This is a genomic window from Arthrobacter livingstonensis (genome assembly GCF_003219815.1).
GTDB lineage: Bacteria > Actinomycetota > Actinomycetes > Actinomycetales > Micrococcaceae > Specibacter > Specibacter livingstonensis.
In genome coordinates, this window is record NZ_QJVD01000008.1 from 115,344 (window position 1) to 173,014 (window position 57,671).

Here is a 57,671-nt window from a genome sequence, read left to right on the forward strand (position 1 = left end):
TCCGGTCCATTCTGATGTCATGCGGCGCTACCTTAGCGGACTGGTCCACAATCAGCTGGCCCTGCAGGCGATCGCCATGCCGACCATCAACGACTACAAACGCATCGTGGACTACTCGTTCTCCCCGACACAGGTCTGCTGGGGTCTCGACAACCGAATGGTGGGCGTGCGCTGCATCACCAATGCGGGCCCGGGAACCCGCCTCGAAGTCCGGTGGGCCGCGGCTGACGCAAACCCATACCTCGTGGCCCAGGGTTACCTTCAGGCTGGTCTTTACGGCCTCCGCAACGACCTGCCATTGCAGCCCATGTCGGGCGGCGACCCCCATGCGGACACGTCATTGCGCCGCATCGCCCACAGTCTCGAGGAGTCAGTCACCAACTTCTCTTGCAGCCCATTTAGCAAGGAAGCCTTCGGTTCAATTTTCGTGGACACTTACACGGCAATGCAGCGCACCGAATTGGCCGCGTTCGCCGCCCACGTCACTGACTGGGAATTCAACCGCTACCACGACATTCTCTAAGCCGAAAAGGAATACGCCGTGCACAAGACCATACTGCTGATCACCCACGAGCAGACCTCAGCCACCGATACCGGTATTGTCGGCCGGATCCTGCGCGAGGCAGAGCACACCGTTATTACGCATGCCATGTTCCGCAAGGGTGCGGACGGCGCGCTGAAAGTTGACGTCAACTTCCCTCCTCTGGAGGGTATTGATGCCGTCATCGCCTTCGGTTCCTTTAGCCACATTTATGGCATCACCGAGGACTGGCTCCGGAGCGAGATCGACTATGTCGCCGAGATCCACTCCCGTGGGATTCCATATATGGGCATCTGCTTTGGTGCCCAGCTATTGGCCGAGGGCCTGGGTGGGCGCACCGTCCCGTCGGCGCGAATCGAGGTGGGCCTGATTACCTTCGACGCCGGTTTCAGCTGTCCCATTTCCTCCGGACCGTGGTTCTCGTGGCACAGTGACAAGGTCGAACTGCCTGACGGTGTCGAGATTCTGGCCAAAACCGCCATTGCGCCCCAGGTCTTTCGCCAGGGTCGCTCAATCGGCCTCCAGTTCCACCCTGAGGTCAATCTTGAACTGCTGCGTGAGTGGGTGCGGATCGGAGGGAGCGAGCTGGATGGGGTGCTCAATCACGGGCAGCTGCTCAAGGACTGGGCAGACAATGAGGACCAAGTGCACCAGAATACGCGTGTAATCCTGGACTGGTTCCTGGTCGGGGCCGACGCGCCCACACCCGTGGGTTGAGACGCGACCAAAATAGAAGTGGAACGGAAGTGATTTAACAGTGAAGACACCAACTCGCAGGCCCTTGATTGCCGTGCCCGGCAGGTTCTCCGAGAGCGCCTCGGCACTGCGATACAAAGCCGTCGTGAACGCCTATGCCCTGATTCAGGGCGTCTATCAGGCTGGTGGAGAGCCGCTGACAATGCTGCCGGCTTCTGCGCGCGGCGCCACCGAGGAGGAGATCTACCAGGAAGTCTCCGCCAGACTCCCATTTGCCGACGCCGTGCTGTTGCCGGGCGGAGCTGACATCGCCGCCTGGCGGTACGGACAAGAGGTGCATCCGGAAGCCGACCACTCCGACGAACTTCAGGACGCCTTTGACTTGGCTGTAGTGAGGTTCGTCATCGCCAACAAGGTGCCCACCCTGGCGGTGTGTCGCGGCATGCAGTTGCTCAACGTGTCTCTAGGTGGGGATCTGACGCAGCACCTGCCGACGCCACACATGAATCGCATCCACAACATCAGCTTGGATGGGCGCAGCCCCTTGGTGTCGGCCATGGCCAGGAATCCGGAGGTTTCTTGCTACCACCACCAGGCCGTGGACAGGCTGGGGGAGGGTCTGGTGGCCACCGCGTGGGCCGAGGACGGAACCATCGAGGCCTTGGACCTGGAAGGCGCTGACTTTTGGATCCACGCAATCCAGTGGCATCCGGAGGACACGGTGGCTCACGACCTCGCGCAGCAGGCGTTGCTCAAAGAGTTCATCGCCAACATCCCGCTTCGTTGAGGGAGTGCCCAAAGGGTCAAGGCAGCATAGTAGTGGATACAATATACCGTATACGAATTTATTTGATCACATCTGCAACCCGACATTATATCGATCTGCAAGTCGACAAAGCTTGGAGCGCCTCTGGTGGCGCGGCGCCGAAACGCCGGGCCGGCCACTCGATTACGGCGACGATGCCCGAATTGTCGGAAAGACCCAGGAGACGGAAGACATGACCCAGACCAGCGTTCACACGCATGATGCAGTATCAGACCTCGCCTTTGAGGACGGGGTGCCCTACGGGTACTTCGACGAGGCACGGCGCGATGATCCCGTGCGGTGGATTGAGGAGGAGGGGGGACCTGGTTACTGGTCCGTCACCCGCTACGCCGACGTCGTTGCCGTTACACGCAACTTCCAGGTGTTCTCCTCCGAGGTGGGCGGGACTATCCGCGAGGACATCGCTCCCGAAGACCTGGCAGCCAGGAAAACCCTGATCGACACCGATCCGCCCGTGCACACCAGCATGCGCCGCCTTCTCTCCCCGCGCTTCACACCTGGCAGTGTCCACAAGGAATGGGTGGGTTTTGTGGAAGAACTGGTTGAAGAGACCCTTGGCACGGCCTTCTCCCGGTCACGTTTCGACTTCGTAGAGGACGTGGCCGCCGTCGTCCCTATGATCGTGCTGGGCGAACTCCTTGGCGTGCCTGTCGAGGACCGGGCGTACCTGAAGTCCTTGGGTGATGAGATGATCGCCAGCAGCGACCCCGACCATGCCCCGCGCACGGCGGAGTCGCCCGAGCGTGTCAAAGAAAACAGCGGATTTCCGTTCTCGAGCCCCGCGGGACGGGACATGTGGAAGTACGCTGATGCCCTGCGCGACAAACGTCGGGACAACCTTGGCCATGACGTTTTTTCGTTGCTGATGACGGGCAACTTCAACGGACGTAAACTCACCGAGAGGGAACTGGACAACTTCTTTTCCCTTCTGGTCGTGGCTGGCAACGAGACCACCCGTATGGCTCTCTCACACGGCGTCCTGGCGTTTGCCCAACACCCGGAACAGTTCCGCCGGCTGAAGGATGATCCCACCCTGCTCAACACAGCTGTCGAGGAGATCTTGCGCTGGGCCACGCCGATCCACCACTTCCGCCGCACCGCTCTCACGGACACCGTAATCGGGGAGACAGCGGTCAAAGCGGGGGACAAGGTGCTGATCTGGTACGCCTCCGCCAACCGTGACGAGAACGTCTTCCCCGACCCGTACAGCTTTGACATAGGCCGCAAACCCAACCCGCACATTGCGTTTGGCGGCGGCGGCCCGCACGTATGCATGGGCAACTCGCTGGCACGTTTAGAACTGCAGATCGTCTTTCGAGAGCTTGCAAGGCGCGTGGAAACGATTGAGCTCGACGGTCCCGTGGACCGTCTGCGCTCCAACCTCACCCACGGGATCAAGTCACTTCCTGTCCACTTCACGTACGCCTGAAACGTGCGGACACCAGAACACTAAGGAACGCCATGACACAAGATGTAACGACGAATGCAGGGACCATCACGGTCTCGGCCGCCACGCAAGCCTTCGTAGGGAGAACGCAAGGCTTGCGCATTGGCAACGATACGGACCGCGAGGGCAGTGGAGGCAGCACGTTTGACTCGATCAACCCCATGACGGAAAAGACCCTTGGGGTGATCGCTTCGGGGACGGCGGACGACGTTGCGGCCGCCGTTGCAGCGGCATCCTCGGCACTGATCGATCCTGATTGGGGTGGCGCCAGCCCTTCCGTGCGCGCCCAGTACCTCTTCGACCTGGCCGACGCGGTCACGGCTAACCTGGAGCAGTTGGCCGAGCTGGAAACCCTGGACATGGGCAAGCCCATCTCCCAGGCCCGCGACGACGTTGCCGGTGTAGCAGCCGTCTTCCGCTACTACGGCGGTTGGCCCACCAAGATCGAAGGCTCCATCAATCCTGTGCGGCCGCCATACATGGGTCTGACGCAAATTGAGCCGCTGGGCGTCTGCGGGGCGATCACGCCGTGGAACTTCCCTGTCGTCATGGCCTCGCACAAGATCGGCCCGGCGCTTGCCGCCGGGAACACTTTGGTGCTCAAACCGGCCGAGGTGAGCAGCTACTCCACTCTATTCCTGGCCGATTTGGCCCGTGAAGTTGGCCTTCCGGCTGGTGTGCTCAACGTGGTGCCCGGTCCCGGAAGGGTTGTGGGGCAGGCCATCGTGGACCACCCTGACGTGGTGAAGATTTCCTTTACCGGGTCCACTCCTGTGGGACGGCGCCTTCTGGAAGACGGGAGTCGGCAGATGAAGAAGGTCAACGTCGAGCTTGGCGGCAAGAGCGCCAACATCGTCTTCCCTGATGCTGACATCTCCGCGGCAGCCCGTGGCACAGCGGAGGCGATGTGGGAGAACGCCGGTCAGGTTTGTGTTGCTCCGACCCGGATGTTTGTCCACGAGGACGTGTACGAGGAAGTCGTGGAGCAGCTGGCAGCACTGACGCGCGTGCTGCGCATGGGAGATCCGTTGGCGGAGGACACCGAGATCGGCCCGCTGGTATCGCGCAGCCAATACGAAAGCGTTCGCGACTATATTCAGATAGCCACCCAGGAGGGTGCGCGCTTGAGCGTGGGTGGCGGAAGTCCAGAGCGAGAGGGCTACTTCGTGGAGCCGACCATCTTCACCGACGTCAAAAACAACATGCGAATTGCGCGCGAGGAAGTCTTTGGACCAGTACTGACCGTCCTGCGCTTCCGCACAGAAGAGGAAGTGGTGCGCCTAGCCAACGATTCGCCCTACGATTTGGCCGCTGCTGTTTGGACCCGCGACGTGGGCCGCGCCATGCGCATGGGCAAGGCGCTGCACGCCGGCACCGTTTGGGTCAACACTCACGGTCGGCTGGATCCCGCTCAGAGCTTTGGCGGTTACAGCAAGTCCGGGAACAGTCGCGAGCTGGGACGTGAGAGCGTCATGTCTTACACGCGCTCCAAGGCCATCATGATCGACCTCTCGGCCTAGGAAATAAGGCGTAGGGCGTCCACAAACGGGTCCCGCTGGCACGAGGAGGGGGAGCCTTCGCGCGCTTTGGTTAGGATCGCACCGGGCTGTTGGCAAGTATGGCAATAGCGCATACGGTATATGTAAATACGAAAACGACTCTGGCTGTTGTTCTTTAGCTTTACCGTCCGCGCATTGTGCAGAACCAAAATCACATAATTCCACTCCAGAAGGAGGCGGCCAGATGACCGCAAGCACCATAGTTGGCGGACCAGACCTCGTTCAAGAGCGCCGGCTCACCACCGAAATCCCTGGTCCGCGCTCGCGCGAGATCCTCGCCAGGAAGCACGCCGAGGTCGCGCACTCTGTCGGCCACACTCTGCCCATCATCGTCGCGGCGGCCGGCGGCGGGACCGTCGTCGACGTGGATGGTAATTCTTTTATCGACCTCGGCTCCGGCATTGCCGTCACCGGAGTCGGCAACGCGAATCCCCGCGTCGTGAAGGCAGTCGTCGACCAAGTCCAGAGATTTACACACACTGCTTTCACCGTGGCACCCTATGAGGGGTACATCGAGGTGGCCCGCAAGCTCAACGCCATCACGCCCGGGAACTTCACCAAACGTACGGCGCTGTTCAACTCTGGCGCCGAGGCCGTTGAGAACGCTGTGAAGATTGCCCGGAATGCCACGGGCCGCCAGGCAGTCGTCGCTTTTGACCATGCGTTCCATGGCCGTACGAACCTCACCATGGCGCTGACTGCCAAGAACGCGCCATACAAGCAGGGATTTGGGCCTTTTGTCCCTGAGCTCTACCGTGTGCCGGCGTCATACCCGTACCGCGATGGCGGGCTTTCCGGCCCTGAAGCCGCACGGCGGTCCATTGAAAAGATCGAAAACCAGCTGGGCGCCAAATCCGTGGCCGCCATCATCATTGAACCGATCCAGGGTGAGGGCGGATTCATCGTCCCGGCACCGGGCTTCTTGCCGGCACTGCGCGAATGGACCGCGCGCAATGGCATTGTTTTCATTGCCGATGAGATTCAATCCGGCTTCGCCCGGACCGGGGCCTGGTTCGCCATCGATCATGAAAGAGTCATACCAGATTTGGTCACAATGGCCAAGGCGATTGCCGGTGGACTACCGCTTTCCGCAGTCACGGGACGCGCCGAGCTCATGGACGCGCCGCAAGTAGGAGGCATCGGCGGCACGTACGGCGGAAACCCCGTCGCATGTGCGGCAGCCTTGGCCGCGCTTGAATCCTATGAGGAGGACGGACTGATCGAGCGTGCCTGTCACATCGGCGAGGTGCTGAAATCCCGCCTGGAATCACTGCGGGCGAGTGACCCCCGTATTGGTGAGGTACGCGGCCGTGGCGCCATGATCGCCATCGAGCTTGTTGACCGGCAAACCAACGAGCCCGACGCCGAGCTGACTGCGCGCGTGCTGAAGTACGCCCACAACAACGGAGTAATACTGCTGGCCTGTGGGACTTACGGGAACGTTATACGTTTTTTGCCGCCGCTGACCATCTGCGATCCGCTGCTGGAAGAAGGCATCAGCATTGTTGCTGAGGGGCTGTCGCAGTCATGAGTTGCGCACCACTGAGACTTACATCACGGCGGCCCCAGGGCCGGGGACACGAAAGGACGGTAAGGCAATGACGATCCAGGAAAGCGAAACGGCCACTGACAAAACCCAGGAGGAAATGCCCGTCTACCGGCACTTCATCAACGGCGAATTCAGTGAACCGGGCAACGGTACATACTTTGACAGCACCAACCCCTACACAGGAAAGGTCTGGGCGCAGATAGCCGATGGGAACACCGAGGACGTGGCGCGCGCTGTCTCCGCGGCCGTGGACGCATTCAAGATTTGGGGCAAGAGCAAGCCGCAATACCGCGGTAAACTGCTGCTGGACTTGGCGGACCTGATCGAGACCAACTGTGAATGGCTCGCCGAAATCGAAGTCCGCGACAACGGCAAGCTCTATGCGGAGATGCTGACACAGACCCGCTATATGGCTGGGTGGTATCGCTATTATGGAGGCTTGGCGGACAAGGTGGAGGGTGCCGTCATCCCCACGGATAAGGCGAACATCCTCAACTTCACTCGGCTGGAGCCGCTGGGCCCGATCGCCATGATCACTCCATGGAACTCCCCGCTGCTCTTGCTTGCATGGAAGCTGCCGGCCGCGCTGGCTGCGGGGAACACGGTCGTGATCAAGCCCTCGGAATTTACTTCGGCCTCCACCCTGGAGTTCATGAAGCTATTCAACGAGGCAGGCTTCCCGCCCGGCGTCGTCAATACAGTGACGGGATTCGGTCAGCAGGTCGGAGCGCCACTTGTCATCCACCCGGATGTTGCCAAAGTCGCTTTCACCGGATCCGAGCTTGCCGGGCAGAAGATCTATGAGAGCGCAGCCAGCCAGTTCAAGCACGTTTCGCTGGAACTGGGAGGCAAGTCCCCGAACATCGTCTTTGCCGACGCGGACCTCGACGCCGCCGCTTCGGGTGTTATATCCGGCATCTTCGCTGCAACGGGCCAGACCTGCATCGCCGGGTCCAGACTGCTGGTTCAACGCTCCGTCCACGACGATTTCGTGGCTCGCGTGGTGGCTCTGGCCCGGCAGGCGAAAATCGGCGACCCCATGGATGCCGAGACGCACGTCGGCCCCGTCACAACGCTCCAACAATATAAAAAGGTCCTGGACTATATCAACATTGCCCGCAACGAGGGCGCCGAGTGCGTTCTGGGCGGCAACGCCTACACCGGGCCCGGAGCCACAGGCGGGCAGTTCGTGGAACCGACCATCTTCACCAACGTCCGCAACGATATGCGCATCGCACAGGAGGAGGTCTTCGGGCCCGTCTTGGCAGTCATCCCGTTCGACGACGAGGACGAGGCCCTGGCCATCGCCAACGACGTGGTCTATGGCCTGGCGGCCGGCGTGTGGACACGGGACATTGGCCGGGCAATTCGTATGTCCGAGGGGCTTCAGGCCGGGACGGTATGGGTCAACACCTACCGTGCGGTGAGCTTCACGTCGCCGTTTGGTGGGTACAAACGCAGCGGACTTGGCCGAGAGAGCGGAATTGACGCCATCAAGGAGTTCCTGCAAGTGAAGTCGGTGTGGATTTCGACTGCACCGGACGCGTCGAACCCCTTCATCATCAAGTAACGACACATGCTCAGTAGGGCGGCACCCGGCCCGGGTGCCGCCCTACTCTTTGTTTTGATTCGCGCTGGACAGCCGGTACGCATGAAGGGGCGGGACCGTGTCCGGATCCCGCCCCTTCATTTTCGACTAGCTGGTGTCAGTGGACGGCCAACTCGGTTAGGACCCCGGAGAACCATTCGACGGCCTTCTCCCCAACGGGCTCCCAGGTCGACGCATCGTAGCGGCCAAATTCGCCAATGCGCTCCGCGCCTAACGCGCGGAGCTTGTCATCAAGCTTGGTCGCTCCTTGGCTGTACGTTTCGGTATAGAAGGTGTCGCCCAGCCCGAAGATGGCATAGCGCATTCCGGAGAGGTCCGGGCCAACGATGCTCAGGTCAGCAAAGAAAGGAAGCGCGGTGTTTGGCAGGTCCCCCTCACCGTAAGTGGAGCAGATGAAAACGTATACCGGGTCGTGTTGCAGTTCCGAGATGGAGAAGTCCGACAAGTCGTGGATTTCCACTTCCTGGCCACCGTCGCGCACCGAAGCGGCGATGTCCTCGGCGGCCATCTCGGCGTTGCCTGATTCAGTTCCGAACAATACCTGTATTTTCATTATTGCTCCTGTTGGGGTTAGTTTTCGCTGGCGCCCAAGGCGCCGGCCAGATGGTTGTTGGCGATCGCCACCATGCGTTCGTGGCTGGGGAATTTTTTGCGCGTGCGGCCTTCGGCGGCCGCTCCAGATTCCGCGATGTCCAGGCGCTTCCAGGCGTCGTAGTCAACGGCATGTGCTAGTGCCTGCCAGGGGATTCCAGCATGGCCGGGCTTTGTCGACATGTCCAGCGTCGGCAAGTCCCGAAGGATCTCCTCTGTAACCGACTTGGCGCAGGCGCGGTTCGCGGCTATGGTCCCGCGCGAACCTCTCTTGACCCAACCAGTGCGGTAGAGGCCGTTGCCGAGCTGCCCGGTTGTGGCGTTGGCCTGGATCGGTCCGAGTCCGTGCCAGTCGTCCTCATCGAAGTCAAAGCCGACGGCAGTCACCACAGAATCCGCGACCACCACATTAGTTGCCCCCTGGCTACCCGTCGCAGCCAGCTCAACGCCGCACACGTGACCATCGCCGAGGATCTGGATGGGGGCATGGCCAAAGTGGAAGGAGACCTCCACCCGAGTGTCTGGACCGCCACGGGTTTCCAACAGGGTTTCAATTGCCTTGGCTCGAGCTCCCGCTATGCGCGAGGCATCATCAGGAACGGAGAATGGGTCTAGACAAGAGAACGCCACGCCGGGAATGCGGCCAAGCTCTGCCAGCATCACAGGGTCGGACGGGGCGTTGGCCACGCTGGAACGGCAGATGAAGTCGATGTGTCGCACGGGGGACTGCATGTATTCAGCCAAGGCTGCATCGTCGATATCCGTGTTTGCGAAGTCGGCCGGTTGCTTGGCGAGCAATCGAAGGACATCAATGGAGACGTTGCCGCCGCCAATGATGGCCACCGATTCACCCAGTCTCGGCATGCCTACCGTCTGTAGCGGGTGGGCATTGAACAGCCTAGTGAGGCGTCCGGCCCCATACACTTCCGGCAGTCCTTCGCCGCATATACCTAACGCGCGGTCGCGGGAAAGCCCCGTGGCCAACACAACGATGTTGTGCAGCGACCGCAGCTCTTTCAGGCTGACGTCGGATCCGACCTCCAAATTTCCAGCAAAGCGGACATTTTCGCGCTCAAAAAGGCGGGCGAACTGCGCTTGGATAGACTTCGTGTTTTGATGGTCAGGAGCCACGCCGTAGCGGACCAGTCCGAACGGCGACGCCAAGCGGTCGTAGATGGTGATTTGTGCATTGGGCAGGGCCTTGCGGAGGCCTTGGGCGGTATAGCAGCCAGCCGGACCGCTGCCCACGATGGCAATGGAAACTGTGGAGTTCATTCCCAATCTTCTCCTGCGGGGTCGGCGTCGCTGGAGGCAACGTGTAGATGAATCGGCGCCAGTGATGAGCCGACTTTGTATTTGCTGAAGAACAGTTCGCTGCCGCGGTCTGTGAGGCGGGGATCCAGCACGACCGAGCCCAGATTGCCGGGGGTCGCAGTAGCCAGAACCATCCGGGTCCCTGCAGGAGCGGCATCGTCAATGATGCTCAGCTCAAGCACGCCGTCGACGAGGGTGAGTGTGGGTTTGGCAATGCGCACCGCCAAGACTCCCATGTACGCGCGGAATGAGACCTCCCCGAGGAATGCCATTGTACCCTCGGGCTGTTCGGGGGCCTCAGTTAAAGGGAAGACGTAGCTGCCGTCTACATCGCGAAACGCACCGCCGGACGTGGTGACAGTTCCGTCGCCGGTCTGGCATCGGACATAGTCGTCGAAGCCGATGTTGATGCGCCACCGTAGCCAGACGACGCCGTTGGTGGTGTCGAAGGCCGCATGATCTTGACTTGATAACTTCATGCACTCAGAGTATACCGGATACGAAATACTCACAAGATACGCATAGATCAATGTGTGGGTCGCCAGGGTCATCGGCGATTTCTGCGCACCCCTGATCGCGCTGAATGACCCAGGGAGAAGCGGCTCCATATACCGGGCTCTGAACTGTTTCTGTAAACTAGTCTGACCAAAACTTGGTTGATATCTGGGTCGGAGAAATTTCGGACTCTCCCATCTTGAATTCAGAATACGTTCTGAGTTAGCGTTTCATTATGACCAAACTAGCCCCATCTCGAACGACTTTTCAGTCGTCTGAACTAAGTCGGGCGTCTGCCGATGTCTTTGCGGCCGCGGTGGATCACCCTGTCCGCGTCACTCGCCGTGACGGCGAGGCACTTGTGCTGATGTCTGAGAGCGCAGATCGTGCCCGTGCTTCGCTGTTGGAACTTGCTGTTCAGCTTGTCGCGGCGTCAACGAATACGGATGGAAGTCTTGCATCTCGCATGAGCGATCGATTCCCTTGGATGCTGGCCTTGAGCTCAGCTGACCGGGAAGTCTTCGCGAATGATATTTGGACGGCCGCTCGCGCATCTTTCGCAACCAACCAACCTCACTTGGCCACTGCAGAGCTCAAATCCTGGAGTGAATCGGCGACGGCCATCGCGGCCGGTCTTGGCAATGAGCCCGTGGAATGGCTGGATGACTCTGAATCGGTCGAGCGTCCCTAAGAGATGGCAAAATCCGAAAAGGTTGAGCGGCCAACGAAGAAGAATGAATACGAACTTCGGTTTGCATCTGTTCAGGCGAAGCGTGGCTGGACGGATCTGAAAGCTACGGCCAAGAACTCTTTGACTGATTCGTTGGACTTTCTGACCATGACGTCGCGGTCCACAACTCCGAACAATTACCGCTTACATAGTGATCTGGGTAGCGTCACGCGCGATGGTTCCACCCATGAGCGATGGCAGCACAAGCCAACACTTATAGGAGATGCGCGTATCTGGTTCTACGTTGTAGATCGAGTGGTCTATCTGGAGCAGTTTGCATACGAGCCATCTCCATGAGACTTGTAGTACGGCGGCAAAATGAACTCCGCCCGTGTTTGCCGTGCGCTGCCCGGTACGTTGAGGTCCTGTAAGGCTTGAACGTCACCGCAGACTCAAAAAAAGGAGTGTTGACAGTGTCAACACATTTCCTGCCGGACTGACGCGGACGGCGTTAAACAGGGCTGGTTTCCGCATGTTTCCGCGGAGATCCAGTGTGTGCAAGGGGCTTTCCCGGGTTCGAGTCCCACCTCGGGCACCGTATTACCGCAGGTCAGAATCACAATGACCCTTGAAGTGTTGACAAAACCACGGTTTTTGTTGTCGCGGTGTCCCCGTGCGCTTGTCCTTGTATGCAGCCTGCCGGGTATCTAGGGACTGATTTAGCTGTTGTTCAGATGCCGCTCCTCTGTGGTGATAGGACTGAATTTTCCTTATACGTGTTCATAGTGTTTCGGGGCCTTGCAACGTGTGCGGCGAGTTGCCGTTTACGGACGGTGCCGGAGGTTGGAGTGCGCGCAGCCTCTACTGGCAGAACGCCTGCCTGCCGACTCTCGGGGACATCTCCGCAAACAAGCTGGACGCGCACTTTCGCCAACTCATGCCGGACGGGTTCAAGGAAGCAGCGGATGCCATGGCACGGGCCACGAACAACTGGTCCGGGGGAGGACCTGCGCCTAATCAACATCGTGGCAGCGGGCCAGTGCGGGAATGAGTTGCTCCGGATCTCCGGTTCGGGCGGCCTTGAGAATTTCGCGGTGGGTCTGGGCCACCTGATTGATCTTGTCCGTAGACAGGTCGTAGGAATGCGTGATCCGCCGCTGCGGCGAGTTCTCCCCAATGCCCTGCAGCGTCTTGAGGAGAACCTGGCTGGGGCACGGTGCCACCATGGCCAGGTGGAACTCACGCATCGCGGCGAACAACCCTGCTTCGTCCCCTTCCAGCACAGCCACGCCCTGGGCAATGAGCACATTCCTGGCGGCGGTGCTTTAGATGCTCGACGGCGGCTGTTGTCAGTATGGGCTCATCGAAGAGGGCGCCGAAAAGTCTTCAGGGTGGCCGCCGGCCCAGGGAAGTACGGCCTCGACGGCGGCGCCCAATCTGAAAACTGTGGCATCGTCAAACGGGTGGCCCACGATCTGTACGCCTGTGGGGATGCCGCAGTCGGCCATGCCGCTGGGGACGGCCAGGACGGGGCAGCGGTTGGCGATGTTGAATGGGGCCGTCATGTGCCCCTGCCAGTAGTGCTCCAGGCGTTCGCCGTTGGCGTCGATCCCGTCCAGGTACATGCCGTCCGCCTCAAGCGCGGCCACCGCGGAGGCCGGACAAATCAGCGCGTCGAAGCCTGCCATCGCATCGGCCAGCTGTGCCTGGAGCAATGTCTCAGACCGAACGCCATCCAGAAAACGGTTTTGCTCTGCGGCCTGCCGGGCGTCGGACATGAAGCGCCGGGTGTAGGGGGCCAGCCAGCCCTCCGAGCCCGCAGTTTCATCCTCCATGGCGGGCCCCAACAGGTAGCCGAAGTGCGTGAACATCATCCGGCTGATGTTCTGTGAGGTCCAGGGCAGCTCGATCTCCTCCACCATGGCGCCGGCGTCGCGCAGTGCCGCGGCCACCCTGCGGGTGTTGGTCTCGACGTCGGCCGCGACGGGGTAGTTGCCCAGCCTGATGCACAGGGCAATCCGCATCCCGGCCCCGGTTCCCGAAGACGGGGCCAGAGCCGGCGCATATGCCAGGGAAGCGTGGTCGCCGGGGTGGCGCCCTGCCATGACGTTCGCCAGGAGGGCGGCGTCGGCCACAGTTCGGGCCATGGGCCCGTCGCCGCGGTAGTGGTCGGCTGACAGCGGGGCCAGGCCGGGAATTCGTCCGTAGGGTGCCTTGAAGCCTACGTTTCCCGTGAACGACGCCGGCAGCCGGGTTGAGCCCGCTATGTCCGAGGCAGTGGCCAGGGTGGTGAGACCGGCCGCGAGGGCGGCACCGGCACCGCCGGAGGATCCGCCGGGGGAGTACTGCCGGTTCCAGGGGTTGCGCGTCACGCCCCACAAGGGGCCGTGGGTGACGGTGGCGCAGCTGAATTCGGGGGTGGTGGTGCGGGCGTGGATGATGCCCCCGGACTGCAGGATCCGTTCCACGACGGGGTGGTTTTCCGTTGCACGTTCATGCTGCCTGGCCACCAGGCCTTGGGAGAGTGTGCGGCCCCGGATCCCGTGCTTTTCCTTGGTGGCCACGGGGAGCCCCAAAAGAGGCGGGAGGTCGCCATCGCGGGCATAGCGGGAGGCCGCGTCCCGCGCGGCTGGCATGGCCTCCTCGAACAGCGTCTCTGTAAAGGCGTTGATGCCGGCGTTGACGGCATCAGACCGGGCGATGATCGCCTCCAGCAATTCCACGGGGGACAGTTCGCGGCTGCGGAACATCCCCAGGGCCGTTGCAGCGTCCAGATAGTGCAGTTCGCTCACGCGACACCGCCGGCAGCGCTGGTTCCTGCGACTGCCATTTCCGAAGTGGCGAGTGCGCCGTGGACCAGCTGGCGGGCCACGCCGGTGAGCATGTCCAGTCCGTCGGCCATGTCGGCATCGGTGCTGAATTCCCGTTCGCAGTGCGAGACGCCGTCGACGCTGGGGATGAACAGCATGATGGAGGGCACCATGGTGTTCATGGCGACGGAGTCGTGTCCGGCCATTGTTTGGATGCGCCGAGACGATAACCCGATGCTGTCCGCCACCTGGGCGGCAAGGTCGATCCCGGCTTCCGGGAACCGGCGGATCGGGCGGATGTCGAAGTCCTTGACGTTGACCTTGATGTCGTGGTCGCGGGCAAGGGCATCGATGTCCCGCAGGAGGCTGTCCCGCGCCGCCTTGACGACTTCAGGGTCGCCGGAGCGCAGATCGGCCACGAGGCGCACACGCCGGGCCACCACGATCGGTGAGTTTGGTTCCAGGGTCAGCTGTCCCACGGAGGAGACGAGGGCTTCCTCGGGGAAGTCCGCGGTGACGTCATGGACCATCAGGATGATCTTCGACGCCGCCACGAGGGCGTCGTGCCGGTCGGCCATGGCGGTGGCACCGGTGTGAGACTGCTCGCCGAGAACTTCGATGTCCAGTTTTTGCGTGTACCAGCTCCTGTCCACGAGCCCGATGTTGATGGATTCGCGTTCGAGAATGCGGCCCTGTTCGATGTGGATTTCGGCGTAGCCGGCCACCTCGGGCCCGTTATCGGTGCCGAGGTAGCCGATGCCGGCCAGTGCCTCGCGCACCGAGACGCCCTGCAGGTCGGTGACGTTGAGCATGGCCTCCCGGTCGAACAGTCCGGTGAACACCGAACTGCCCATGACGCTGGGGGCGAAGCGTCCACCCTCCTCGTTGAACCAATTGACCACGGCCAGGTTGAACCGCGGGGCCATGCCGGATTCGGTCACCTCGGCGTCGATGGTGCGGGCCGCGTGCATTGCCGCGATGACCCCGTACGCGCCGTCGAAGCGGCCGCCGAGCGGCTGGCTGTCCAGGTGTGAGCCAATCACGACAAACGGCGCGCCGGGCGTCCATTCAAGCAGGCCGAACATGTTGCCAATTGTGTCCACGCGCAGCTCCCAGCCGGCATGGCGCACCCGGCTGGCAAACCAGTCGCGGGTCCGGGCGTCGTCGGGCGTGGCGGCCTGGCGGTCCACGCCGTTGTTGGCCGTGGCGCCGATGGTGGCAACGTGGTGGAAGTCTTTCAGGAATGCTGCTGTGCTCATGGGAAGTCCTTGTTCGGTGGCGAAAAATTTTGGTGGCGTCTCTAGCCCAGGCGCCCGCGGGTTTCGGGCACCTTGGTAAAGACCACCAGGAGAAAGACGACGGCGGCAGCCACCGCCATGTAGACCCCCGGGGCGTGCGGCACGCCGGTGGTGCCGACGAGGGCCGTACCGATGAACGGGGCGGTGCCGCCGAAGATCGCGTAGGCGCAGTTGTAGCTGATTGCCGCGGAGGTGAAGCGGGTCCTGGTGGTGAAGATTTCGACAAAGAAGGTGTAGCAGCCGCCACCGTAGATGCACAGCGGCAGCACGAAGAGCGCTTGGCCCAGAAGGGCCAGGGGGAGGCTGCCGCTGGTGACGAGCATGAAACTGGGCACGGACACGATGGCGATGGCTGCCGAGCCGGCGATCAGCATGGGCTTGCGGCCCACCCGGTCCCCAAGCCGGCCGAACAACGGGAGCAGCACGGCATACAGGGCCAAGGCGGCGGCATTGGTGAGAAGGGATTGTTCGCGGCTGAGGTGGCCGGTCGTCTGCACGTAGGAGACGAAGTAGGCGGAAAGGAAGTAGAAGCCCATGGCCGTCAGGCCCATGACGAAGATGACCTGGACCATCCGCAACTTGTTCTCGCGGAAGGTGTCGCGGACGGGACTGAATTCCTTGTTCCTGGCGGCTTTGGCGTCCTGGAAGGTGCGGCTTTCCTCGGTGCGGGTACGGATCCACACGCCGAAGAGTGCCAGGGGAAGTGCGAGCAGGAACGGCAGGCGCCAACCCCACGCCATGAAGGACTCGTTGCTCATTGACTGGCTCAGGACCAGGATCAACGTGCCGGCCACCACGGAGGGAAGGGCCGTTGCCGCAATGGTGATGTTGAGCCAGAAGCCGCGCTTGTTGACGGGGGCATGCTCAAACACGAACGACGGCGCACCCACGGACTCGCCGCCTGCCGAGAAGCCTTGGACAAGGCGACAGAGCACAAGCAGTGCCGGAGCCCAGGCCCCGATCTGCGCGTGTCCGGGCAGCAGGCCCATCACGGCTGTAGCACCGCCAATTCCGATGAGCGTGATGGAGAGCACGCCGCGCCGGCCGATTCTGTCGCCGAGTGCGCCGAAGAAGAGCCCGCCCAAGGGGCGGACCACAAATGCGACGCCGAAGGTGGCAAAGGTGGCCAACATGGCTGCCAGCGGGCTGTCGCCCGGGAAGAAGACATGGGACAGGGTGACGGCAGTCAGGCCATACAGGGCGAAGTCGTAGAATTCAATGAACTGGCCGACGCTGCCGCCCAGCAGGACACGCCTTTGCATCCTCGTCATCTTGTGGACCGGAGTCTTGACAGCCGCGGCTGCGTCCGTGGCCGTCACCGGTGTGGTGTCGTTCAAGGTCATGGTCGGCCCACCCGCTTCGCAGGGCGGGCATATCCGGAGTGGAACTGAACCATCGAATCTCCTTTGATCAACAGGGCCTCTTGGCGGGCCCCCTCGTCAGATTCCTCAACTGTGTGTGAGCAGCCCCACATCTGTCCAATTGATTGTTTTGACTTGATCAATAGATTTTCCTAATGCGGGCTTGATGGTGGGGCTGCCTCAGTCCTTTGCCGCCCAATACACCTGCGCGCAGGTTTCCTCGAACGCCAGCGCCCGCCGTGTGGGTTGCACCCCTTCAGGGCGCACCAGCATGACCTCGATGGGCGGGAAATCATCCGTCAAGGCCAGGGCCACCACCCTGCCGCCGGAATATGTGACGTCGCTGTGCAGCCGCTGGTTCAGGAGGGCGTAGCCGTGGCCCTTGGCCACAAAGGAGCGTACAGTTTCGTAGCCGGCAAAGCGGTGGCGGACATTGGGACGCACCCCTGCTGCGGCGTAGAGCTGCTGGTAGTACTCCCGGCTGTGCGGGAGGTCGAGCACCACGGAGGGTTCGCCGTCGAGCTCCTTCAAGGCGATTTGCCGGCTCGGGCGGGACGCGGCCGGGTGCCCGGCATGAACAAGAACGTGCGGGGGCACGCGTTCAAGCACCTGGTGGGTGAAGCCGCGGCCTAGGCCCAGGCCGTACATGAGGGCGGTGTCGCATTGGCCGTCCAGCAGGGCGGACTGGAGTTCGGCCAGGTCGGCCTCCATGAAGGACACCTCCACGCCGGGATGCTCCGTCTCGAAGGTTTGCAGGATGGTGGGCAGCCGGAAAGGTGCCAGGGGTGCGAAGACACCGACCTTTAGCTCGCCCACCAGGGATGTTCCCATCCCCCGGGCGGATTCGTAAAGCGAGTCGGCCTGTTCGAGGAAGACCTTGATGTCCAAGGCGAACTGCCGCCCGCTGCCCGTCAGCCGCAGTCCGCGGGTTTTGAGCCGAACAAAGAGTTGGGTGGATAGGCTCGCTTCCAGCTGGGCGAGCGAGGCCGACAGTGCTGATTGCGTCACGTGCAGCTGTTCGGCTGCGGCGGTCATGTTCTCCAGTTCAGCGACGACGGCGAAGTAGCGCAGCTGGGTCAGGGTGAAGGGCTTGGCCATGGCTCCATGATGCCACTTACGGCTGCCCACTCCGCAGACGGTGCAGAAGCAGTGCCACGTGGAGGGAGGTGCGGGATTCGGCGTCGCCCAGGTCCACGGCGAGCAGCTCCTCCAGCTTCGCAAGCCGGGCATAGAGTGTGGGCCGGCTGAGGTATCCGTTGCGGGCCATGGCGGCCTTGTTCCCGCCGGATTCCAAGTAGTGGCCAAGCAGGTCCAGGAGCCCGCCCCGGCCCTTTGCTTCGGCGTCGAGGATGCCGGCGAGCTCGGATTCGGCGAATTGCTGCACGCGCGGATCGTTGCGCAGCAGCGCCAGCAGGCCCCGGAGCCGGACGTCGGTGGCGCGGTAGAACGGCCGCCCGGGCCCGCGGAGGGTTGTAGCTGTTTCGGCGACGTGCGAGGCTTCGTTGATTCCTTCCGCCGCTTCAAGGAGTGTTCCGCGGAGACGGCCGACGCCGATTCTCCAGCGGGCGGTTCCCTCGCCTGCGTGGGCGGCCAGTGTGTCCGCCAGGCGGTCCAGGGTCGGCTCCTCGAGTTGTCTCGCGGGCAACGCGAGGACCATTCCGACCGCGCCGGATTGGATGCTCGCCGTCAGTGCACTGCCGGACATGGATTTCAGCGCCCGGGCAAGCAAATCGAGCAGCTCGCGTTCCTCCTGCTGTCCCGCGAGAGGGTCCTTGGCCAGGGACGCGGCGCCGGAAGTCGTGTTGCCGTTTGGTGTGGTGCGGAAGACGACGGGGAGGTAGAAGGAGGTGCGCTTGAGTCCAAGGGACCCGGCGCGTGCCAGGGCTTCTGCCTCGCTGAGTCCGCGGGGATTGCGAAGGATGTTGAGCAGGCCGGCCTGTGCCTGGTGGGTGAGTTCGCGTTGATCCCTTTCGGCCAGGCGGTTGATGGCCAGGGTCTGGGCTGCCCGTTCCAGGACCATCGCGGCCAGCTCGTCATCTCCTGCGGCAATGGGGACCACGAGCCGTCCCCAGAGCTGGCTCCGCACGCCGACGGGGACCTGCAGCCACTGTTCGTGGCCGGCGCGGGCAGTCCGGGCCGGGGAGGGGGTGGTGCGGGAGCGCCGTTCCCAGTCGTGGAGCAGCGCGGTGGTGGGCACCTGCCGTGCGGCGTAGGCCAGCACGAGGTGTTGGAGGTCTTCGAGGACGACGGGCGCGTTAATCAAAGCTGCGGCCTGCTCCACCACCTGCTGCGTTCCTGCGCTCTCCAAGCTGAGCTGTGTGAAGGCTTCGTGGACGTCGCGGGCGCGTTCAACCCTTTCCAGTTGCTCGGAGACGATCATCCGGTGCACGGTTTCAGTGATCGCCACGAAACGCACCCGGTGTTCGAGCGCAATGACCGGCAGCGCCGAGCGTTGGGCCGCCGTGCGCAGGGCCGCCAGGCTGCGGGTGCGCGGCCCTGCCAGCTCCACGATGAGACCCGCCGCACCTGCCTGCTCCAGCGAGCGGATGTACGAGGCCGTGCGGCCGGGTTCCTTCTCCAGCTCCAGTCCGGTGGTCAGCACCAGCTCGCCACCGGAGAGCAGTCCGGTCAGATCCAGCAGTTCGCTCACGTGGACCCAGCGAACGGGGGCGTCCAGCGCGGCGGTACCGCCCAGGATGGAGGGCCCGGCGTCGTGCAGTACGGCCAGGCCAAGGATGGAGCGGAGTGTCGGCTGCATTTACACAGTGTAAATCAAAGGGGGAATGTATTTACACTCTGCCAGTTATGGACTCGTTGCCTGGCGGGGAGACTGGGATCAATCACCACCGCGGGCACGAGCCCGGCAAGCACAGGAGAAGCATTGAACACCATCGAGCACTGGATCAACGGCAGCTATGTCCCGGCAGGGGAGCGCACGGCCCCGGTGACCAACCCGGCCACGGGCAAGGTCACCTCTGAGGTGGCGCTGGCGAGCGTGGAGGACGGCAATGCCGCCGTTGCCGCCGCCAAGGCCGCTTTCCCGGCGTGGCGGGACATGTCGCTGACCCGGCGCACGCAGATCCTGTTCGCCTTCCGGGAACTGCTCAACGCCCGCAAGGGCGAGCTGGCCGCGATCATCACCTCCGAGCACGGCAAGGTTCTCGATGACGCCCTGGGCGAAGTCAGCCGCGGCCAGGAAGTCGTCGAGTTCGCCTGCGGCATGCCACACCTGATGAAGGGCAGCTACACGGAGAACGCGTCCACGAAAGTGGACATCCACTCCGTCCGCCAGTCCCTGGGCCCGGTGGCCATTATCAGCCCTTTCAACTTTCCGGCCATGGTGCCCATGTGGTTCTTCCCGCTGGCGATCGCGGCTGGCAACACGGTCATCCTCAAGCCGAGCGAGAAGGTCCCAACGGCCGCGAACTGGATGGCGGAACTGTGGAAGGAAGCCGGCCTGCCCGACGGCGTGTTCAATGTCCTCCAGGGCGACAAGGTGGCGGTGGACACGCTGCTGACCCACCCGGACGTCAAGGCCGTCTCCTTCGTCGGCTCCACCCCCATCGCCAAGTACGTCTATGAAACAGCCACGGCCCACGGCAAGCGCGTCCAGGCGCTGGGCGGGGCGAAGAACCACATGATCGTGCTGCCCGACGCGGACCTGGACCTGGCCGCGGACGCCGCCATCAATGCCGGCTTTGGTTCCGCTGGCGAGCGGTGCATGGCCATTTCCGCCCTGTTGGCCGTGGGCGGAATCGCCGATGAGCTGGTGGCGAAGATCGCCAGCCGCGCCAATGCCCTGCGCACCGGCGACGGGCTGCGCGGCTGCGACATGGGTCCCTTGGTCACTTCTGCGCACCGGGACAAGGTGGCCGGCTATGTTGATGCCGGAGAGGAGTCCGGGGCCACCCTGGTGGTCGACGGGCGCACCATCGCACCCGACGCCGAAGGGGACGGCTTCTTTGTGGGTCCCACCCTGTTCGACAACGTCACCCCCGACATGTCCATCTACCAGGACGAAATCTTCGGCCCGGTCCTTTCCGTGCTGCGGGTCGACAGCTTTGATGACGCCCTCGCCATGATAAATGCCAACCCGTACGGCAACGGCACCGCGGTCTTCACCAACGACGGCGGTGCGGCCCGACGCTTCCAGAACGAAGTCGAGGTCGGCATGGTGGGCATCAACGTCCCCGTGCCCGTCCCGATGGCCTATTACTCCTTCGGTGGATGGAAGAACTCCCTGTTCGGCGACACCCACGCCCACGGCTCCGAGGGCGTCAGCTTCTTTACCCGTGGCAAGGCCGTCACCACCCGTTGGGTGGACCCCAGCCACGGCGGCATCAATCTCGGCTTCCCCCAGAACGCCTGACCCCCTCGCTGTTGCGGATTAACTAAAGAAGGAAACCGACATGACTTCCATCATCGACAACGGGCGCCAGGTCGGCGCCTCCGTGGACATCGACACCGCAGCCGCCCGGCGTGCGTACGAGCTCGACCGCTTGCACGTTTTCCATTCCTGGTCCGCCCAGGACCTTCTGGACCCCATGGTCATCTCGGCCGCCCAGGGATCCTGGGTCTGGGACGGGGAGGGCAATAAGTACCTCGATTTCTCCTCGCAGCTGGTCAACACAAACATCGGCCACCAGCACCCGGGCGTGGTCGCGGCCATCACAGCACAGGCCGCAAAACTGTGCACCATTGCACCCAGCTACGTCAACGAGGCCCGCTCAGAGGCAGCCCGCCTCATCACCGAGCGCACGCCGGGCGAGCTGAACAAGATATTCTTCACCAACGGCGGCGCCGACGCCAATGAGCATGCCGTGCGCATGGCCCGGCTGCACACCGGGCGGGCGAAGGTCCTCTCGGCCTACCGCTCCTATCATGGCGGAACGCAGCTGGCCGTCAACATGACAGGCGACCCCCGGCGCTGGGCCAACGACACCGCCAGCACGGGCACTGTCCACTTCTTCCCGCCGTACCTGTATAGGACCAGCTTCCACTCCACGACGGAGGAGGAAGAAAGCCAGCGCGCCCTGGAACACCTGGAACAGCTCATCGGCTTCGAAGGACCCGCCACAATCGCGGCCCTCGTTCTGGAAAGCATCCCCGGGTCGGCGGGCATCTACGTCCCACCGGCCGGCTACATGCAGGGCGTGCGCGAGCTGTGCACCAAATACGGCATCATCTTTATTGCCGATGAGGTCATGACCGGGTTTGGGCGAACGGGTAAGTGGTTCGCCGTGGAGCACTTCGATGTTGTGCCTGACCTGATGACTTTCGCCAAGGGTGTCAACTCCGGCTACGTGCCCCTGGGCGGGGTGGCCATCAGCCCGGAAATCGCCGCGACCTTTGGCAAACGCGTCTACCCGGGCGGCCTGACCTACTCCGGGCATCCGCTCGCCACCGCAGCGGCGGTTGCCACCATCAACGCCATGGAGACCGAAGGTATGGTGGACCACGCGGCCGCGCTGGGCACCGACGTCATCGGCCCCGCCCTCCGCGGATTCGCAGAGCGGCACCAGTCCGTGGGCGAAGTGAGGGGCACGGGCGTCTTCTGGGCGATCGAACTCGTCAAGGACCGCGAAACCCGCGAGCCACTGGCCCCCTACGGTGCCTCCAGCCCGGAAATGAACCAACTCATCACAGCCTGCAAGTCCCGCGGGCTCCTTCCGTTTGCGAACTTCAACCGCATCCACGTCGTCCCGCCCTGCAACACCAGCGTTGAGGACGCCACGGCGGGGCTGGAGATCCTCGACGAGGTCCTCGAGATCGCCGACGGCTTCGCCGCATAGAACGAGGTTCCAAAGCCCCCGGTCTCGGCACCGTCCGGATGGGCAAATGGATTTTCCCCTGCGAGTATCACGCAGGGGAAAATCCAATTGCCCATGTGCGTGCCCCATGCCTCCGTTAATGGGCACTAAAGTCGGCAGACAAGCGATGCCGTTCCTCTTGCATTCCCGGCTTGTCGAAGCTGTGCAAACCTGTGACCCTCCGTCGTGACAGGTGGCTCTCTTGAGTTCTGGACCGGTGGATGTGCGGTGGACCGGGCGAACCGCGGCACCTGCGGGGGCGCCTCGGCAGACGTCTTCCGGACGCAGGCAGCCGCATCACGGAAGAGCCGGCCCTTGGCGCACATGAGCCACACATGCCCGGCGACAAGGTTGTTGCGGACCCGCTGGATTCGGTGCGAATGGACCCGGGACGCCAGGACGACACAGCCAGGGGAGGCTTGCGGGAAGTCCGGGGCGATCGTGACAACACGGATGCCGGCGTCATCGTCATTGGCGACGGAGATGACCCGATAATTGGGGAGACTGAAGAGTGCCGTGGCCGCGGAAGGGCACAACTGGGTTGGCTGATTCAAGGCTCGAGGTTATTGACCTGGGAAGAATGCCAGACACATCCATCTCATCAGAGCAGGGCCATGGACCCCTATCTTGCTACGACGCGAACCCCGGTTTCACCACCAACCGCGAAGAGCCTACTGATCTAGTCTTAGAAGATCAGGGACGGCGTGAGGGGAGTCCTTGGGTTCATTGGCGATGGCAGCCAGAGATCAGGCCGTTGGTGTTCTCTTTGCTGGGATCCGGGCTCATCTGGATGAGGCTGCCGTATTCCGCGGTGGGTGTCGGTGGTGTGGGATTACATCGCACGTTTAGGTTTCATCGGACTGGTTGAAGCGGCGCTTGGCTACGAGTGTCAGTGCCATGAGGAGGCTCAGGACACCGGCGCTGCCGTCGATGAGTTCCCAGAAACCGGCACGCCAGCTAACGGTGGTCTCTATTTGTGCCGGGATTGCCTCGGCTGTCTTTGCCTTCGAGCAACTGGGCGCCAGTTCGACGGCGTGTTTCGCACCGTCCATTGTCGGTTACGGCTAATCGGACCCGATTCCCCATTGCTCGGCGGCTTCCAACCATGCGGCGTGTAGTTCCGCGCGGGCGGCGGGCATCACTGCATATTCAAACACGGCACGCTCCCATGAGTAGGCAGGCGGGCGATGCTCCCATGCCTCGCTCAGGGCCAACTGTGCCGCCTCGTAGCGGGGGGACGAGACGGTTGTATATTGTCCGTCCGGTTCCATGATGTCGGCGCCGTCACTCAGGTCAGGGAATGTGTCCGGACTTTTCGTGCCTGCAAGCTGTGCAGGATACCTGTGTGCCACGGCTGAGACCTTCGATTCAATGACTGGATCCTCGCTGAATGTCCTATGAACAGGTTATGAAAATCCCTGAAAGTTGGCACGAGTGGTGGGTACTCGTCTTCCGGTTACTCGAGTGGCTCGGAGGGCGGGTTCTACTTGGTTTATCCAAGTGGTGGCACCAGCAACTTTAGACAGAGCGATGGCGGCAGGGAGGACTCGGCAGGCATCCATGCCTCTTTGAGGGGTTTGATGCGTTTCGTCCAAGTCGGGGCGGTTTGGTCGAGGTGGTGGGCCGTTTAGATGGTGATTCCCGCCAGTGTCGCAGCCCATTGTGCATCTTTGAGTTTTGGGCTTCGTTGGAGTAGCGGCATCCCTGCTTTCAGTGATGTGCCGGCATAGTCGGCGAGCATTTTGATGGCGAATTTAAAATCTCTCTTGGCAGGGAGGGCCGAAAGAGCTGCAGCGAAATCGCGTCGTTCCGGGTCGTGGTCGCTACCGTGGGGGATATCGGTTGCGGTGGTCAGTGAGAGACCTGGCGCGGCCAAAAGCGCAACAACAGGATCGGACCTGTCGCATGGTCCGAGCATCACGCAAAATCCGGTTAGGTAATCACTACAGCGAAGTAGGCGAGTACCGCGATGATCGTCCACGACAGAAGCGCGACAATCAGAGCCCGCCACCCGGTAAGAACGAGCTCGACCAGTCGGACTGCGGTCCCCAGGCCGACAAGGGCGATTGCCAGGAGACCAGTTTGCACTGTCGATATTGCTTCGAGAAGCGGAACGGGGACGGACGCAAAGCTGCGGATCAGAATGGCAGCGATGAACCCGGCAACGAATAGCGGCACTAGGGGTGGTCGATTCCCTGCATCGAGTGCGCCGCCGCTGTTCCTTCTGACCACCGCTGACGCGATCGCCACCATGGGTGCTAGGGCAATGACTCGCGTTAGCTTTACCACGACAGCCACGGCCAGGGCTGCACTGCCCGCAACTTGCGCTGTCGCTACTACCTGGCCGACATCATGCACACTTGCTCCGACCCATTTGCCGTAGGCAATGGCATCAAGGTTGAGCGGGTGCCACAGCATCGGCAAGACTGCGATTGCCAGCGTACCGCATAGGGTGACGAGCGCTACCGGGGTGGCTGTTTCCTCGTCTTTCGCCTTAATTACCCCGCTCATTGCCCCAATGGCGGATGCTCCACAGATGGAGAATCCCGTGGCGATCAGCAATGGCTCATGCCCCGGAAGGCGGAACAGTTTGCCGATCCAAAGGGTTGCGATGAAGGTCAATACCAGGACAACAATGACACCGACGATTGGTTTCCAGCCCAGCCGCCCTACGTCCGCAAGACTGAGCTGGAAACCCAGCAGGACGATGCCGATCCGCATGAATCGACGCGAGACGAGCTTAAGTCCAGGGGCCAGGACGCCAGTGATCGACGCCCTCGCGAAGGGCAGTTGCGTACATATGATTCCTATCATTACAGCCGCAGTGAGTAGCGGTATGAAGGGGATAATTACATGCACTAGCCACGCCATGAGCGCCACCGCCGAAGCGAAGAGTGCACCGGGAACCCATGCTGTGCCGAATCGTGGCTTGTTGGTGCGAAATTTTGAAGGACGGTTCATCACGGGTATCGACTGTGAATCCATTTCTCATGCTCCTTACGTTGCGGTGGGCCCGGGATGTATCAAATCGCAGAAATTTGAAGAACGGCGACGGGAAAATTCAAGGCATCGGGTGTGCGGGTGCTTAGTGGGCTGGCGTCGGCAGGAACTACGCAGCCCATTGGAACTGGTCCGGAAGCGTTCATCTCTGCGCCGGAAGGCTTGGTGCGGTTCCATACTTTGACCATGTCACGGCCGACAATCACGCAGTAGCCGGGATTCCACCATTGGGGCATATGATGCTGATATGGTCGACGACTCCCCGGCAAGGCTGCCAGCCCATAAATGGCTGGAACTCTCGGCCGTGCGCCTGCTCGTGGCAATTGCTGACGCCGGCAGCGTTAGTGCAGGCGCCCGCATGATCGGCATGGCCCAGTCCAACTCCAGCCGGGCAATGGCGACATTGGAACGGCGCCTCGGTTACCCACTGCTAAACCGCTCCACCCGGGGATCGCAACTGACCACCGAAGGAGTGCTTACCGTTGAATGGGCACGAGAGATCCTCGACGCGACCGACAGGTTTGCGGCTGGTGCTGCGGCGTTGGCCTCACCGGCGGACACTGAATTGGTGGTGGGTGCCAGTATGACCGTAGCGGAGTATCTCGTGCCAGGCTGGCTCAGCACATTCCGGCACGAATGCAAGGACGTCCAAACCACTCTGCGCATCAACAATTCCCGCCGCGTCATCGAGGGGGTGCGCTCAGGGGAGCTGGCCCTCGGGTTCATCGAAACCCCTGACGTCCCCGGTGACGTTCACAGCATCCGCATCATGACCGACCATCTCACCGTTGTGGTCTCCCCTGAGCATCCATGGGCAGCACGCACCGAGCCGCTCACCCATGAGGTTCTGGCATCCACGCCGCTAATTGAGCGCGAGGATGGATCGGGCACCCGCGCGGCTCTGGACGCGACAATAGGGACCGAAAGGGCCCGGCCCATCGCCGAACTGAACAGCAATTCCGCGATTTGCTTGAGCGTCATGGCTGGACTCGGTCCGGCCGTGCTAAGCAACCTGACCGTACAAGGAGCACTCAGGGCTGGGCGGTTGCTCCAGGTCCCCATCACCGGTCCGCGCCTCGAACGCGACCTGCGGTGCATCTGGTTCGGGGTCCGCCGACCTGTGGGCGCCGCTGGACGCCTCCTCGACATCGCACTGAAAACCGCGCCGGCTTCGTGATCTGACCTCACACGGGCATTGGGCGGACTCCACGACGCAGGCCAGTCCATCAAGGGGCTCTACGCCGCAGAGATCGACCTGACCCCGGACATGGGCGGGCATTACCCGACAGACGGTATCAACCCTGGCCCCGCCCTGACATTTGGCCACATCACCGGGCGCGATCTGGCAAACGCCACGCACTACGAAGACGACGGCGGCACAGCCCCGACGAAGGCCCGGCCGTGTCAGTCCGGCAGCGCCCCTCCGTTAGGATCGAGCCATGACTACCGGCGACATCACCTTCCATACCCGCAAGTGGGTCCGCCCTGAAGACCTCAACGCCAACGGCACGCTCTTCGGCGGCAGCCTGCTGCGCTGGATCGATGAAGAAGCAGCGATCTACGCCATTGTCCAGCTTGGCAATGGAAATGCGGTCACGAAGTACATGTCGGAGATCAACTTCGTCTCCTCCGCAGCACAGGGCGACCTCATCGAAATGGGGTTGACGGCAACCCACTTTGGCCGCACCTCGCTGACCATGCGTGCCGAGGTGCGGAACATGTTCACCCGCCAGTCAATCCTGACCATTGAGAAGATCGTCTTCGTGAACCTGGGCAAGGATGGTCTGCCGGCTCCGCACGGCTACACGACCATTACCTACGACCGTGATCGCGTTCCGCACCAGCACCAGCACCAGCACCTCGGCGCCATCGCGACGTAGCCTCGGACCAGCGGGCCGAATCTCCAAAAATGCGGGTGAAGTCTGCCCTCGTTGTGGGCGGCCGGCGAATGCCTGGGGGCGCCGGCGGAATTCACATGCACCGGCTCACTCGATACTGCGTAACATGGCAGCTACGCAGGTCGCCGGCCTGCCATGATTGCGCGAACCGCGCGGGAAGAAGGAGTCACTTTGGACATGCGATTGGAATTGGTCCCCCTACCCTCGACCGATGTGGACCGAAGCAAGGCTTTCTACCTTGATCAGGTAGGTTTCATCCTCGATCACGATGTTGAGCCGGGTAACGGCATGCGTGTTGTCCAGCTGACGCCGCCGGGATCAGCTTGTTCCGTCGTGATTGGCGTGGGGATCAGCGATCCCCACGCAGCACCCGTGCATGGGCTGCATCTTGTGGTGGAGGACCTTGATGCCGTCCGCCGCACACTGCTCGGGAACGGGGTTGACGTGTCTGACGTCAGCGACATGGGTGGAGGCGTCCGGTATGCGTACTTTAGCGATCCCGACGGTAATTCCTGGGCCCTGCAACAAATTTCCGGCTAACCATACTTAGGAGAAAGTGCCCGAGGCCGAAGCAATTCCCTGTGGGGACCATCCGCGAAGGCGATATGTCACCGGAGCTTTCCAAGCGAACCCAAAGCGTCGAGACGGCGAGGACCAGTCATCGAACCCCTGGCTCAGTCCGGTGGTGACCCCGCTGTTACCTGCCAGACATGACCGTCCGGATCGGTGAAGGCGCCTGCATGACCCCAGGGCTGTTGCGTGGGTTCGGTGACCATCGCGCCGCCCGCCTGCTGTGCCTTCAGGACCAGTTCATCCACGCCTGATTCGCTGCCGGCTGTGATGCTGATGAAGCACTCACTATGGCTGCTTTGTGCAACCATGCGGTTCCCCACGACCCACCCAAAGCCTCCTGTCGGAATGAGCATGAGTCGGAGTCCGTCATTGAGACGGAACTGCAACGGCTCCGGCACGCCGTCGTCGGCAGGCTCGCCCACGGGGTGTAAACCAAGTCCTGTGGTGTAGAAGGCGAAGGATTTGCGGCGATCGGCAATGGGCAGGCTGACGATTATTGGTGAGCGCTTGATGCCTTCACTAGGGACCTGGGCTCAATAGACGCGGGGGCATCAAAAACCGTTTCGCGCCCGCCCTGGACAATCGACAATTCAGGAGTTCGCCGAGCGGGGATCGAGCTTTACATGCCGGGGCAGTCGACAACAACGCCGAAGTGCTGATCGACACCCTAACCCTCCCTTTCCCCGATACCGGCTACCCCGCACCCTTAACGGGCTTCGCATGGTCAATGAAGTCGCATCCGCCTCGACGGACCGCTCCGCGGCAGCCACCTAGGTTTGGCGCCACGGCAGTGCCGAAACAGCGGACAGGGACTGCCAGTACCCTGATCAACAGGGACTCCCGCGAACCGCCATAATCACATGGATCTGCCGGCGAATGTCGGACAGTCCCTCATCGTGTACGGGGCCGAGCCGGGGTCCGTGACGGAGAAGGGGCTGCGGCTTCTTTCCATTTGGGCCGCGGCGAACGAGCAGCAAGCGGAGGCTGAAGAGGCCAACCTCAACTCCTGAATCACGGACATCAGGCTTCTCCCACCAACGAGGACCCGTGAGAACCTTTGGCCTGCCGGACCGGGGCTGATCCTCGCAAACGCTGACACCTGGCGGGAATTCCACAGGTGACCGTCATATCCCAGTGGTTTCACTACCGCGTCTTGCGTCGGCGCTTCGCATCCATAGCGCCCAACAGACGGCGTTGGCGGCCCGGGAGCGGCGGGCCGGCAGGATGCAGGGATGGGGAACCACAGACGTTTTTGCAAATTGTCGCGTGTGTTGGCCTGCAGTTCACCCGGGCGGTGGTTGGATGGAGGTACATGAGAGGGACACGGCACCCGCCGCATCCACCCGACCATTAAGGCAGTCATGGACTACATCGAGGCCGAGCATCCCCGGCCGCGCCACTTCCTGCTTCACCTGAGCGACACCCACCTGCTGGGCGGCCCGGGCCCCCTTTACGGTGCTGTGGACAGTGAGGAGCGGCTGCGCCAAATCTTCGCCGGGATCGCGGCGTCGGGCGCCCGGCCGGAGGCGGTCATCTTTACCGGCGACCTGACCGACAAGGGGGAGCCCGAGGCGTACGCCAAGCTGCGCCGGATCGTGGAGCCGGCCTGCAAGGACCTGGGTGCGGAAGTGATCTGGGCCATGGGGAACCACGACCATCGCGGAAACTTCCGCGCAGGCCTGCTGGGGGAACCAGCGGACGGCGCGCCCGTAGACCACACCCACTTCCTGAACGGGCTGCGGGTCATCACCTTGGACACGTCGGTGCCGGGCTTCCACCACGGCGAGCTCGGTGCGGAACAGCTGGAGTGGCTGGCCGGGGAACTCGCCACTCCCGCGCCGGACGGCACCATCCTGGCACTCCACCACCCGCCGGTGCCCAGCGTGCTGGACCTGTCCGTGCTGGTCGAGCTGCGCCGGCAGTCCGAGCTGGCAGCCGTGTTGCGTGGCTCGGATGTCCGCACCATTCTGGCTGGCCACCTGCACTACTCGACCACTGCCATGTTCGCTGGGATCCCGGTGTCCGTCGCCTCGGCCACGTGTTACACGCAGGACCTGAATGTCCCGGTGGGTGGCACCCGAGGCCGCGATGGCGGGCAGGCCTTCAACCTGGTCCACGTGTACGAGCACACCATTGTCCACTCAACCGTTCCGCTGGGCGCCGGCCCGACCGTCGGCGAGCAGGTCAGTGCCGAGGAGACCCAGGCCCGCCTCGACGCGGCCGGGGTGCGCATCCCCGACCACGCCCCGCGCACCACGGGCATCCCGGTCCAGGCACGACGGCGCGGGCTGGCGCCACGCTAAACCCCACCCCCGCTGTGAGCCGACAGTGCCCCGCGGCAGCGGACGGGCTACTTTTCCCAGGGCGCCGTGATCGGGAAGTACTTCTGCAGGAAGTCCGTCACCAATTCGGCGCGTTCCGCGGCGGGGACCTCGGGGAAGCTGCCATCGTTGAGGCAGAAGAAGTCCGCATTGCGTTTGACGAGCAGTTTGGGCAGGTAGTTCAAGCCCGCCCGCGCCGTCGTGTCGATGTACCGGACCTTGGCGCCGGTTTGGATGGCGGCCCGGCCCGTGAGCAGCCCGTAGTAGTGGTAGAGCGAGTTGGTGACGGAAATGTTCTCCGCCGCGCGAAAGGTACTGGCCGCGGTGGCCCTGAACTCCGCGGGGAACTCGCGCTCCATCTCCGCCATGACACTGCGGCGCAGCGGCGCGGCCGCATGCTCCAGGTGCCGGGTGGTGATGCGCCCAAACCGGTCCCACAGAAGCTTCCTGTTCACCCGGGCCGCGTTCTCAAAGCCGCTGCGCTCGGCGTCGTTCCCGCCCAGGCCGATCCTGGTCTCCGCTTCGATGAACTTCGTGATCCCCCCGGGCGTGAAGAACATGTCCGGGCTGACGGGACGGCCGAAGAACATGTCGTCATTGGAGTACAGGAAATGTTCCGACAGGCCCTCAATGTGGTGCAGCTGGCACTCCACGGCCTGCGAATTGTGAGTGGGCAGCACCGACGGGTCGGCGAAGAACTCCTCACTGCGGACCACGGTCACCGACGGGTGCTCCGCCAGCCAGGAGGGCGTGGGGGAGTCCGTGGCGATGAAGACGCGCCGAATCCACGGCGCAAAGGTGTAGACGGAGCGCAGCGCGTACTTGAGCTCGTCGATCTGCCGGAACCGGGCCTCATGATCGTCACCCTCGCCCACCACCACGTCCTTCATCCGGGCGCGCCTGGCGGCAATGTATTCGGGTGAGCTGCCGTCGACCCAGGAGAAGACCAGGTCAATGTCGAAGCCGATGTCGGAGGCGTGGTCGGCGAACATGTTCTCAATGGTCGGCCAGAGGAGCCCGTACCTTTCCACGGTGCCGCGGACGGCGTCCTGGGCCAGCAGCGTCCGGCGGGTCAGTGAGTTCTCGACGGGCAGCACCAATTCCTCGCCCTCAAAGCTCCACAGCTCAATCTGGACCCCCAGCGACGCACCGTAGCCCAGCCCGCCGTCGGGTTCCCACCGAGGCCTATAGAGACGCAGAATCCGGGACTTGCGGTTCCTGGCCAACGTCCCGTCGGCCACCAGCAACGCGGACTTCTTCCGGGCATCCACGGTCATCGCATAAAACGGTTCGTTGGCGCACGCCTCAACAAGTGCCTTCCGCAGCGCGGCCCGGTCGTTCCAGTCGACCGAGATCACCGGGCGTTCGTCGTTTCCGCGCACCAGCAGGTAGTTCAGCCCGGCAGCCTCGAGGGCTCCGCGGACGAACAACAGGTCTTCGACCATGGCCTCGTTCGGTGTGCGGTCGCGGTTGACCAGCACGTACCTGCCGCGGTGACGGACGACGTCGGACCTGTCCTTGAAGCGGGCGGCGGCGGACGGCGGGGTTTCCTCCACGAGGTCAATGTCATCGTCGGTCGCGGGATTGCCATAGTAGACATCATGCGCGGCGGTTACGTCTGTAATGGGGGCTCCAATGCTGTGTCGAAAAAGGCGGTGCCAGGAAAAAGTAGGGGTCTCCTTGAATAATAGTCCGTGCGCGGCACGGGGGGCACCAAAATGAGGTGCGGGTCCGGGGCCGGTCGCCAGGGTCGCAGTTGCACCCAACCCTCACCATGGCCGGCTTCCCAGCTTTCCGGTCTGCCACCGCCCGGCTGGTCAGAGCCGGGCCAGGCGGGCCCGGGCGAAGCTGTACAGTCCGTACGCTGATAGCCCCACGCCAATGAGGAGCAGGATTGCCTCCCCGAAGGGCAGCGCGGTGAGGGCTTTTAGCGCGCCGTCAAGACCGGAGGCATCCTGCGGGTCGACCCTGACGGCCGCGACGACGAACACGATGCCAAGCCTGAGGATGGCAATGCCCTTGGCGATATATCCCGTCATCGCCAGCACGACGACGGCCAGTTCCGAACCGCTGGCAGGCAGGGCGATGTCGTCGCGGAACTTTTGCCTGGCGCCCTTGTAGATGAAGTAGCCGCCAATGCCGGCCGTGACGGTTCCCACGACGATGAGCAGTGCCTGCCCGTCGGGAAGGTGGAAAAGGGTTCCGCTGGCCTGGCGCGTGGTGGTCGACGACCATCCCGCCGGGCAGCTTCGTCAGCTGGGCAAACGCACCGGACTGGTCTGATTCCCCGCTGTGGTGGAGGGCGATGTATTCCATCAGCAGGTGCGTGAGTGCGCGCCATGGATGCGTTCGCCGGGGAGGACAACGGTTCTTGCGGTGTCGATGCCCATGAGGGCGCCCAGGGGATCCAGGACGTCAATTCCGAGGTTGCGGGCCAGAAGGTTGCCTGTTCCCAACGGCACCAAACCCATGGGGGTGTCCGTGCCGGCGAGGACTCCAGCGACACAACGGACGGTCCCGTCCCCGCCGGCAGCGATGACGACGTCGGTCCCGGCTGCGAGGGCCTCCTTTGCAGTCTGGGAAATGTCGAGCTGTACCGAATAGTAACCCGGACGGACGCGGGGCGTGCCCATCCGCGTGGCTGGCCGCCTGCGGGAGTGGTGACGCGCTCCGGCGCAACGGCAGGCGCGGGTAGATCGCCAGCAAGCAGCCGCGGCATCGGATGACGGCCGGTCCACGGCAACGTATAAGGAAGGCGGCAACCGTTGATCCTCTCCTCCACGCGCCAGAACATGCGCTGAACTGCGGCATTAAAGTTGGACCGCAGAATTTGGGTTCCTCGACTGCAAGGCGCTGGGTCCCCATGTGGCCTTCCATATTGGGATTGTAGGCCGACACGCCGACCGTCATCTCCGGATGCGGCAAAACGCCGTCCCTCCGGTGAGTATGCTTAGCGTCACCCAGCATGCCGGGCACAGCCGACACCGACGGTGAGTGCCGTGCAGTGCCATCATAAGAAATGCCTCCAGGAGGACACATGGAAATTTGGCCCGGAAGTGCCTACCCCCTGGGGGCATCCTTTGACGGAACCGGAACGAACTTTGCCTTGTTCAGCGAGCGGGCGGAAAGCGTTGAACTTTGCCTCCTGGCGGATGACCTTTCGGAAACGCGCATCGAGGTGACTGAAGTGGACGGGTACATTTGGCACTGCTATCTGCCCCAGGTCCAGCCGGGGCAGAAATATGGTTACCGCGTTCACGGAGCCTACGAACCCGAAAATGGCCAACGGTTCAATGCCAACAAACTTCTCCTTGACCCGTACGCCAAGTCCATTCACGGACAAATTGACTGGGACCCCGCACTTTTCTCCTATGACTTCGGCGATCCGGACTCCCGCAATGACACCGACTCGGCTCCGCACACGATGTACAGCGTGGTCATAAACCCCTTCTTTGACTGGGACGGGGACCGCCAGCTGCACATTCCCTACCACGAAACCGTCATCTACGAGGCCCACGTCAAAGGCATGACCGAGCTGCACCCGGAGGTCCCGGAAGAGCAGCGCGGATCGTATGCCGGCATCGCCCACCCTGCCGTGATCGAGCACTTCAAAAAGCTCGGAATCACGGCAGTGGAGCTCATGCCCGTCCACCAGTTCGTCAACGACGGCACACTCGCGGAGAAGGGCCTGAACAACTACTGGGGATACAACACCATTGGCTTCTTCGCGCCGCAGAACACCTACAGCTCCGCCGGCGACTCCGGACACCAGGTCCAGGAGTTCAAGGCCATGGTCCGGGACCTGCACCGGGCAGGCATCGAAGTCATCCTTGACGTGGTGTACAACCACACGGCCGAAGGCAACCACCTGGGCCCCACCTTGTCATTCAAGGGCATCGACAATGCGGCCTACTACCGTCTGGTCGATGACGACCTGAAGCACTACACGGACTACACAGGAACCGGGAATTCACTCAACGTCCGGCACCCCCATTCCCTGCAACTGATCATGGATTCGCTGCGGTACTGGGTCACGGACATGCATGTGGACGGCTTCCGGTTCGACCTCGCCTCCACGTTGGCCCGCGAGTTTTACGACGTCGACAAGCTCTCCACCTTCTTCGAAATGGTCCAGCAGGACCCAGTCGTCTCCCAGGTCAAGCTCATTGCCGAGCCGTGGGACGTGGGCCCGGGCGGTTACCAGGTGGGCAACTTCCCGCCGCAGTGGAGTGAATGGAACGGCAAATACCGTGACACCGTCCGTGACTTTTGGCGTGGTGAGCCGTCCACGCTCGGTGAATTCGCCTCGCGGCTGACGGGCTCCGCGGACCTCTACGAAAGTTCCAGCCGGCGCCCGGTGGCATCCATCAATTTCGTTACCGCCCACGACGGTTTCACGCTGCGCGATCTCGTCTCGTACAACGAAAAGCACAATGAAGCCAACGGTGAGGACAACAGCGATGGCGAGTCGCACAACCGCTCCTGGAACTGCGGTGCGGAGGGCGAGTCCGACGACGACGCCGTCCTGACCCTGCGTGCCCGCCAACAACGCAACTTCATCGCCACGCTCCTGCTCTCGCAGGGAGTTCCAATGCTCCTGCATGGCGACGAGCTCGGCCGCACCCAGCAAGGCAACAACAACTCCTACTGCCAGGATTCCGAGCTCAGCTGGGTGCATTGGGAGGCCAGGGACCAACCTCTCCTGGAGTTCACCGCCGTCGTCAACAAGCTGCGCCACGACCATCCCACGTTCCGGCGGAGCCGCTTCTTCGACGGCCGCCCCGTACGCCGCGGCGAAGGCGAGAAGCTTCCGGACATCGTTTGGCTCAAACCCGACGGAACGGAAATGCTTCCCGAGGATTGGGACAGCGGTTTTGGCCGGACCATTGGTGTGTACTACAACGGGGACGGCATCCGGGAACAGGACGCCCGGGGCCGGCGGATCACTGACGACAGCTTTCTCATGGGCTTCAATGCCCATGGCGACAGTGTGGACTTCCAGCTCCCGAGCGAGGAATATTCGCCCTTCTGGGAAATCATGGTGGACACCGCGGACCGCGGCGACACCATACCGCTCAAGGCCGGATCCGTAGTGAAACTGGAGTCCAAGTCCCTCGTCGTGCTGCGTGCGTCGTCGGGTCCGGAGACCTCGGTGGACTACTCGGCCGCCGCATCGCTGGCCGCCATGGCGACGGAGGAGACCGACGAGACCGGGGCTGCCGACGTTGAGGCTCAGCGGGCGGGGGCAGCGGCCGGAACCGCCGGGGTCCCGTCGTGAGAACCCCTGCCTCCACCTATCGGCTGCAGATCCGGCCGGACTTCACCCTTCTGGACGCAGCCGGGACCGTGCCCTATTTGAAGTCGCTCGGCGTCGACTGGCTCTACCTTTCACCCATCCTCACTGCCGAACGGGGTTCCGCCCACGGCTACGATGTCACAGACCCATCCGCCGTCGATCCGGAGCGCGGAGGACCTGAGGGACTTCTGGCCGTTTCCAGGGCAGCCCGCGAAGCTGGGCTTGGGATTCTCGTCGACATCGTTCCCAACCACGTGGGGGTGGCCACTCCATCCCAAAATCGCTGGTGGTGGTCGCTCCTGGAGAACGGCAGGGAGTCCCCCCATGCCCAGGCATTCGATGTTGATTGGGATGCGGGCAACGGCCGCGTCCGGATCCCGATCCTGGGTGAGGACTCCGACATCGACGTCCTTGAGATCAAGGACGGAGCGCTGTGCTACTACGAGCACCGCTTCCCGCTCGCACCGGGCAGCTACGCCGACGGTGACGACCCGCGCCAGGTTCACAACCGGCAGCACTACGAACTGATCGGCTGGCGCCGCGCCGACAACGAGCTGAACTATCGACGTTTCTTCGCCGTCAATTCACTCGCCGGAATCCGGGTGGAGGTCCCCGAAGTTTTTGACGAGGCCCACGCCGAGATCCTCCGATGGTTCAGGGAGGGCCTGATTGACGGACTGCGGATCGACCACCCCGACGGTCTGGCCTACCCGGAAAGCTATCTGCGCAGGCTGCGCGCGGCCACGGGCGGGCGCTACCTGCTGATCGAGAAGATCCTCGAGCCGGGGGAGTCCCTCCCTGCCGCGTTCGACTGCGACGGAACCACCGGCTACGACGCTCTCGCGGATGTGGATCGGGTCTTTGTCGACGCCGACGGCCGGGCGGGGCTCGATGCCTTGGACGCTAAGCTGCGCGGCGGCGTGCCCAACTATGGCGGGATGATCCACGACACCAAGCGCCGGATCACTGACGGGATCCTGCACTCGGAGGTGCTGCGCATGGCCCGCCTGGTGCCTGCCGGTGCAGGCCTCGGCCTGGAAGAATCCGCCGAGGCGCTTTCCGAAATCATTGCCGCGTTCCCGGTCTACCGCACCTATCTGCCCGAGGGGCGGGAGATACTCCGCGGCGCGTGCGCACTGGCGGTCCGCCGCCGCCCGACGCTGGCGGCTGGCGTGAACCTGCTGCTCCCGCTCCTGCTGGAGACCGGGACTGATAAGGCGGGCGAGCTCGGCCGCCGCTTTCAGCAGACCTCGGGCATGGTGATGGCCAAGGGCGTGGAGGACACCGCATTCTTCCGCTATACGCGGCTGGGGAGCCTGACAGAAGTGGGGGCCGATCCGACCGAGTTCGCCATCGAGCCGCACGAATTTCATGCGCGGATGGGCCGCCGACAGGCCGAAAATCCACTGTCCATGACGACCCTGAGCACCCACGACACCAAGCGCAGCGAGGATACCCGGGCCCGGATCTCCGTGCTGGCCGAGCTGGCGCCGGAATGGGAGCGCACCCTGGACCGGCTGCAGGAACTCGCGCCGCTTCCGGACGGCCCGCTCGCCAACCTCCTGTGGCAGTCTGTCGCGGGGGTATGGCCGGCGGACCGTGAACGGCTGCAGTCCTATGCGCGGAAGGCTGCACGGGAAGCCGGCAACTCGACAAACTGGACCGACCCGGACCCTGGCTTTGAAGCGAAAGTTGCCGCCGCCGTCGACGCTGCCTTCGACAACGACGAGGTCCGTGCGGAACTGGAATCCCTGGTTTGCCTGCTGGAGCCCTACGGTGACTCCAACGCACTGGCGGCGAAACTCGTGCAGCTGACGATGCCAGGGGTGCCGGATGTGTATCAGGGCACCGAATTCTGGGACCGGTCGCTGACGGATCCGGACAACCGCAGGGATGTCAATTTCGCCGCCCGCCGGCGCTCACTTCAGGCACTCGACTCCGGTGAGGGTCCGTCGTCGTACCGGTCCGATGCGGCGAAATTGCTGGTCACCTCACGGGCGTTGCGGCTGCGTCGCGACCGTCCCGGGCTCTTCACCGGCTATGCGCCCGTCGCGGTGACGGGCGCAGCCACGGCGCACCTGCTCGCGTTTAGCCGTGGCAGCAGGGCAGGTGAGGGGGCCCTGACGCTCGTTACCCGGCTGCCTCGCGGTCTGGAGGAAGGCGGCGGCTGGCGGGACACCGCCATCTCCCTTGCCGCGGAAATGACGGATGAGTTGACTGGCCAAAGCTTCGGTCCGGGAGAAGCTGCGGTGGGTGACATCCTGAATCAGTACCCCATGGCCCTCCTCGCGCCTGCGGGGAAGCGTGGAGACGGGGGACGGCCGAAGTAGCGGGAAATGTCGAGTTGCGAACCACGGAAGGCGAGGGAATGTTGAAATGACGTTGCATGGACCAGGGAGCGGACGCTTTGACCTCTGGGCGCCCGAGGCCGGCACGGTCACGCTGGTGGCCGGAGACCGCAGGCATTCCATGACCCGCCGCGCGGGCGGCGCGGCCGGCAACTCGGGATGGTGGACGGCTGCCGGGGCGCCGGCCGAGGGGGAAACCGATTACGGCTACCTGCTGGATGCGGACACCACGCCCCTGCCGGACCCCCGCTCGCGGCGGCAGCCCCATGGGGTCCACGAGCTGTCGCGGACTTTCGACCCGTCAGTTCACGCATGGAAGGACACTCAGTGGAAGGGCCGCGAGTTGGCTGGCGCAGTCATTTACGAGCTGCATCTGGGCACCTTCACCTCCGTTGGCACCCTCGGGGCCGCCATTGAAAAGTTGGACTACCTGTCCCAGCTGGGCATCGACTTCGTGGAACTGCTGCCGGTCAACGGATTCGACGGCACACACAACTGGGGGTATGACGGCGTCCTCTGGTATGCGGTGCACGAAGCCTATGGCGGACCGGCTGCCTACCAGAAGTTCGTCGACGCCGCGCATGCGGTGGGAATCGGCGTCATTCAGGACGTGGTGTACAACCACTTGGGCCCGAGCGGGAATTACCTTCCCCGTTTCGGGCCGTACCTCCAATCGGGGGAGGGCAACACGTGGGGCGACTCGGTCAATCTTGACGGACCCGGCTCGGACACTGTTCGGGAGTACATCCTCGACAACGCCGGCATGTGGTTGCGCGACTACCATGTGGACGGACTTCGGCTTGACGCCGTCCACGCGTTCAAGGATTCCCGTGCCATGCAGCTGCTCGAGGAATTCGGCGCCCTCGCCGATGCCGTTTCCGCCGAAACCGGCCGCCCGGTGTCGATGATCGCGGAATCGGACCTCAACGACCCGCGGCTGATCTACCGGCGGAACGTCAATGGAGACGGACTTGCCGGACAGTGGAGCGACGACTTCCACCACGCCGTGCACGCCAACGTCAGCGGCGAGTCCGACGGATATTATGAAGACTTCACTGCCCTGGGATCCCTGGCCAAGGTCCTGCAACAGGGCTTTTTCCACGACGGAACCTACTCCAGCTTCCGCGGCCGACACCATGGCCGTCAGATCAACCCTGCCCTGGTGGGACCGGCAGCCCTGGTGGTGTGCAACCAAAACCATGACCAGATCGGCAACCGTGCCGCCGGCGACAGGCCGTCGCAGACATTGGGCTACGGACAGCTGGCCCTTGCCGCCGTCGCCACCCTGATGTGCCCGTTCACGCCGATGCTGTTCATGGGCGAGGAATTCGGTGCGAGCACCCCATGGCAGTTCTTCACCTCCTACGCTGATGAGGAACTCGGAGATGCAACGGCCTCGGGCAGGATCAAGGAATTCGAACAGATGGGCTGGGATCCGGCAACTGTGCCCGACCCACAGGACGACCGGACTTTCACGCGGTCCAAGTTGAATTGGAAGGAAGCCGACGACGGCGACCATGCCCGATTGCTCGAGCTCTACCGGCGCTTGATCTCCCTGCGCCGGGCAAACCCCGAACTGAGCGGTGCCGGTTTTGCCGACACGACGGTTGAATTCAGTGAACAGGACAAATGGCTGGTCCTGCACCGTGGCGGGCTCAGCATCGCGCTCAACTTCTCGGCCGTTGCGCGCCAGGTCCCCATCGGCGGAAAGGCCCTGCTGCTTGCCACCGGCGACGACGTTTGCCTTGCCGTAAGTGGCCCTGCCGCCGGGCTGGAACTGCCAGGCCACAGCGCGGCGGTTCTGGCGGTTTAAATCAAGCCGTCAGGCGTTCGCCCTGCGCCGCGCAGGCACAACGCCTGCGCGGCGCACCAGCTATCTTCCGGCGGCGAGGTCGGCGGAGACCAGGGCGGCGGTGCGCAGCAGCTGCTCCCGCACAGTGGCCAGGAACGCGCCGGGATCGTCCCGGGCATTGACGCTTTGTGCCTGCAGGGAGACATTGACGGCGGCGGCGACGTCCCCGCCGGCGCCGTACACAGGGGCCGCCATGGACATCAGGCCGATCTCCAGTTCCTGGTCCAGCAGGCACCACCCCTGGTCCCGCACGCCGTCCAGGATCTTGCGAAGTTCCTGCTCGGTCCCGACGGCCTTCGGCGTCATGGGCGTGATCCCGTGGGCGGCAAAATACCTGTCAAGCCCGGCTGCCGGCAGCCCGGCCAGCAGCACCCGGCCCATGGAGGTGGCGTAGGCCGGGAAGCGGGTGCCCACGGTGATGCCGACGCTCATGATGCGCCGGGCGGCGACCCTTGCGACATAGCTGATGTCGCCGCCGTCGAGCACGGCCGCCGACGTCGATTCCCCCAGCAGCGCGGAGAGCGCCTGCAGGTGGGGCTGCGCCAGCTGGGGGAGTGACAGTGCGGACAGGTAGGAATACCCCAATTGCAGCACCGACGGGGTCAGGGAGAAGTTCCTGCCGTCCGTGCGGACGTAGCCCAGCTCCACCAGCGTGTGCAGGAAGCGGCGGGACGTGGCCCGGCTTAGCTCCGTGCGTTGCGCCACCTCGGTCAGCGTCATGGCCGGATGGTCGGCGTCGAACGCCCGGATGACGGAGAGACCGCGGGCCAGCGACTGTACATATTGGTCGCTGGCGACGGGCGGGGCGGTCTGCGCGTCCATCATCGCAGCGGGGCCGCTTGGAGGGGCACGGGGATGCGTTGCTGCAGTTCCGCCAGCGTGGTGCCGAAGGTTTCGCGCACGCGTACGCCGTCGGCGGTGATGAGGAAGACGGCGTCGTTGGTGTAGATGCGGGTGACGCAGCCGACGCCGGTGAGCGGGTAGGTGCAGGCTTCGACCAGTTTGGAGGAGCCGTCCTTGGCGAACAGGCTCATCATGACGTAGACCTCCTTGGCGCCGGTGGCCAGGTCCATGGCGCCGCCGACGGCGGGAATCGCGTCCGGTGCCCCGGTGTGCCAGTTCGCGAGGTCCCCGGTCGCGGAAACCTGGAAGGCGCCCAGGACACAGACGTCCAGGTGGCCCCCGCGCATCATGGCGAAGGAATCGGCGTGGTGGAAATAGGACGCCCCGGGCAGCTCCGTGACGGGGATCTTGCCAGCATTGATCAGGTCCTCGTCGATGTCGTCCCCGTGCGCTTCCGGGCCCATGCCAAGCATGCCATTTTCGGTGTGCAGCGTGACGGACTGTTCCGGGCGCAGGTAGTTCGAGACGAGGGTGGGCTGGCCGATGCCGAGGTTGACGTAGGAGCCCGCCTTGATGTCGGACGCCACCAGGGCTGCCAGTTCGTCACGGCCCAGCCGGGCGCCTTTTTCTTGTGTGTTCATTGTGTGACCCCATGTTCTGCCGCTGCCGGCGTTGTGGCGTTGATCTGCACGATCGTGGTGACGTAGATGCCGGGGGTGACCACGTTTTCCGGATCCAGTTCACCGGTGGCCACAATGCTGCCGACCTGCACGATGCTGGCCTTTGCCGCGGCGGCCATGATGGGGCCGAAGTTGCGTGCGGTCTTGCGGTAGATCAGGTTCCCGGCCCGGTCCGCTGTCAACGCCTTGATGAGGGCGTAGTCGGCGTGGATGGGGGTCTCGTACACGTGGCCGCGGCCGTCGATGATCCGGGTTTCCCTGCCCTCGGTGAGCATGGTGCCGTAACCGGTGGGCGTGAAGAAGCCGCCAATCCCGGCCCCGGCGGCCCTGATCCGTTCGGCCAGGTTGCCCTGCGGGACCAGTTCCAGTTCGATCTCCCCGGCCCGGTACGCGGCGTCAAAGTGCCAGGAGTCGGACTGCCGCGGGAATGAGCAGATGATCTTGCGGACCCTGCGTTCCTTGATGAGCAGGGCCAGGCCCGCATCGCCCTGCCCGGCGTTGTTGTTGACCACGGTCAGGCCCGTGGCGCCGCCGTCGAGAAGGGCGTTGATGAGCTCCATGGGCTGGCCGGCGTTGCCGAAACCGCCGATGAGCACGGTGGAGTTGTCCCGGATGCCGGCGACGGCCTCGGCCGCGGAGGGTGCGATGGTGGGCATGTTCTTAGCCTTGCTTCTCGGAGGAGGTGACGTTTTCCAGCACGACAGCCAGCCCCTGGCCCACGCCGATGCAGATCGCGGCCACGCCCCAGCGTTCGCCGCTGGCCTGCAGGCTGTGGGCCAGGGTGCCCAGCAGCCGGGTGCCGGAGGCACCGAGCGGGTGGCCCATGGCGATGGCGCCGCCGTGTTGGTTCACGATTTCCGGGTCGATGTCCCAGGCGTCGATGCAGGCGAGTGACTGGGCGGCGAATGCCTCATTCAGTTCGACGGCGCCCACCTGGTCCCAGCCGATCCCCGCCTTTGCGAGTGCCCGGTTGGCGGCCTCGACGGGCCCGTAGCCAAAGAACTGCGGGTCGACGCCGCTGGCTCCGCGCCCGGCGATCCGGGCCAGCGGATCCAGCCCCAGTATCCCGGCCGCGGCCTCGGAGCCCAGCCACGCCGCGGACGCGCCGTCGGACAGGGGCGAGGCGTTTGCGGCCGTCACTGTGCCGCCCTCCGACCCGTCGGACTCGGTGCGGAACACCGTCTTTAGCCCGGCCAGTTTTTCCGCCGTCGAGCCGGGGCGGATGCCCTCGTCCCGCAGCAGCTCCGTGCCGGGCACCACGGTGGTGAGGTTGTCGTAGAAGCCGCTGGTCCAGGCCGCGTCGGCCAGCCGGTGGGAGTTGGCAGCGAATTGGTCCTGGCGTTCGCGGGTGATGCCGTGTTTTGCGCGCAGCTGCTCGGTGGCCTCGCCCAGGGATACCGTCCACTCCCCGGGCATGGCCGGGTTGACGAGCCGCCAGCCCAGTGTGCTCGAGGACAGGGCCAGGTCCCCTGCCGGGTACGGCCGCTCTGTCTTGGGCAGCACCCACGGTGCCCGGCTCATCGACTCCGCCCCGCCCACCAGCACCAGGTCAGCGTCCCCGACGTTGATCTGGCGCGAGGCGATGATCGCAGCATCAAGGGAGGAACCGCACAGCCGGTTCACGGTGGTGCCGGGAATGGAGGTGGGCAGGCCCGCCAGCAGCGTGGCCATGCGTGCCAGGTTCCGGTTTTCCTCGCCGGCGCCGTTGGCGTTTCCAAAGACCACCTCGTCGATCCGCTCCACCTCAAGCTTCGGCGCCCGGGCCACGGACTCGCGCACCACGTGCGCGGCCAGGTCGTCCGGGCGGATGCCGGCCAGGCCGGAACCAAACTTGCCAAAGGGTGTGCGGACGGCGTCGTACAGGTACGCCTGGTTCATGGGAGTTCGTCCTTTTGTTCGGGGGAGTGGGGCCCGGCGTCTGGTTCGGCGTCGAGCCCGGCGAAGACCTGCTGTGCCGTCTTGAAGGCCGTGTTGGCGGAAGGCACTCCGCAGTAGATGGCGGTTTGCAGGAGGATTTCCTTGATCTCGTCCCGGGACAGTCCGTTGCGCAGGGCCGCCCGGAGGTGCATGGCCAGTTCCTCCCAGTGGCCGTGGGAAACCATGGCGGTAATGGTGACGGCCGAGCGCATCTGCCGGCTCAGGCCGGGGCGGGTCCAAATGCCGCCCCAGGCGATGCGGGTGATCATGTCCTGGAAATCGGCGCTGAAATCGTCCATGGCCGCGGTGGCCCGGTCCACATGGGCGTCGCCGAGGACTTCGCGGCGGACTGCCAGACCGGCGTCGTACACCTCCTGGGTGGTCGCTCCGGGGCGGACGGCCCCCTGGCGGTCCGGATCGGGCGTTGTGGTCATGGCTGGGTCCTCAATCAGGCCGCGGAGCAGCCGGGCTACCTCGGCGGGCGCCTCGGCGGGTGCCAGGTGCGCAACGTGCGGGAGGGTTACGGTTTTGGCCCTCGAATCTGCGGGAGCGTTTGACGTGGCGGCGCGTTGAGCTGCACCTGCGTTGACGGCGTCGACCATTTCCTGCATCAGCTCCGGGGTCGCCACCGTGTCCTCGGCGCCGGCCACGGCCAGCAGCGGAACGGTGATCCGGCCCAATTCGCCGCGGACATCAAAGCCGGCCAGGGCCCCGCAGCAGTGGGCGTAGCTGACGCGGTCGGCGTCGCGCAGGGCGTGCAGAAGCCGGCTGGCCAGGGTGGGGTCCCGGTCCATGGAGCCTTCGGCAAACCAGCGCTGGGCCGAACCCTGGATCATGACGGGCGTGCCCAGCGTCCGGACAGTCTCGACCCTCTCCGCCCAGGCCTCCGGCGTGCCGAGCTTCGGACCGGAGCACTGCACCGACAGGCTGAGGAGGCGGTCCCCGTGGTCAATTCCCAGCTGGAGGCCGACGGCGCCACCCAGGGACACGCCGGCGTAGTGGAAGCGGGCGCCGGGGGCGATCGAATCAACGAGCCCGACAACGGCGTCCGCCAGCCCTGCCACCGTGAACGGCGTCCCGGAGGCAGGGGAGATCCCGTGTCCGGGAAGGTCCCAGGCCACCACGTCCACGCCGGCACCTTCCACACCAGCGCCCAGCAGCACGCCGACTTTTTCCCACAGCACCGATGAGGTCCCGAGGGAGCAGCCCACCACCAGCAGGGGCCGGTTGCCCAGCTGGCGCTGTGGCGACAGCAGCACCGCCTTGATGGCGGGCACGCGCCTTTCCACGGAGGCCCCGTTTCCACTTATGTCACTCATGGCCTCCTCCTTCCGGCACCCACTGCGGGTAGGCGGCAAATATTCTCTCAACAATCCTGGAGTTCTCGCCCAGGTAGCCGGCCGGGTCCAGCAGCCGGTCCAGTTCGGCATCGGCAAGTGCTGTCTCGGGCACCGCGGCCCGGAGCAGCCGGGCGAACTCCGTGCCCTGCGTCCCTGCCTGGGCCTGCAGGGCCCGGTCCACGATGGCCTGGAACGCGGCCTTGCCGCCACCCGGTGCATTGCCCACCCCGCCTTTCCGGGGATTGGCCGTCCCGCCTTGAGACTCAAGGAGGGGCACGACGGCGGCGCCCGCCGCTTCGCTCAGGAGCAACGGACCGCTGATGGCCAGGTTGCGGCGCATCGCGTCCGGGAAGACCTGCAGCCCCGCGGCCAGCTCGTGCAGGGCCGCCGCGGCGCCCCCGGCCAGCTCCAGCAGTGTGCGCAGCGCGTTCCATTCGGTGTGCCAGGCGCCGTCGGGGCGCTCATCCACGGACAGGGCCGCGGCCAGGTGCAGCTGCGCCGCCTGTTGCGGGGCTGCCAGGGCGGCGCTGCGCACCAGGATGGACAGGACGGGATTCTGCTTCTGCGGCATGGCCGAGGAAACGCCGCGGCCGGCAGCCCTGGGTTCGGCCAGCTCGCCAAATTCCGGGCGGCTGAGCAGCAGGACGTCGTTGGCCACTTTTCCGGCGGCGTCCGTGAGGGCCGCCAGGGCATCGCCGAGGGCCGTTACCTGGGTCCGGTTGGTGTGCCACGGCGCCGGTGCCGCGGCGAGGCCGAGGTTCCCCGCGAGGGAATCAGCCAAGGTGAACGGATCCGTGCCGGCCTTCGCAGCGAGGACGGTGCCGGCGGCGAGCGTGCCTGCGGCGCCGCCAAACTGCACGGGGAAGGTGATCGCGTCCAGCCGCGTCGCGGCGGCGGCCAGGCCGTGGAACCACTGGGCCGCCTTCAACCCAAACGTCGACGGCAGGGAATGCTGGGTCAGGGTCCGTGCGGGCTGGAGCGTGCCAGCATGGGCGCGGGCCAGCCGGGCCATGGCCGCGGAGGCGCCGGCAACGTCCCCCCGCAGCATGGCCACGGCGTTGGAGGCAAGCAACATCAGCGCCGTGTCCAGCACGTCCTGGCTGGTCAGCGACGCATGGACGGCTGCTGCGGCCTCGGGGCTGCGCCCTGAAACCAGGGACCGCAGCTTCGCCACGATGGGGATCACGGGGTTGCCTCCGCCCTGTGCCGCGGCCGCGAGCCCGGCGGCCTGGAAACCCTCCCCGTTCGCCGCTTCCCGGATTGTGGCGGCAGAGCCGGCCGGGGCCAGCCCGGTGGATTCCAGGACCTGCACCCATGCGGTTTCAACTGCCAGCACTGCCGCCACGACGGCGCCGTCGCCCGTCACCGACTGGCGGCGCGGATCGGCGGTGACGGGGGAGAGCAGGCCAAAGTCGCCGGGCACTGCGCTCACGCGCGCTCCCCGGAAACGTCCCGGCCGCCGGCGAGGGCTCCGCCGTCGAAATCCAGGAAGACGGTCTCGCCGTCGCCTTGCAGCCGCACGTCCCAGCGCAGTCCGCCGTCGGGTTCGCGGGTGGCGATCAGCGTGCTCCGCCGGTCCCCGGGCAGGGAGGCCAGCAGCGGGTCCGCGGCCAGGGCGTCGTCGTCGTCGGGCAGGTAGGCGCGGGTGAACAGGCGGTTGGTGAGGCCGCGGGCAAAGACGACGACGGCGATGAAGGGTGCCACTCCCCGGCGGGTGGCGCCGGGGTTGACCGTGGTGAAGGTGTACCTGCCGGTGGCCCCGGTGGATGCGCGGCCCCATCCGGTGAAGGTGTAGCCGTCCCGGACCAGGGACCCGGTTTCGGCAACGATGGTCCCGTCCGCGGCCGGCTGCCAGATTTCCAGGATGGCGTCCGGGATGGGGTCCCCGGCGCCGTCGGCGACCGTGCCGTGCAGGCGGATGCTGCCGGCGCTGCCGGGCGTCGCAAGCTCGTTGTCCTTCGCAAAGGGCAGGGCGTAGCCGAAGAAGGGGCCGACCGTCTGGCCGGGGGCGGGGGTCAATTTACTCATGGTGTTCGCCGTCCTCGCCCAGTGCTTCGTTTTCCGTCCAGGTGCGCTTGGACCCGGTCAGGACAATGTCCCAGTTGTAGCCCAGCGACCATTCCGGGGAGGTGAGGTCGTGGTTGTAGGTGGCCACGAGCCGGTCCCTTGCGTCCTGGTCGACGATGGACTGGTAGATGGGATCCAAGGGAAAGAGCTGGTCGCCGGGGAAGTACATCTGGGTGATGATCCGCTGGGTGAATTCGTTTCCGAAGAGCGAGAAGTGGATGTGGGCCGGACGCCAGGCGTTGAGGTGGTTCTTCCACGGGTACGCGCCGGGCTTGATGGTGGTGAACGCATAGGAGCCGTCCGAGCCGGTGATGCACCGGCCGACGCCGGTGAAGTTCGGGTCGATGGGGGCCGGGTGTTGGTCCCGCTTGTGGATGTAGCGCCCGGCCGCGTTGGCCTGCCAGATCTCCACCAGCTGCCCTGCCACCGGACGGCCGTCGCCGTCCAGTACCTTTCCGGCAACCTTGATCCGCTCGCCCTGCGGCTCCCCATGGTGGACAATCGTCAGGTCCGCTTCGAGGGGGCTGACGTCCTGGTGGCCAAACGCGGGCGAAAAGAGCTCGATGGTTTCCGGGTCCGCATGGTGCAGGTTCTTGGTGGGGTGGCGCAGGATGCTGCTCCGGTACGGGGCATAGTCCAGGCTCGGCTGCGTCAGGACGGCGCCGCCGGCCGCCACGGAGTCGCGGTAGCCGGAGGCGATGGCCTGGATCTCGGCGCTCATTTCCTGTTGGGTGTTCTGCCGGGGGTTGGTCACGGGGGCCTTTCCTTCCTTGGAGTTACGGGTTGGGGCACTTGCTGCCCGGGATGGTTGATGGTTAAGCGGTGGTCTGGCGGAGGTCGTATTGCACGGCGTGCCGGACAGGGGCGTTGGGTGCCCCGTAACCGTCGTATCCGCCACGGCGCTCCACCATTTCAAGGAACACGCTGCCCACGGTGGCCGTGTAGAAGTGCAGGAATTCCCCCTGCGCGTCTCGGTCGTACAGCAGGTTCAGGTCCCGGAGCGTGTCCAGAAAGCCCGGTTCCAGGTCGAAGCGGGCCGCCAGGTCCTCGTAGTAGTTGGCCGGAATGCCCAGGAACTGCAGCCCCCGCTTTTTGGCGGCCCGCGCGATCGAGACGAGGTCGTCCACGGCAAAGGCGATGTGCTCCTGGTAGGTCTTGCTCCGCCCCTGTTGGATGAGCGGGGCCAGGTTGAGCACCAGGCGCACGCCCCGGTCAGCGGTGTCCATGATCTGGGACCGCACCAGCCCGGTGGGGCTTGGCACCTCCGCGAAGGGCTGAGGGGCCAGCGCCAGGGCGCTGCTGTAGAACAGCACGGCCTCGTCAAAGTGCTGCCACGGCTGGGCCAGGTTCACGTGGTCGATGACGGCGGAGGCGCCCTTGATGCTCCGCCCTGCCGGCGCCTGCCCAAACTCGGCCGTCCAGGCCGCCGTTCCGTCGGGCGTGCCCTGGCACAGGAATATCTCGGTCGAATCGGGGGCGGAAATGCCCTGGAACACTTCCTCGTCGGCCTGGGTCTTGCGCGGCACCACGGGCGCCTTCAGCTGCTGTGCCCGCGACGAGGCCAGCAGTGGGTTCTCCACGTCAAAGCCGACGGCGGAAATGGCCGGCCCGGAAAGCGTCGGGGCGGTTTCGTTGATGACCACCCGGGCCTGGCCCATGGTCCACAGCTGGACGGCCTTGGTGCGGTGGCGGCCGCGGGAGGAGAAGCCCAGCTGGCCCAGCAGCGTCTCCAGCGCGGACGTATCCGCGGCCTTGACCTCGGCAAAGTTGAAGCCGGTGGGTTCCGGCACGCGCGGCAGGGTGTCCAGTTGCAACGGATACCTGTGCGTTTCGCCTTCCCCGGCAAGCCAGGCTGCTCCCTGCTCCTGCAGCCATACCAGCGAGCGCATGGCGTCCACGGCGGTGCGTGCAACGTCGGATTGCCGGAACACGTCATTGAAGATTTCCAGCGAGACCGGGCCGTCGTAGCCGGTGCGGGCCAGGTGTCCCATGAATTTGGCAAGTTCGAACTGGCCTTCGCCGGGGAAGACGCGGTAATGGCGGCTCCAGGACAGCACGTCCAGCGACAGCTTGGGCGCGTCGGCCACCTGGACGAAGAAGATCTTCGAGGCTTCCATCTTTTCGATCGGGGCGGTGTCCCATTCCCGGGAGAGGATGTGGAAGGAGTCCAGGCAGGTGCCCAGGTTCGGGTGGTCCACGGCCTCCACGAGCCGGTGGGCGTGTTCAAAGTCGCTGACGTACTTGCCCCAGGCGAGCGCCTCATAGGCGACCTTGACACCGTGGTCGCCGGCCAAGCGGGCAAGCTGGGACAGCTGGGCGGCCAGGACGTCGTCCTCCCCCCGGGTGGCGGTGGCGACGTTTGAGCACACCAGGATGGTGTCGATGCCCAGCCGGCCCATCAAGTCAAACTTGGCGGCCGCGCGGCGCAGGTTGGCCGCCAGCAGGTCATCGTCGACGCCGTCGAAGTCGCGGAAGGGCTGGTACAGGTCAAGGGTCAGGCCCAGGTCCGCGGCCCGGCGCCGGACGTCCCCGGGACTCAAGGCCGAGGTGACCAGGTCCTGCTCAAAGATCTCGATCCCGTCAAAGCCGGCCCTGGCGCAGGCGTCCATTTTTTCCGACAATGTTCCCGACAGGCACACCGTGGCAATTCCGGTGCGCATCAGCTTGCCACCTTGCTCAGCCGGTTCTCGGCACCGTGCCCCGGGGCGCTGCCCTCCCGGGCAATGAGGTCCAGGAAGTGGGTGCGCATGCGGTCGGCGTCGGGGCCCGCGCCGGTGAAGAGGCGGAAGGCGTCCACGGCCTGGCCCACGGCCATGCGGCCGCCGTCCAGGACACGGCAGCCGCGGCCCCTGGCAAACTGCACCAGTTCCGTCTCGATGGGGCGGTAGACGATGTCCGCCACCCAGTGGCGGCGCGTCAGCTGTTCCAGGTCGAAGGACGCCCCCGGGTGTTCCTTCATGCCCATGGGGGTGCAGTTCACCAGGCCGTCTGCCAGCGGCACGAGCCGCGCCAGTTCGTCGAGGCCTCGGCCCGTGACGGTACGGTCCGGGAACAGCTGCTGGAGTTCGGCGGCCCTGTCGGCGGCCCGGGCGGCATCCACGTCCACCAGGTCCAGGGATTGTGCCCCGGCGCCCAGAATTGCATAGGCGACGGCGGACCCGGCCCCGCCGGCACCCAGTTGGACCACCCGGTTGACCGGGGCCTGCGGCAGCCCGGCGGCAAATGCCGCGCCGAAACCTGAATAGTCGGTGTTGTGGCCAATGAAGCGGCCCTGTCGGATCAGCACCGTGTTGACGGCGCCGAGGCGGCGGGCGCCGTCGGACATTTCATCCAGGAACGGCACGACCAGCTGCTTGCAGGGGTGGGTGACATTGACGCCGTTGAAGCCCAGGCGGGAAGCCGCCTGGAGCAGATCGCCGATGGCCGTTGGCGCCAGCCCCAGCTCCATCAGGTCGATGGGACGGTACAGCAGGCGCAGCCCAAGGCGGTCGGCCTCGCGTTCATGCAGGGCCGGCGTCAACGAGGGCAGGACACCCTCGCCAATCAAGCCCAGCAAATATGATTCGGCCCGATTACTCATGCGCAATACTCCTTTGGCGTTGCCACCGCCGGGCAAGGAAGGGTTTCCCCTCCGGGGAGCCAGGGTGGTGACTTGAATGACATTACAGCATATGTTCGTTCTATGTACATAAGTTCACATCATGAACTTTTTGCCGGGGCGGTGTCCGGCTACCGGTGCGGCAGCTTGACGGACAGCTCGGCGGCGGCCTGGCGCAGCAGGGACAGGTGGGCCGTCATTTCCTCCACGGTCAGCTGGAAAATGGGTGCGGCGATGGCAAGCGAGGCAAACGCGATGCCCTGTGCGTTGAGGACCGGCACCGACACTGCGCGCATGCCGACCTCGTTTTCCTCGTCCATGATGGCGTAGCCCTGCTTCCACACGCGGGTGATCTCCTCTCGGAAGGCGTCCCGGTCGGTGATGGACTTCTCCGTCAGGGCTGTCAGCTCGAGCTCCTCCACGAGGCGGTCGCGGTCCTCGCCGGCGGCGAACGCCACCAGCACCTTGCCGACGGACGTGGTGTGCAGGAGGCCCAGGTGTCCCGGGTCGCTGGTTACGCGGAAGGTCCGGGGGCCGTCCACCTTGCTGACGGTCAGGTGGCGGTCGCCGTCCCGGACCGACAGGATGGTCGCCTCGCCGGTCACGTCGGTGACGCGCTGGAGGACGGGTGTGGCTGTCCCGGCAAAGCCATGGTGGTTGGAAACCTGCTGGCCCAGCTGGAAGACGCGCAGGCCCAGGCGGTACAGGCGCCCGTCCGGTTCGTATTCGACAAACCCGTCGCGGGTCAGGGAGCCAAGCAGCCGGTACGTGGTGCTGAACGGCAGCTTGGCCAGCTTGGAAAGTTCGGAGGCGCTTGCGCCGCGGGGCTCGGAGCCCAGCAGCACCAGCAGCCCCAGCGCCTTGCCAATCATGTCGGTCTTGGTGTCCTCAATCACAGTCATGATCATATATTGCCACATTGTGAGAGCTGTGACCAGAACGTGGAAGTAATCCTTGACAAGTGTCCTCAATCACAGTCATGATTTCTACATGGCGCAAGCCGTTGCCACGATGTGGAAACAGTGCCGAAAGTTTTCATATTTGATCCGCAGCATTTGAGACACTAATGTCACCCTAAGGAAACCGATGAGACAAACAATGCCCCTGACCGAGCGCGGCGCCGGCGCCGCCGAGGGAACACCCAGGAAGGCAGCCCTGGCCAGCTTCTTGGGGAGCGCCGTGGAATATTACGACTTCTTCATTTTTGGATCCGCCGCGGCGCTGATCTTTCCCCATGTGTTCTTTCCAAGCGCCGATGCCAATGCCGCCATCATGTCGTTTGCAACGTTCGGGTTCGCCTATGTTGCGCGGCCGTTCGGCGCCGTCATCCTGGGTCACTTCGGTGACAGGATGGGCCGGCAAAAGGTCCTGCTGTTCACGCTGGTCCTCATGGGAGGCTCAACGTTCATCATTGGCTGCCTCCCCGATTTTGCGACCGTGGGGTGGCTGGCACCGATCCTTCTGGTCCTGGCCCGCTTGTGCCAGGGTCTCTCGGCAGCCGGCGAACAGGCCGGAGCCTCGTCCATGACCTTGGAGCATGCGAAGGACCACCAACGGTCGTTCTACACTTCGTGGACGCTGACCGGCACCCAGGGCGGGCAAATCCTGGCCGCCTTGATCTTCATCCCCGTGGTTGCGCTGCCGGACGATATCAAATATGGCATCGGCTGGCGCATCCCCTTCTGGGTCAGCGCCGTTGTGGTGGTCGTCGCCTTCTTCATCCGCCGCTCACTGGCCGAGCCGCCCGCCTTTGCGGAAGCCAAAAAGAAAGACCAGATTGCCAAACTGCCCGTCGCAGACCTCCTGAAGCACCACTGGCGCGACGTGGTGCGCGTCATCTGCTGCGCCTTCATCGCCGCCGTCAGCACCGTCTTTGGCGCCCTGGCCATCAAGTACGCCCAGGACGTGGCGCACGTGGACAACACCATTACGCTGTGGCTGGTGGTTGCCGCCAATGCCGTGGCGCTGGGCACCCAACCCTTGTTCGGCCTCCTCGCCGACCGGATTGGACGCAAGCCCGTCTTTATCTATGGTGCCCTGGCAAGTGCGGTCATGACACCGCTGTTCCTGCTCACCTTGGAATCGGGCAATGTGCCGTTGATGTTCTTTGTTTCCATCGTGTTCTTTGCGTGCGGCTACGGTGCCGCCAACGCCGTCTGGCCATCGTTCTACGGTGAAATGTTCAGCACCAAGGTGCGGTTCTCCGGCCTGGCCATCGGCACCCAGATTGGTTTCCTGATGGCAGGTTTCGCCCCGGCCATTGTGACCGCCATGGGCGGCATCAGGCCAGGCGGATGGGTCCAGATCAGCGTCTTTACCGGCGTCATCTGCATCATTGCGGCCATCTCCGCTGCAACCGCCAAGGAGACGTTCAAGGTCCCCACCGCCGAACTGGGCATATAGCGCCACCTGGCTGCCAACAAGTACGACGGCGGGACCCTCCTTGCGCTTTCAGCCTGGGGGGTTCCTGCCGTTCACTTTGGGCGGGGATACTGGCCATTTCGTGCTGGCAGCTCTACCTGTGCTCGCCGAACTGTGCCTCATATTTGGCGCGAACCTCACGGTCCACCTGGCGAACCTGGTCGGGGACGAGCCGGCGAAACAACGCTTCGCGCATCCGCTCGGGCAGCACGTTGACCGCCCGCGTCAGGGGGCCGATATAGCCGGGGATGGTGACTTCGAAGCGGGGCCGCGCAATGGTGCGCAGAACTGCGGCGGCGACATCGGCCGGTTGCAGCATCTTGGCAGCGCCGGTGCCGGTCCCCGCGGCCAGCTCCGTGTCGACCACAGCGGGCATGATGACGGAGAGTTTGACGGGGATGCCGCGCAGTTCCGCGCGCACCGCCTTGAGGTAACCGAGAACGCCCTGTTTGCTGGCTGCGTAGCTCGCTTCGCCGGGGGTGGTCAGCAGCGATGCGGCGGAGGCGATGGTGATGATGTGGCCAGAGCCGCGGGCCACCATCGCCGGTGCCGCCAGCTTGACGCCCCTGATGACACCGAGAAGGTTCACCGCGATCTGACGCTCGGCCGCGGCATCCGGTTCGGCGTCAAAGGGGCCCACCCACATCACTCCCGCGTTGTTGACCAGCACGTCGATGGGGCCCCAGGCTGTCTCAACGGTGGTGAGGAAGTTGGCGAACGAATCAGGGTCGGTGACGTCGAGATCGACGCCGAGCAGGATGCCGCCGAGTTCCCCGGCCGCATTCCTCGCAGCCTCGCCGTCACGGTCCCCGATGGCGGTCTTGGCGCCCGCCATCGCGAGCAGCCGTGCGATCTCGAGTCCGATTCCATTCGCGCCGCCGGTGACCGCGACGACCTTCCCGGTGAGATTTGCCTGGCGCGTCATGCGCTGCTCCTCTTTGATTCGTGTTGCGGCGCCGCACTGGCACGGCTGCGCGAACGCCGCCGGCCGCGGCGACTTTCCCGTTTGAGATCCCAGAGGTAGTGGTCGAAGTCCACTTCCATGGTGTGTCGCGGCGAGGCATAGAACGCTCGCTTGTTTCGCTCATGCTCCCTGACCATCTGCTGGCGGATCTCGCCCGCGGGCGGGGGAATATAGCGTCCAGCCAGGGTCTGCGCCACCCATTCCCCCTGGGCTTCGGCCAACGGCATCACCGCTCCGACCGGTTGCAACAGGCCGATGAAGAACAATCCGGGTAGGTCGGGATGAACCGTCCGCTTCCACAGCGGCAGCTCATTGTCTGCCGCCGCGACGAGGGCAGAATCCAGGAACGGGAACGTCACCTTGTATCCCGTCGCCCACACGATCAGCTCGGCCCTTGCACGGCTGCCATCCAGGAACACCACTTCACCTCCGTCGAAACGGGCAATGCCCGGGCGCACGGTGACCCGCCCGGCGGCGATGCGTGCGCGTATATGATCCGATTGAACCGGATGTGATTGGCCCGGTTTGTGCGGCGGCTTCGGCAGGCCGTACTTGCTGAGGCTGCCGGAGGTGATCGCGCCGACACGCAGGCGAAGGGCGGTTACCCACCACGGCAGCCAGGCGGGCAGGGTGACCTGGTCGCTGGGGCGTCCGAAGACCATTTTGCGCAGCACCCATTGGCCGCGTCGGATTGACAGGGTTACGCTTTTCGCCCGGTGGGACCCTTCCACTGCTATGTCCATGGCCGAGTTGCCGGCGCCGACGACGACGACGTCACGGCCCGCGAGCTGGTCGCCCGATCGGTAGTTGTGGGCATGGATCTGTTCGCCGTCGAACGAGCCGGGGTAGGGGGGATCGGGCCATCGTGGATCCCAGTGATGTCCGTTGGCCACCAGCACTGCGTCGTACCTGCCCACCCGCCCGCCATTCGGTCCGGTGGTGCGCACGAGCCAGCCGCCATCGGCATCGCGGGTGACCTCCTCGACTGTGGTGTTGAAGGAAATCGTGTGCCGAAAACCGAAGTGATCGACATATTTTTCGAAGTACGCGTGCACCTGTTCATGCCGGGCATACGGCGGATAGTCCTCCGGCATGGGGAAATCGGAGAACGCCATGCGGGGGCAGGAGGTGTTGATCTCCAGCGTCTCGTAACAGGCGGACAATCCGTTCGGGTTGTTGAAGAGCCAGTTGCCGCCGATCGCGCCGCCGCGTTCGAAGCAGTCAAATGGCACGCCGGCGGCGTAGAGCGCCTTGGCAGCGGCTATCCCGGAGGAGCCGGCACCAATGACGCACGTACGGGGCAGGGAATCGTTCGTGGGGATTGAAGACGTCACCGCATCAGCGAGGTGTTCGGGCTTCACTAAATATGACATGTGAGGAGTATTGCACCGTCGGATACCGTTCCACCACGGTGCAGGCCGTGTGCCGGCTGGCGAAGGTGTCCACCCGTTCGTTCTACGAGCTGTACGCCGATCACCAGAAACTGCTTGAAAGCCTCTACATTGACCTCAACAGCGAGGTGCTCGACGCGATCGCCGACGGGAACGATGAGCTGGCACCGGATGTGTTCACTGCCGTCAGGACGCTCGTTGGGGCCGCGCTGGGGCCGATGCTGCACGATGAACGGAAGGCGCGCGTCATGGAGATCGAGGTGGTCGGCGTATCCGAGGCGCTGGAACGTGAACGCAGGCTCACTTTTCGCCGACTGGCGACCGCTGTTGACGGCGCTTTCGACCTTTTCGCCGCCGCCGGCCATTCGATGGCCGCCCCTTGTTCCCGTCGCGCGGCTGTGCGCATCATGGAGGCATGGACGCAGCTGGTCCGCAGTCAAACATGGCCTCATTGCGGAAGGCCCTCGCACTGCTGGACGTGATCGCCGCCGCACCCGAAGGCCTGGCCGCCCGTGAAATTTCGGACACGCTCCGGCTGCCGATGGCCACCACCTACCGGTTGCTCGCAGTCCTCGTCGACGCCGACTACGTCATCCACCTGCCCGAGCAGAGCCGCTTTGCCCTCGGCTACGAGCTGCACCACCTCGGGGCCTCGCTGCACCGGCAGGTCGACCCGCCCATCAGCGTCACCCGGCTGATCACTCGCCTGCACATCGAGGCGGACGCGGCAGCCTACTTTGCCGTCCACAGGGGCGAGGACATCGTGCTGGCCCACGTGGTGGACTCCAAGGAACGCCCGCGGATTGCAACCATGGGGTTTGGGTTCAGCGGCGCCGGGCACGCCACGGCCTTCGGCAAGATCATGTTGGCTGGCATGTCGCGGCCGGAACTGGACCACTACCTGGCCAGGCACGGGATGGCAGCGATGACCACGGCCACCATTTGCGATGCGGACGTTCTTGACCGGCAGCTGGCAGACGTGCGGGCCCGGGGGATGGCCGTGGAGCAGGAGGAATTCAGCCCCGGGGTCTGCTGCCTGGCGGTGCCCATCCCCGATGCCGCAGGCCAGGCCATCGGCTCCGTGGCCGTTTCGGTGGACGCGCCGGAGTTCAGCGCCCGCCGGCCCGCTCTGGACCGCGTGCTGCGCAGCATCGGCCACGAGGTGGGCCATGCCCTGAAGGCACAGGCCCGGACCGAGCGCGTGGCCAAGCCAACCGGCCAAGGGCACCACGACGGCCGCGCCTCCCAGGAACGCGGCGAGCCTCGGTAGCCGCAGCCCTACTGCTCAAACGTACCGCGCAGCACGGCCCTGCCCAGGGTGTGCGTGAACAGGTTGAAGCCGAGCAATGCCGGCGTCGCGCCGTCGGGCAGGCCGAGGGATTCGACGTCGACGGCGTGCACCACGATGAAGTAGGTGTGCACCCCGTGACCGGCCGGCGGCGCGGCGCCCAGGTAGGCGCGCATGCCGCCGTCGTTGGCCAGCTGCACGGCACCCGCCGGCAGCTTCGCGCCGCCGTCGGCCCCGGCGCCGGAATCCAGCGAGGTCACCGAGGCGGGGATGTCCGCCACCGCCCAGTGCCAGAACCCGGAGCCGGTGGGGGCGCTGGGGTCCAAGACGGTTACCGAGTAGCTGCGGGTGCCCTCCGGGGCGCCGGACCAGGCGAGTTGAGGCGAGACGTCCTGCCCGCCCGCGCCAAACACGCCGCTGCGCTGGGGCGCGGCGAACTCGGCCCCGTCGGCCACGTCGGTTGAGGCGAGCGTGAAGGACGGCACCTCCGGCAGCTCGTCGTAGGGGTTGCGGTCAGTCATGACGGCTCTTTTCCGTCCGCCCGCTAGATGGCGCGGGTGGACATCTGGTTGATGATGTACTCGGCCTGCCGGATGGCCAGGGCCACGATGGTCAGGGTTGGGTTTGCGGCGGCCCCGGTGGTGAACGCCGAGCCGTCGGAGATGAACAGGTTCTTCACGTCGTGCGCCTGCCCGAACTTGTTGCACACCCCGTCCTCGGCCCGTTCGCTCATCCGGGCGGTGCCAAGGTTGTGTGTCGAGGGATAGGGCGGGGTCCGTACAGTGCCCACCCCACCGGCCGCCTCATAGACCAACTCGGACTGCCGGTAGGCGTGGGCCCGCATCGCCTCGTCGTTGGGGTGGTCGTCGACGTGCACATTGGGCACCGGGAGTCCGAGCTTGTCGGCCACCGTGGTGTTCAGGGTGACCCGGTTGCCCTCCTGCGGCATGTCCTCCCCGACGATCCACAGCCCCGCCGTGTTGAGGTAGGCGTCGAGCATCTGCGTGAAGTCAGGGCCCCACGCCCCCGGGTCAATGAAGCTGGCCAGGAAAGCGGGGCCGAGCGCGATGGTCTGCAGGTAGTAGCCGCCCGCGAAGCCGCGCGTGGCATCGAACCGTGATTCGTCGGCGATGAGCCCGGCCATGGTCTCGCCCCGGTACATGTGCACCGGCTTCTCGAACCGGGCGTAAACAGACCCGGTGGTGTGCCTCATGTAGTTCCTGCCCACCTGCCCGGAGGAGTTCGCCAGCCCGTCCGGGAACAGCGGCGAGCTGGAGAGCAGCAGCAGCCGCGGGGTC

52 protein-coding genes and 1 pseudogene (2 of these 53 cut by a window edge) are annotated in these 57,671 nt (G+C 64.5%); 22 read left to right on the forward strand and 31 right to left on the reverse strand.

The annotated features are described in order from the left end of the window. The 7 genes from CVV68_RS09425 to CVV68_RS09455 form a co-directional block, all read left to right on the forward strand. A protein-coding gene (locus CVV68_RS09425; protein WP_110500755.1) for a glutamine synthetase family protein crosses the window boundary here: on the forward strand, positions 1–523 show its end. It extends 821 nt beyond the left edge of the window; only the last 523 of its 1,344 coding nucleotides appear in the window; the start codon falls outside the window, past its left edge; its stop codon occupies positions 521–523. Positions 524–541: 18 nt separating this feature from the next. Beyond that, entirely contained in the window at positions 542–1,258 is a 717-nt protein-coding gene (locus CVV68_RS09430; RefSeq protein ID WP_110500756.1) for a type 1 glutamine amidotransferase, read from the forward strand. A 40-nt stretch (positions 1,259–1,298) separates the two neighbouring features. Next, positions 1,299–2,024, forward strand: coding sequence for a gamma-glutamyl-gamma-aminobutyrate hydrolase family protein (locus tag CVV68_RS09435; RefSeq protein ID WP_110500757.1), 726 nt, complete (start codon positions 1,299–1,301; stop codon positions 2,022–2,024). A gap of 211 nt (positions 2,025–2,235) precedes the next feature. Continuing rightward, positions 2,236–3,492, forward strand: a complete 1,257-nt coding sequence (locus CVV68_RS09440) for a cytochrome P450 (protein WP_110500758.1) — start codon at positions 2,236–2,238, stop codon at positions 3,490–3,492. Between the two features lie 32 nt (positions 3,493–3,524). Continuing rightward, positions 3,525–5,030 carry an aldehyde dehydrogenase family protein gene (locus tag CVV68_RS09445; protein ID WP_110500759.1) on the forward strand — a complete coding sequence of 502 codons (1,506 nt, stop codon included), beginning with the start codon at positions 3,525–3,527 and terminating at the stop codon, positions 5,028–5,030. A gap of 223 nt (positions 5,031–5,253) precedes the next feature. Beyond that, a complete protein-coding gene (gabT, locus tag CVV68_RS09450) occupies positions 5,254–6,600 on the forward strand; it encodes a 4-aminobutyrate--2-oxoglutarate transaminase (protein ID WP_110500760.1) in 1,347 nt (448 codons plus the stop codon). 67 nt (positions 6,601–6,667) lie between these two features. Beyond that, complete coding sequence (locus CVV68_RS09455) at positions 6,668–8,188, forward strand: aldehyde dehydrogenase (protein WP_245933438.1); 1,521 nt, start codon at positions 6,668–6,670, stop codon at positions 8,186–8,188. A 136-nt stretch (positions 8,189–8,324) separates the two neighbouring features. Here the strand turns inward: CVV68_RS09455 and CVV68_RS09460 are convergent, their stop codons facing one another. The 3 genes from CVV68_RS09460 to CVV68_RS09470 are packed head-to-tail and all read right to left on the reverse strand — an operon-like array spanning position 8,325 to position 10,611. Further along, entirely contained in the window at positions 8,325–8,780 is a 456-nt protein-coding gene (locus tag CVV68_RS09460) for a flavodoxin domain-containing protein (protein ID WP_110500761.1), read from the reverse strand. Positions 8,781–8,797: 17 nt separating this feature from the next. Then, positions 8,798–10,093 carry an FAD-dependent oxidoreductase gene (locus CVV68_RS09465; RefSeq protein ID WP_110500762.1) on the reverse strand — a complete coding sequence of 432 codons (1,296 nt, stop codon included), beginning with the start codon at positions 10,091–10,093 and terminating at the stop codon, positions 8,798–8,800. Then, on the reverse strand, positions 10,090–10,611 hold the full coding sequence (locus CVV68_RS09470; RefSeq protein ID WP_211320773.1) for an HtaA domain-containing protein: 522 nt from the start codon (positions 10,609–10,611) through the stop codon (positions 10,090–10,092). The genes CVV68_RS09465 and CVV68_RS09470 overlap by 4 nt, the downstream gene beginning before the upstream one ends. 251 nt (positions 10,612–10,862) lie before the next feature. On the opposite strand from CVV68_RS09470, the gene CVV68_RS09475 reads away from it, so the two are divergent. Then, positions 10,863–11,318 (forward strand): prevent-host-death protein, encoded by a 456-nt coding sequence (locus CVV68_RS09475; protein WP_110500764.1) that lies wholly within the window; start codon positions 10,863–10,865, stop codon positions 11,316–11,318. A gap of 992 nt (positions 11,319–12,310) precedes the next feature. Here CVV68_RS09475 and CVV68_RS09485 read toward each other — a convergent pair. The 6 genes from CVV68_RS09485 to CVV68_RS09510 all read right to left on the reverse strand — a co-directional run bounded on the left by CVV68_RS09485 (position 12,311) and on the right by CVV68_RS09510 (position 19,524). Continuing rightward, positions 12,311–12,604, reverse strand: coding sequence for an FCD domain-containing protein (locus CVV68_RS09485; protein WP_110500765.1), 294 nt, complete (start codon positions 12,602–12,604; stop codon positions 12,311–12,313). 42 nt (positions 12,605–12,646) lie between these two features. Continuing rightward, positions 12,647–14,089 carry an amidase gene (locus CVV68_RS09490; RefSeq protein ID WP_245933439.1) on the reverse strand — a complete coding sequence of 481 codons (1,443 nt, stop codon included), beginning with the start codon at positions 14,087–14,089 and terminating at the stop codon, positions 12,647–12,649. Further along, entirely contained in the window at positions 14,086–15,366 is a 1,281-nt protein-coding gene (locus CVV68_RS09495; protein WP_110500766.1) for a M20 family metallo-hydrolase, read from the reverse strand. Before CVV68_RS09495 ends, CVV68_RS09490 begins: the two co-directional genes overlap by 4 nt. Before the next feature lie 41 nt (positions 15,367–15,407). Continuing rightward, positions 15,408–16,748 (reverse strand): MFS transporter, encoded by a 1,341-nt coding sequence (locus CVV68_RS09500; RefSeq protein ID WP_110500767.1) that lies wholly within the window; start codon positions 16,746–16,748, stop codon positions 15,408–15,410. A 198-nt stretch (positions 16,749–16,946) separates the two neighbouring features. Next, positions 16,947–17,864 (reverse strand): LysR family transcriptional regulator, encoded by a 918-nt coding sequence (locus CVV68_RS09505; RefSeq protein WP_110500768.1) that lies wholly within the window; start codon positions 17,862–17,864, stop codon positions 16,947–16,949. Positions 17,865–17,880: 16 nt separating this feature from the next. Then, a complete protein-coding gene (locus tag CVV68_RS09510) occupies positions 17,881–19,524 on the reverse strand; it encodes a PucR family transcriptional regulator (protein ID WP_110500769.1) in 1,644 nt (547 codons plus the stop codon). 123 nt (positions 19,525–19,647) lie between these two features. Between CVV68_RS09510 and CVV68_RS09515 the strand changes: the two genes are divergently transcribed. Continuing rightward, positions 19,648–21,135 (forward strand): CoA-acylating methylmalonate-semialdehyde dehydrogenase, encoded by a 1,488-nt coding sequence (locus tag CVV68_RS09515; protein WP_110500770.1) that lies wholly within the window; start codon positions 19,648–19,650, stop codon positions 21,133–21,135. Positions 21,136–21,175: 40 nt separating this feature from the next. Next, complete coding sequence (locus CVV68_RS09520; RefSeq protein ID WP_110500771.1) at positions 21,176–22,558, forward strand: aspartate aminotransferase family protein; 1,383 nt, start codon at positions 21,176–21,178, stop codon at positions 22,556–22,558. An 863-nt stretch (positions 22,559–23,421) separates the two neighbouring features. On the opposite strand, the gene CVV68_RS09525 is transcribed toward CVV68_RS09520, so the two are convergent. The 3 genes from CVV68_RS09525 to CVV68_RS09535 form a co-directional block, all read right to left on the reverse strand. Beyond that, entirely contained in the window at positions 23,422–23,628 is a 207-nt protein-coding gene (locus CVV68_RS09525; protein WP_110500772.1) for a hypothetical protein, read from the reverse strand. A 575-nt stretch (positions 23,629–24,203) separates the two neighbouring features. Further along, positions 24,204–24,497 (reverse strand): hypothetical protein, encoded by a 294-nt coding sequence (locus CVV68_RS23150; protein WP_146238863.1) that lies wholly within the window; start codon positions 24,495–24,497, stop codon positions 24,204–24,206. Between the two features lie 11 nt (positions 24,498–24,508). Next, the gene (locus CVV68_RS09535) at positions 24,509–25,537 is read right to left on the reverse strand and encodes a YeiH family protein (RefSeq protein ID WP_110500819.1); all 1,029 of its coding nucleotides are present in this window, start codon (positions 25,535–25,537) and stop codon (positions 24,509–24,511) included. 286 nt (positions 25,538–25,823) lie between these two features. Between CVV68_RS09535 and CVV68_RS09540 the strand changes: the two genes are divergently transcribed. From CVV68_RS09540 to CVV68_RS09555, 3 genes are all read left to right on the forward strand, one after another. Beyond that, the gene (locus CVV68_RS09540; RefSeq protein WP_110500774.1) at positions 25,824–26,753 is read left to right on the forward strand and encodes a LysR family transcriptional regulator; all 930 of its coding nucleotides are present in this window, start codon (positions 25,824–25,826) and stop codon (positions 26,751–26,753) included. A gap of 262 nt (positions 26,754–27,015) precedes the next feature. Next, a complete protein-coding gene (locus CVV68_RS09550) occupies positions 27,016–27,456 on the forward strand; it encodes an acyl-CoA thioesterase (RefSeq protein WP_110500776.1) in 441 nt (146 codons plus the stop codon). A 189-nt stretch (positions 27,457–27,645) separates the two neighbouring features. Then, the gene (locus CVV68_RS09555; protein WP_110500777.1) at positions 27,646–28,014 is read left to right on the forward strand and encodes a VOC family protein; all 369 of its coding nucleotides are present in this window, start codon (positions 27,646–27,648) and stop codon (positions 28,012–28,014) included. Between the two features lie 134 nt (positions 28,015–28,148). Here CVV68_RS09555 and CVV68_RS09560 read toward each other — a convergent pair whose 3' ends face one another. Then, positions 28,149–28,559: a VOC family protein gene (locus CVV68_RS09560; RefSeq protein WP_110500778.1), complete on the reverse strand. Its 411-nt coding sequence runs from the start codon at positions 28,557–28,559 to the stop codon at positions 28,149–28,151. 348 nt (positions 28,560–28,907) lie between these two features. Here CVV68_RS09560 and CVV68_RS23455 point away from each other — a divergent pair, with 348 nt between their 5' ends. Both CVV68_RS23455 and CVV68_RS09570 read left to right on the forward strand, forming a co-directional pair. Beyond that, positions 28,908–29,057, forward strand: coding sequence for a hypothetical protein (locus CVV68_RS23455; protein ID WP_170133138.1), 150 nt, complete (start codon positions 28,908–28,910; stop codon positions 29,055–29,057). A 351-nt stretch (positions 29,058–29,408) separates the two neighbouring features. Then, complete coding sequence (locus CVV68_RS09570) at positions 29,409–30,350, forward strand: phosphodiesterase (RefSeq protein WP_110500780.1); 942 nt, start codon at positions 29,409–29,411, stop codon at positions 30,348–30,350. 47 nt (positions 30,351–30,397) lie between these two features. Here the strand turns inward: CVV68_RS09570 and CVV68_RS09575 are convergent, their stop codons facing one another. Together CVV68_RS09575 and CVV68_RS09580 are read right to left on the reverse strand one after the other, a co-directional pair. Further along, entirely contained in the window at positions 30,398–31,924 is a 1,527-nt protein-coding gene (locus tag CVV68_RS09575) for a stealth family protein (RefSeq protein ID WP_245933441.1), read from the reverse strand. Between the two features lie 261 nt (positions 31,925–32,185). Continuing rightward, positions 32,186–32,527, reverse strand: a complete 342-nt coding sequence (locus CVV68_RS09580; protein ID WP_110500781.1) for a DUF1206 domain-containing protein — start codon at positions 32,525–32,527, stop codon at positions 32,186–32,188. Between CVV68_RS09580 and CVV68_RS23845 the strand changes: the two genes are divergently transcribed. Continuing rightward, complete coding sequence (locus tag CVV68_RS23845) at positions 32,514–32,651, forward strand: hypothetical protein (protein ID WP_211320774.1); 138 nt, start codon at positions 32,514–32,516, stop codon at positions 32,649–32,651. The genes CVV68_RS09580 and CVV68_RS23845 overlap by 14 nt on opposite strands. 107 nt (positions 32,652–32,758) lie before the next feature. Here CVV68_RS23845 and CVV68_RS09585 read toward each other — a convergent pair. Next, a pseudogene (locus CVV68_RS09585) lies at positions 32,759–33,001 on the reverse strand (diacylglycerol/lipid kinase family protein); the annotation flags it as partial. 404 nt (positions 33,002–33,405) lie between these two features. Here CVV68_RS09585 and glgX point away from each other — a divergent pair. From glgX to treZ, 3 genes are read left to right on the forward strand one after another with little or no spacing between them, the layout of a single operon-like run. Next, complete coding sequence (gene glgX / locus CVV68_RS09590; RefSeq protein ID WP_110500782.1) at positions 33,406–35,646, forward strand: glycogen debranching protein GlgX; 2,241 nt, start codon at positions 33,406–33,408, stop codon at positions 35,644–35,646. Next, on the forward strand, positions 35,643–37,994 hold the full coding sequence (gene treY, locus CVV68_RS09595; RefSeq protein WP_110500783.1) for a malto-oligosyltrehalose synthase: 2,352 nt from the start codon (positions 35,643–35,645) through the stop codon (positions 37,992–37,994). Before glgX ends, treY begins: the two co-directional genes overlap by 4 nt. A gap of 46 nt (positions 37,995–38,040) precedes the next feature. Then, entirely contained in the window at positions 38,041–39,825 is a 1,785-nt protein-coding gene (treZ, locus tag CVV68_RS09600; RefSeq protein ID WP_110500784.1) for a malto-oligosyltrehalose trehalohydrolase, read from the forward strand. A gap of 60 nt (positions 39,826–39,885) precedes the next feature. Here treZ and CVV68_RS09605 read toward each other — a convergent pair whose 3' ends face one another. From CVV68_RS09605 to CVV68_RS09655, 11 genes are all read right to left on the reverse strand, one after another. Further along, positions 39,886–40,686: an IclR family transcriptional regulator domain-containing protein gene (locus CVV68_RS09605; protein WP_438502627.1), complete on the reverse strand. Its 801-nt coding sequence runs from the start codon at positions 40,684–40,686 to the stop codon at positions 39,886–39,888. Then, the gene (locus CVV68_RS09610) at positions 40,686–41,348 is read right to left on the reverse strand and encodes a 3-oxoacid CoA-transferase subunit B (RefSeq protein WP_110500786.1); all 663 of its coding nucleotides are present in this window, start codon (positions 41,346–41,348) and stop codon (positions 40,686–40,688) included. Before CVV68_RS09610 ends, CVV68_RS09605 begins: the two co-directional genes overlap by 1 nt. Further along, a complete protein-coding gene (locus CVV68_RS09615; RefSeq protein WP_110500787.1) occupies positions 41,345–42,043 on the reverse strand; it encodes a 3-oxoacid CoA-transferase subunit A in 699 nt (232 codons plus the stop codon). Before CVV68_RS09615 ends, CVV68_RS09610 begins: the two co-directional genes overlap by 4 nt. Positions 42,044–42,047: 4 nt before the next feature. Beyond that, complete coding sequence (locus CVV68_RS09620; protein ID WP_110500788.1) at positions 42,048–43,265, reverse strand: thiolase family protein; 1,218 nt, start codon at positions 43,263–43,265, stop codon at positions 42,048–42,050. Then, complete coding sequence (gene pcaDC / locus CVV68_RS25075) at positions 43,262–44,623, reverse strand: bifunctional 3-oxoadipate enol-lactonase/4-carboxymuconolactone decarboxylase PcaDC (protein WP_110500789.1); 1,362 nt, start codon at positions 44,621–44,623, stop codon at positions 43,262–43,264. Before pcaDC ends, CVV68_RS09620 begins: the two co-directional genes overlap by 4 nt. Further along, on the reverse strand, positions 44,616–46,076 hold the full coding sequence (locus CVV68_RS09630) for a lyase family protein (protein ID WP_245933442.1): 1,461 nt from the start codon (positions 46,074–46,076) through the stop codon (positions 44,616–44,618). The genes pcaDC and CVV68_RS09630 overlap by 8 nt, the downstream gene beginning before the upstream one ends. Further along, positions 46,073–46,672, reverse strand: coding sequence for a protocatechuate 3,4-dioxygenase subunit alpha (gene pcaG, locus CVV68_RS09635; RefSeq protein ID WP_110500790.1), 600 nt, complete (start codon positions 46,670–46,672; stop codon positions 46,073–46,075). The genes CVV68_RS09630 and pcaG overlap by 4 nt, the downstream gene beginning before the upstream one ends. Beyond that, the gene (gene pcaH / locus CVV68_RS09640; protein ID WP_110500822.1) at positions 46,665–47,432 is read right to left on the reverse strand and encodes a protocatechuate 3,4-dioxygenase subunit beta; all 768 of its coding nucleotides are present in this window, start codon (positions 47,430–47,432) and stop codon (positions 46,665–46,667) included. The genes pcaG and pcaH overlap by 8 nt, the downstream gene beginning before the upstream one ends. Before the next feature lie 94 nt (positions 47,433–47,526). Further along, the gene (locus tag CVV68_RS09645; RefSeq protein ID WP_110500791.1) at positions 47,527–49,371 is read right to left on the reverse strand and encodes a bifunctional sugar phosphate isomerase/epimerase/4-hydroxyphenylpyruvate dioxygenase family protein; all 1,845 of its coding nucleotides are present in this window, start codon (positions 49,369–49,371) and stop codon (positions 47,527–47,529) included. Next, positions 49,371–50,291 carry a shikimate dehydrogenase gene (locus tag CVV68_RS09650; RefSeq protein WP_110500792.1) on the reverse strand — a complete coding sequence of 307 codons (921 nt, stop codon included), beginning with the start codon at positions 50,289–50,291 and terminating at the stop codon, positions 49,371–49,373. Before CVV68_RS09650 ends, CVV68_RS09645 begins: the two co-directional genes overlap by 1 nt. A gap of 149 nt (positions 50,292–50,440) precedes the next feature. Further along, complete coding sequence (locus CVV68_RS09655; protein WP_110500823.1) at positions 50,441–51,211, reverse strand: IclR family transcriptional regulator; 771 nt, start codon at positions 51,209–51,211, stop codon at positions 50,441–50,443. Positions 51,212–51,395: 184 nt separating this feature from the next. Between CVV68_RS09655 and CVV68_RS09660 the strand changes: the two genes are divergently transcribed. Next, entirely contained in the window at positions 51,396–52,712 is a 1,317-nt protein-coding gene (locus CVV68_RS09660; protein WP_110500793.1) for an MFS transporter, read from the forward strand. Between the two features lie 112 nt (positions 52,713–52,824). On the opposite strand, the gene CVV68_RS09665 is transcribed toward CVV68_RS09660, so the two are convergent. Both CVV68_RS09665 and CVV68_RS09670 read right to left on the reverse strand, forming a co-directional pair. Further along, positions 52,825–53,655 (reverse strand): SDR family oxidoreductase, encoded by an 831-nt coding sequence (locus tag CVV68_RS09665; protein ID WP_110500794.1) that lies wholly within the window; start codon positions 53,653–53,655, stop codon positions 52,825–52,827. Beyond that, entirely contained in the window at positions 53,652–55,055 is a 1,404-nt protein-coding gene (locus tag CVV68_RS09670; RefSeq protein WP_245933443.1) for a flavin-containing monooxygenase, read from the reverse strand. Before CVV68_RS09670 ends, CVV68_RS09665 begins: the two co-directional genes overlap by 4 nt. A gap of 5 nt (positions 55,056–55,060) precedes the next feature. Between CVV68_RS09670 and CVV68_RS09675 the strand changes: the two genes are divergently transcribed. Then, positions 55,061–55,567: a TetR/AcrR family transcriptional regulator gene (locus CVV68_RS09675; RefSeq protein WP_170133139.1), complete on the forward strand. Its 507-nt coding sequence runs from the start codon at positions 55,061–55,063 to the stop codon at positions 55,565–55,567. Then, complete coding sequence (locus CVV68_RS09680) at positions 55,501–56,355, forward strand: IclR family transcriptional regulator (RefSeq protein WP_110500797.1); 855 nt, start codon at positions 55,501–55,503, stop codon at positions 56,353–56,355. Before CVV68_RS09675 ends, CVV68_RS09680 begins: the two co-directional genes overlap by 67 nt. A gap of 8 nt (positions 56,356–56,363) precedes the next feature. Here the strand turns inward: CVV68_RS09680 and CVV68_RS09685 are convergent, their stop codons facing one another. Both CVV68_RS09685 and CVV68_RS09690 read right to left on the reverse strand, forming a co-directional pair. Then, positions 56,364–56,894, reverse strand: coding sequence for a YbhB/YbcL family Raf kinase inhibitor-like protein (locus CVV68_RS09685; RefSeq protein WP_110500798.1), 531 nt, complete (start codon positions 56,892–56,894; stop codon positions 56,364–56,366). Positions 56,895–56,917: 23 nt separating this feature from the next. Continuing rightward, positions 56,918–57,671 carry the 3' portion of a GMC family oxidoreductase gene (locus CVV68_RS09690; RefSeq protein WP_110500799.1) on the reverse strand. The gene runs 860 nt beyond the window's last position, so the window shows 754 of its 1,614 coding nt (coding positions 861–1,614); the start codon falls outside the window, past its right edge — the gene reads right to left on this strand; its stop codon occupies positions 56,918–56,920.

Bases quoted from the DNA above. Each gene is read 5' to 3' on its own strand.
- CVV68_RS09685 (WP_110500798.1), bottom strand. From the start codon at position 56,894: ATGACTGACCGCAACCCCTACGACGAGCTGCCGGAGGTGCCGTCCTTC.
- CVV68_RS09605 (WP_438502627.1), bottom strand. From the start codon at position 40,686: ATGGACGCGCAGACCGCCCCGCCCGTCGCCAGCGACCAATATGTACAG.
- CVV68_RS09440 (WP_110500758.1), top strand. From the start codon at position 2,236: ATGACCCAGACCAGCGTTCACACGCATGATGCAGTATCAGACCTCGCC.
- pcaDC (WP_110500789.1), bottom strand. From the start codon at position 44,623: ATGAGTGACATAAGTGGAAACGGGGCCTCCGTGGAAAGGCGCGTGCCC.
- CVV68_RS09510 (WP_110500769.1), bottom strand. From the start codon at position 19,524: ATGCAGCCGACACTCCGCTCCATCCTTGGCCTGGCCGTACTGCACGAC.
- CVV68_RS09455 (WP_245933438.1), top strand. From the start codon at position 6,668: ATGACGATCCAGGAAAGCGAAACGGCCACTGACAAAACCCAGGAGGAA.
- CVV68_RS09645 (WP_110500791.1), bottom strand. From the start codon at position 49,371: ATGCGCACCGGAATTGCCACGGTGTGCCTGTCGGGAACATTGTCGGAA.
- gabT (WP_110500760.1), top strand. From the start codon at position 5,254: ATGACCGCAAGCACCATAGTTGGCGGACCAGACCTCGTTCAAGAGCGC.
- CVV68_RS09465 (WP_110500762.1), bottom strand. From the start codon at position 10,093: ATGAACTCCACAGTTTCCATTGCCATCGTGGGCAGCGGTCCGGCTGGC.
- CVV68_RS09535 (WP_110500819.1), bottom strand. From the start codon at position 25,537: ATGAACCGTCCTTCAAAATTTCGCACCAACAAGCCACGATTCGGCACA.
- CVV68_RS09540 (WP_110500774.1), top strand. From the start codon at position 25,824: ATGGTCGACGACTCCCCGGCAAGGCTGCCAGCCCATAAATGGCTGGAA.
- CVV68_RS09620 (WP_110500788.1), bottom strand. From the start codon at position 43,265: ATGAACCAGGCGTACCTGTACGACGCCGTCCGCACACCCTTTGGCAAG.
- CVV68_RS09525 (WP_110500772.1), bottom strand. From the start codon at position 23,628: ATGGACGGTGCGAAACACGCCGTCGAACTGGCGCCCAGTTGCTCGAAG.
- CVV68_RS09495 (WP_110500766.1), bottom strand. From the start codon at position 15,366: ATGAGCACAGCAGCATTCCTGAAAGACTTCCACCACGTTGCCACCATC.
- CVV68_RS09470 (WP_211320773.1), bottom strand. From the start codon at position 10,611: ATGAAGTTATCAAGTCAAGATCATGCGGCCTTCGACACCACCAACGGC.
- CVV68_RS09615 (WP_110500787.1), bottom strand. From the start codon at position 42,043: ATGCCCACCATCGCACCCTCCGCGGCCGAGGCCGTCGCCGGCATCCGG.
- CVV68_RS09655 (WP_110500823.1), bottom strand. From the start codon at position 51,211: ATGACTGTGATTGAGGACACCAAGACCGACATGATTGGCAAGGCGCTG.
- CVV68_RS09520 (WP_110500771.1), top strand. From the start codon at position 21,176: ATGACTTCCATCATCGACAACGGGCGCCAGGTCGGCGCCTCCGTGGAC.
- CVV68_RS09660 (WP_110500793.1), top strand. From the start codon at position 51,396: ATGAGACAAACAATGCCCCTGACCGAGCGCGGCGCCGGCGCCGCCGAG.
- glgX (WP_110500782.1), top strand. From the start codon at position 33,406: ATGGAAATTTGGCCCGGAAGTGCCTACCCCCTGGGGGCATCCTTTGAC.
- pcaH (WP_110500822.1), bottom strand. From the start codon at position 47,432: ATGAGCGCCGAGATCCAGGCCATCGCCTCCGGCTACCGCGACTCCGTG.
- CVV68_RS09650 (WP_110500792.1), bottom strand. From the start codon at position 50,291: ATGAGTAATCGGGCCGAATCATATTTGCTGGGCTTGATTGGCGAGGGT.
- CVV68_RS09570 (WP_110500780.1), top strand. From the start codon at position 29,409: ATGGACTACATCGAGGCCGAGCATCCCCGGCCGCGCCACTTCCTGCTT.
- CVV68_RS09475 (WP_110500764.1), top strand. From the start codon at position 10,863: ATGACCAAACTAGCCCCATCTCGAACGACTTTTCAGTCGTCTGAACTA.
- CVV68_RS09665 (WP_110500794.1), bottom strand. From the start codon at position 53,655: ATGACGCGCCAGGCAAATCTCACCGGGAAGGTCGTCGCGGTCACCGGC.
- CVV68_RS09460 (WP_110500761.1), bottom strand. From the start codon at position 8,780: ATGAAAATACAGGTATTGTTCGGAACTGAATCAGGCAACGCCGAGATG.
- treZ (WP_110500784.1), top strand. From the start codon at position 38,041: ATGACGTTGCATGGACCAGGGAGCGGACGCTTTGACCTCTGGGCGCCC.
- CVV68_RS09675 (WP_170133139.1), top strand. From the start codon at position 55,061: ATGACATGTGAGGAGTATTGCACCGTCGGATACCGTTCCACCACGGTG.
- CVV68_RS23455 (WP_170133138.1), top strand. From the start codon at position 28,908: ATGGATCTGCCGGCGAATGTCGGACAGTCCCTCATCGTGTACGGGGCC.
- CVV68_RS09680 (WP_110500797.1), top strand. From the start codon at position 55,501: ATGGACGCAGCTGGTCCGCAGTCAAACATGGCCTCATTGCGGAAGGCC.
- CVV68_RS09445 (WP_110500759.1), top strand. From the start codon at position 3,525: ATGACACAAGATGTAACGACGAATGCAGGGACCATCACGGTCTCGGCC.
- CVV68_RS09550 (WP_110500776.1), top strand. From the start codon at position 27,016: ATGACTACCGGCGACATCACCTTCCATACCCGCAAGTGGGTCCGCCCT.
- CVV68_RS09505 (WP_110500768.1), bottom strand. From the start codon at position 17,864: ATGGCCAAGCCCTTCACCCTGACCCAGCTGCGCTACTTCGCCGTCGTC.
- pcaG (WP_110500790.1), bottom strand. From the start codon at position 46,672: ATGAGTAAATTGACCCCCGCCCCCGGCCAGACGGTCGGCCCCTTCTTC.
- CVV68_RS09610 (WP_110500786.1), bottom strand. From the start codon at position 41,348: ATGAACACACAAGAAAAAGGCGCCCGGCTGGGCCGTGACGAACTGGCA.
- CVV68_RS09500 (WP_110500767.1), bottom strand. From the start codon at position 16,748: ATGACCTTGAACGACACCACACCGGTGACGGCCACGGACGCAGCCGCG.